Here is a 44,982-nt window from a genome sequence, read left to right as displayed (position 1 = left end):
ATATATAGGTTTGGATATGCAATTATACAAAAAAAACTTATTAATACAATATTAAATTTTATAATTCTATATTCTGTTTTTCTTTATAATTTATATTTTTGCTTCTTTATGTTACTGTATATTAGATGGTTATATATATTTGATGTATTTATGATATATACATAGGCAGGCTGCTTATGAAAGATGTGTATTTGTGAAAAACTTTGATTTGCAGGTGGCGGTAATCAAATATATATTTGCAGCAGTGAAAAGCACAGTTGTTGTGTTGTGAATTTTTTATTATTAATTTTTTTATCTTTTATATTATGAGAAAGACGTTCTTAATGAGTTTTATGATGCTCTTAAGTATTTGTTTCCTGTATGCTCAGGAAGGACTTTCAGTTAAAGGTACTATTACTGATAAGGAAACCGGTGAAGGACTTATCGGTGTTACCGTTTTTATCCAGGGTACTACCGGTGGTACTGTAACCGATATTACCGGGCAGTACGAGTTGAATGGTCTGCAAAAGGGAAGTGTGTTAATCTTTTCTTCTGTAGGAATGAAAACAAAAACATTTGTAGTTACTAAATCTTGTGTACATGATTTGGTGATGGAAGCTGATGTTTTGAGTCTGGAAGATGTGGTAGTCGTTGGTTACGGTACATCTAAAAAACGAGATTTGACCGGTTCTATTGTATCCATTAGTGGTGAAGACCTGAAAAACGCTCCTCAGTACAGCCCGGTAAATGCATTGCAAGGTAAAGTGCCAAGTTTGATGGTTACTAATACAGGTTCTGCCGGAGGTGGTGCGTCTATCCGTCTGCGAGGTGTTGGAACACTTAACTCAAGTACAAATCCTCTTTTTGTTGTAGATGGTATGCTTACAGACAATATCGACTTCCTTAGTCCGAGTGATATCACATCTATTGAAGTGTTGAAAGACCCGTCTTCACTCGCCATATTCGGTGTACAAGGCGCTAATGGTGTGATAATACTGACTACAAACCGTGCAAAGGAAGGTAAAATGACTGTTTCATATGATGGTTACGGTGGCGTTCAGTATGTTGCAGAAAATGACCGTGTAAAACTTACCAATGCAAATCAGTTTACAGGGCTTTACAACGAGCTGTTGAAAAATCAGGCAACCGAAGATAAACCTTACCGCGCATGGTATCCGGATTTGTTTGGTGAAGGCACTGATTGGGTTGATCTTGTTTTGCGTCCGGCTGCAATTACAAGCCATTCTCTTACTATAGCAAATTCTTCTGAAAAAGCTTCAAGCGTTTTGTCTGCCGGTTATTTTTATCAGGACGGAGTATTGAAGTATGACAATTACAATCGTTATAATTTGCGTTATGCTGGTGATTATAATGTCTCAAAACATGTAAAAATAGGTTCTAATATTACTTTGAGTCGTTGGAGCAAGTCGGGACAAAGTGCAAATCTTTGGGAAGCGACTCATGCAATTCCTACTTATTCGCCATACGGCTTTGAGGAAGATCTGGACTCTGAAAATCCAGGTAGTAAATACACTCCTTCACCTTCTATACAAAAGGATGTAGCCAACCCGGTTGCAACTATGGAACTTCAAAAGGGAACAGATGAAAGTTATGGTTATAGAGGTGTCGGAAATGCATATATTGAAGTGAATTTCTTGAAAGACTTCCAGTTTAAGGCAACTGGTTATGCCGATTTGGGAGTGAATTATAACAGTAATTTTGACCCAAAATATGATGTTAATAATGAAACATCAATATCTTCACAAAAGAAAGAAACAAATTCTTTCTCGCGTGGAACAGCTGAGTATGAGAAGTATCAGGCTGACTTTATCTTGAATTATAAGAAACAAATTGATGAGCATCGTATAAATGCTACTGCTGGTTATACTGCATATCTGAAACGTTCTAAAGGTTTTACTGCAGCAGCAGATACTATAGGAGGTAAGGATATGAATGTAGTTCCTGAAGATTTCTGGATGTTGTCACAAGGTTCTCCAAAAAATAAATCAAATGGTGATTCTTATGATTCTGAAGCTTTTATATCATATTTGGCACGTGTAAACTATGCTTATAAAGATAGATATCTTTTGACAGCTACGTTCCGTGCTGACGGCTCTTCTAAATTTGCTCCAAGCCATCGCTGGGGATACTTCCCTTCTGTAGGTGCCGGATGGGTTATGAGTGAAGAGAATTTTATGTCATCAACGAAAGATTTCTTGGATTATTTAAAATTAAAAATGAGTTGGGGACAATTAGGAAATGATAAGATAGGAAACTATTTGTGGCTTCCAACAATAAACCCAATAGGGCAGCAGGTTGTTATAGATGGACAGACTTATTATATTCCTCTCGCTGACTATCAGATAGACAAGAATATACATTGGGAAGTGATGAGTGGTTTTGATATAGGGGCTGATGCTAAATTTTTTGGTAATAGATTAAGTGCGGAGATTGGTTATTACGTCAAGACTACACGAGATCTTCTTGCTCATGTTTCGCCTTCTGTAACAGTTGGCGGTGGTTATGCGATAACTAATGCTGGTTCTATTCGTAACAACGGTTTTGAGTTTATGCTTAGTTGGAATGATCAGGTAGGGGATTTACAATATGGAGTCAGCTTAAATGGTTCTACCTTAAATAATGAGGTATTGGAACTTGGAGATAACAATTCTGATATAGTATATACTTATCATCGTACTTCAGTCGGACATCCTATAGGCTCATTCTACGGTTATATTCAAGATGGCATTTTCCAAAACGAGGAAGAGATTAAAGCTTATAATAAGGAAACATCATGGGAAAACCGTCCGGGAGATATTCGTTATAAAGATTTGAATGGTGATGGAAAAATAACTGATAAAGATCGTACATTCATCGGAAATCCGATGCCAAAGTTTATGTATGGACTGAATCTTAATCTTTCTTATAAAGGTTTTGATTTCTCTGTTGATATGAATGGAGTATATGGTAATAAGATTCTTAATAAGAAGAAGTTAAGTGATTTCACTATCTTCAATTTCTATGAGTCTGCCCTTGACAGATGGCATGGTGAAGGTACTTCCAATTTTGAACCAATATTGGATAATACAAGAAGTCATAATTTCTTGCCTTCTACTAACTTGCTTGAGAACGGGTCATACTTCCGTATCCGTGGAGTACAATTGGGTTATACATTACCAAAAGAAATCTTGAAGAAAATGAAAGTGTCTAAAATCCGTTTTTATGCAAATGTACAGAATTTATATACTTTCAAAAAGAATACAGGATTTACTCCAGAAGTAGGTGGAGGTGTTTTGGAAGGTGGAGTTGATAATGGAGATACTTATCCTATACCTACAACAGTGACAGCAGGTTTATCATTTAACTTTTAATTTAGATAGTAAGATATGAAACATATAATATTAACAATGATATGCGTTGGAGCTTTATTGAGCTCTTGTGCAGATAGTTTTCTGGATCAGTATCCTAAGGGAAAGTGGCATAGTGAAAACATGCCTGAAAATAGTCAGCTTAAACCGGAGATACTAGTTGAAGCAAAAATTCAGGAAGCATACGGTAAACTACGTAGCTGGGGAGCTGTTTGGCCTTATCTGGCGATGAATAATTATCCTACTAAAGAATCCTATAAGGGAAGTACTCAGTCTGACGGTGGCAATGATATGTTGTCATTTGAAAGTATGTCTTATAATCCGTCGAATGGCTTAATTGCTGATTTCTATAATACTTGTTATAGTACTATATTTTCTGCTAACGAGGCTGTGGGATTTATTGGAGAGATGGAGCTTGAAGAAAATGCAGATAAGAATAAAATTGAAAAATATAAGGCTGAAGTGACGTTTATACGTAGTTTGATGTATTATCGTCTTACACAGGCTTTTGGAGATGTTCCATATATAGACAAACTTCTTGGTAAGAATGAAAAATCTCCAGCAAGAATGAATGTTGACGAACTTCGTGCGAAGTATATAGGGGATCTTGAAAAAGTAATAGATATATTACCTACACGCCTTGATTTGATTTCTTCAGGAAATTCCGGAAGAGCTACGCAGAATGCTGCACGTGCTATTATTGCCAAAACATATTTATATCAGAAAAATTGGGCACAGGCTAAAAAGTTTGCTTTAGATATTATAAAATCCGGTGATAATGACATTTCAACTCCTTTTGATTTGATATTTGATGAAGATAAAGAATTCGGACCGGAATCTGTTTTGGAAATAAACTGTGAACTTGATCATGCAAACAAAGTTTATATGGATTCTCAGTTTGGTGAAGTGCAGGGTTTTCGCGGTGTGCCGGATTTTGGATGGGGATTCAATAATCCGACTGAGGATTTAATAAAAGGATTTGAAGAGGGAGATCCAAGATTGAATGCTACTGTATTAAAAAATGGTGATGTAATTGATGGATATACCTTAAAAGCCGATGAACAGTCAACAGGTATGTTTAATAAGAAAGCATATGCAAAGAAAGCTGAATATGAAATAAAAGGTAGAACTCAGAAAGATCATGGCAAATGGAAAAATATTCGTTTGATACGTTATTCCGATATCTTGCTGGTTTATGCAGAAGCATGTTGTGAACTTAATGAGTTGCCTGAAGCTCTCGCAAAACTTGAAATGGTTAGAAACAGAGCAAGAGGCGGTAATACTTCTGTATTGCCTAAAAGAGAAACCTCTGATCAAAATGAATTGCGTGAATTTATCCGCCATGAAAGGACAGTGGAACTTGCTCTTGAATTTGAACGTTTCTATGATTTAGTTCGTTGGGGTATAGCAGGTGATGAGATTGAAAAGTTTGTAAAAGGTAAACATGAACTTTATCCTATACCTCAGACAGAAATAGATAAGGGTGAAGGAGTTTTAGTACAAAATCCTGGTTACTAACTAATATTATTGAACGAATAAAAACAAAATTATGAAATACATGAATATTTTATTAATGACACTTTTAAGTTTCCTGTTTATCAATTGTAATGAACAGGGACTTCAAATGCAGACTGAAAAAACAGCTTTGTATTTCCAGGCTGTGGCTGATGGTTCTCAAGTTAAACTGAAATGGGAGAATGAAAGTAAACAGTCATACGATATTTGGCGTGCGATAGATGACAGACCATACAAAAAAATAGTAGAAGCCACAAACGAATCTTCTTATGTTGATAAGGTAGATGATTTGAAAGGTGGTACACGTCTTACATATCGTATGGTTAAAGCAGGTGAATATGCCTTTGCGGCAGATGTTTTAAGAAGGCAGCAGAGCGTGATTCTTAGAACATTTACAATTGATGAGTTAATGGACGAAGTTCAAAAGAATACTTTGAAGTATTTTACGGACTTTGCTCATCCGGATTGTGGATTGGCTCGCGAAAGAAGTAATAAACAGGGAGATATGGATGTTGTAACTACGGGTGGTACAGGATTTGGGATAATGGCTATTATAGCCGGCTCTGAAAGAGGATTTATTACTCGTAAAGATGCCTATAATCAGATCCGTAAAATTACAGACTTTCTGCAGAATGTAGAAACTTTCCACGGAGCTTATGCACATTGGTATTTTGGTAATACTAAACAAGTTAAACCATTTAGTGAAAAAGATAATGGTGGAGATCTGGTAGAAACTTCATTCTTAATGCAAGGACTTATAGTAGCTTATGAGTATTTTAAGAATGGAGATACTGAAGAAAAAGCTTTAGCTGCTGATATAAATACTATATGGAGAAAAGTTGACTGGAAACATTATACAAAGAATGAAAACAAACTTTATTGGCATTGGTCAAGACAATATGACTTTGCTATGAATATGGGCATTTCTGGCTGGAATGAAGGCTTGATGAGCTATGTCCTTGCAGCAGCATCTCCAACTCATGGAATAGAAAAAGCTGTTTATGACAGAGGATATGCCAACGATGGTGCAATGAGAAACGGAAAGACTTATTATGATATTACTCTTCCTCTCGGTAATGATGGGGAAATGGGCGGACCTCTTTTCTTTGCTCACTATTCTTTTATGGGACTTGACCCTAATGGACTAAGTGATACATATTGTAATAATTATTTTGAACAGAATAAAGCTCATGTATTGATAAATCGTGCATATTGTATTGACAATCCTAAAAAGCATAAAGGATATTCTGAAAATCTTTGGGGACTTACAGCTTCTGATTGTCCTGTAGCTACATACCTTGCTCATGCACCGGGAGGTAATGATAACGGGACTGTTGCTCCTACAGGAGCTTTGGCTTCTATCCCATATGCTCCTGAAGAATGCTTGAAAGTTATGGATTACCTTTATTATGATTTGAAAGATAAAATGTGGGGCGAATATGGTTTTTATGATGCTATTAATCTTGGAGTAAAAGAAGAAGATAAACAAGTCGCCAAAAGTCATCTGGCTATAGATCAGGGTCCTATTGTTGTAATGATAGAGAACTATCGTTCTGGTATTATTTGGAAACTCTTTATGCAGAATGAAGATGTTAGGAAAGGTCTTAAAAAATTAGGATTTTCTTCTTCGAAATATAACTTTTAATTAAATATCTGATAGATAGTCCCGGCACATTGTAACTCTATTATTTGTCGGGACTTTAAATGTTATTCAATACAAAGTGTATATGAAATTAGATAAGTATATTAAGACAGCCTGTTTGTTGTTACCTTTTTGTGTAGTATCGTGTGATACAAATAAAGGTAACGATAAAGACGCTGAAATGAACAAGTTCGTCTCCGACCTGATGTCGAAAATGACGCTTGAAGAGAAAATCGGACAGAGTACCCTTATCTCAAGCTGGTGGGATGTTACCGGTCCGGTGTCTAACAACGACTATGCACATAAAGCCAAAGACGGTCATGTGGGTGGGTTCTTCAATGCATTGACTTGCGATTTCCTTTACCGTCTTCAAAAGGAAGTGGTTGAAAACTCGCGCCTTGGTATTCCGTTGATGTTTGGTTATGACGTGATACACGGATATAAGACTACATTCCCTACGCCACTTGCTATGTCATCTTCTTGGGACATGGAAATGGTGGAACTGGCAGCAAGGTCAATGGCTGAAGAAGCTGCTGCTGACGGCTTGCATTGGGCTTTTGCTCCTATGGTGGATATAGCGAGGGATCCTCGCTGGGGACGTGTGGCTGAAGGGGCCGGTGAGGATACTTTTCTCGGCTCGGAAATAGCACGTGCCCAGGTAAGGGGTATTCAGGGCGAGAACTTTGCCGACACGGCTACATTGATAGCTTGCGTTAAGCATTTTGCAGCTTATGGTGCTCCGGTAGGTGGACGCGACTATAACTCAGTGGATATGAGTGAACGTCAGCTAAGAGAGTTTTATCTTCCACCATATAAGGCTGCCGTAGATGAAGGATGCCAGACAGTGATGTGTGCCTTCAACGATATAAACGGTGTGCCTGCTACAACCAATAAATGGCTTATGACTGACGTGCTCCGCGATGAATGGGGATTCGACGGTATGATAGTAACAGATTATACAGGCATCTTTGAACTTACAAACCACAAAACGGTAAGAGATTCTGCCGATGCCGGAGCACAGGCAATCAGAGCCGGGGTTGATATGGATATGCAGTCTGCCATCTTTATGAATTATTCTAAAGAGAACTATGAAAAGGGACTTATTTCTATGGAAGACATTGACAGGGCATGTAGGAACGTGCTTAATATGAAATACAAACTCGGCCTGTTTGAAGACCCTTACAGATATTGCGACACTATGAGAGCGAAGAGAGTGCTTAAGCATCCTAAGTTCTTCAAGGCTTCTCACGAAGTGGCAAAACGCAGTATCGTACTCCTTAAGAACGATAATGAGGTTCTTCCTATTTCGAAGAATACCAAAACTATCGCTCTGATAGGTCCTATGGCTACGAATAAGAGAAATCATCTTGGAACATGGCATACAGCCGGAAGGGAAGAAACAGTGACTCCTATATATGAGGCTTTCTTAAAGGAATTTCCGGATTCGAGAATCATAGTCGAAGATGGTTGCTGGTACGAAGGTGACGACAGGAGCAAGTTTGCAAAGGCTGTGGCTGCGGTGCGTCAGGCTGATGTGGTAGTGATGTGTATGGGTGAACAGGAATTCGAAAGCGGTGAGGCTGCAAGTAAGACTGACATCCGTCTGGCAAAGATACAGCGTGACTTGATAGACGAGGTGGCAAAGGTGAATAAGCCTATGGTTCTTCTGCTGCATAACGGTCGTCCTATGGTGTTGACAGATGAAGAAAAGAAGTTCGATGCAATTCTGGAAGTATGGCATCTGGGCAGTATGGCGGGTCCGGCTATTGCAGACGTTGTGAGCGGTGACCATAACCCGTCAGGAAAGCTTACAATGTCGTTCCCTCGTTCTGTAGGACAGATACCTGTATATTACAACTATTTGAATACCGGACGTCCTGAGAATGTAAACGTAAGATTTACTTCACGCTATCTGGACAGTCCTAATTCTCCTCTTTATCCGTTCGGATATGGATTGAGTTATACTTCGTTCAGCTATTCTAATATAGAGCTTGACAAAGACTCTATGACAAAGGATGGGGTAATCAAGGCTACAGTGAAGGTTACCAATACCGGAAAACGTGACGGTGACGAAGTGGTTCAGATGTATATCGGCGACCAGGTGGCATCGGTAAGCCGTCCGCTGAAGGAACTGAAAGGGTTCAAGAAGGTGAATATTCCGGCAGGCAAGACTGTTGATGTGACTTTTGAAATCACGGATGAACTCCTGAAATTCTATAATGCCGATATGGTGAGGGATTCGGAACCGGGCGATTTCGATTTGTATATTGGAGGTTCAAGCCAGACAGGTAACAAGACGGTGTTTACATTAAAGTAATTTAAGGTTTAAAAGTAAGTAACAATAGATATACGCAAATGAGGAATTGTGTAATACTTATATGTTGTGTTTTATTTAATGTAGTTCAAGCCGTTGAGATTAATTCTCCCGGTGGAAAACTTCAATTGGCATTCCGGTTAAGCGATGGTGTTCCTGCCTATTCGCTTAGCTCGGAAGGCAAGAGGGTAATAGATATAAGCAGGTTGGGATTCCTGTTGGCTGACCACCATGATATGAATGGCGGTTTCAGTATTGAAAAGATTGATAGTGTTTCTTTCGATGAGACATGGAAACCTGTATGGGGAGAAGTGTCTGAGATAAGGAACAACTATAATGAACTTTGCGCAAGCTTGAAAGATGACGAAGGAAGACTGATGAACATTCGTTTCCGCCTGTATGACGATGGATTGGGATTCAGATATGAATTTCCGCGCCAGCACGGTCTTGCATATTTCTTCATTGAGGAAGAACTTACCGAGTTCAATCTTGGGGCTGACTGTTCGTCTTTCTGGATTCCTGGCGACTATGACTCCAATGAGTTTGTTTACCAGAAATCAAACTTGTCAAATCTGAGTGAGGTATTGGTTGAGGCCAGAAAATCGATGGATTCTAAAACGATAATAGACAACCGCTCTGTACAGACTCCGGTATTGTTCAGAAACGACAATGGAATGTATATCAATATCCATGAGGCGGCACTTAAGGATTATCCTTCAATGTGTCTCACCCTGCAGGGTAGTAGTTATACTTTCAAATCGAATCTTACTCCTGACCCGAAGGGTTACAAAGGCAGGATACAGAGTGGATTCAACACTCCTTGGAGAACTATAATAGTGAGCGATGATGCTGCGGGGATATTGGAATCCAAACTGGTGCTTAATCTGAACGAGCCTTGCAAACTGAAAAATACAGGATGGATTAAACCTATGAAATATATAGGTGTCTGGTGGGAAATGTTTGTGCCATGGGGTTCATCGTGGAATTACACGGATGATACCAACATCCGTCTTGGAGAATATGATTATAGTAAGGCACGACCCAACGGACGTCACGGGGCGAACACGGAGAATGTGAAAAGGTACATTGACTTTGCTGCCGAACATGGTTTCGGTGGAGTGCTCGTGGAAGGATGGAACGAAGGATGGGAAGACTGGTTTGACAAAATGAAATTCCACGTGTTTGATTATAAGACTCCTTATCCGGATTTCGATATAGAACTGCTGAGTGATTATGCCGAAAGTAAGGGAGTGACATTGATTATGCATCATGAAACTTCCGGTTCTACAATGAACTATGAACGATTGATGCCTGAAGCATACGGACTGATGAACAGGTATGGATATAAGGCTGTGAAGTCGGGATATGTAGGCCGTCTTTATCCGGTGGGAGAGTATCATTACGGGCAGACATTCATCAATCATTGCCTTTATGCAATAGAAAAAGCAGCCGAACACAATATTATGGTAAACGTGCATGAGGCTCCGAAACCTACCGGGATGCACAGGACATATCCTAACTACTTGGCCTGTGAGTCCGCAAGAGGTACAGAGTACGAAGCTTTTGCTTACAACAAACCTGAACATACCACAATCCTTCCGTTTACGCGACTTATAGGAGGACCGATGGATTATACTCCTGGTATTTTCCAATTGGATTTCAACTATTATGACAAGAATTCTGACAAGACGCTAAGCAGTACGTTGGCAAAACAGCTGGGTTTGTATGTGGTGATATATTCTCCGTTGCAGATGGCGGCCGATCTGCCAAAGAACTATGAACGCTTTATGGATGCTTTCCAGTTCATAAAGGATGTACCTGTAGACTGGCAGGATACTAAAGTGCTTGAGGCAGAGCCGGGCGAGTATGTTACTATAGCCCGCAAGGACAAGAAAAGCAACGATTGGTATGTGGGAAACACTACCGGCGAAAACAGACACGTATCGCAGCTTGATCTGGATTTCCTTGATAAGGGAAAGAAGTATAAGGCTGTAATTTATTCTGACGGAGCGGACGCGCATTACAGAACTAATCCTATGTCGTACAGGATTACGGAAAAGACAGTGGATTACAGAACGAAAATCAAGGTCGCTGCAGCTCCCGGAGGAGGTTATGCAATAAGTCTTAGTGAAATAAAATAATATTAAAAACTATTGATACAATGAAAAGAACAGTAATTAATAAGTTAGGTTGTATGTTTGCGGCAGGAACAATGCTGTTCGCGTCTTGCTCGACATCACCGGAAAGCGAAATGGATGCTTTCATTGATGACTTGATGTCGAAAATGACATTGGAAGAGAAGATTGGACAGCTCAATCTGCCGGCTTCGGGAGAAATCATTACCGGTCAGGCTAAGAGCAGTAATGTGGCTGAACGTATCCGAAAGGGACAGGTTGGCGGTTTGCTTAATCTTAAAGGTGTAGAAAGAATACGTGAAGTACAGAAACAGGCTGTTGAAGACAGTCGTCTTGGTATTCCTTTGCTTTTCGGTATGGATGTAATCCATGGATATGAAACAATATTCCCTATTCCATTGGGACTTTCATGTACATGGAATATGGAGGCTGTCGAGAAATCAGCAAGGATTGCTGCAATAGAGGCAAGTGCTGACGGTATCTGTTGGACATTCAGTCCGATGGTGGATATTTGCCGTGATGCCCGTTGGGGACGTATAGCAGAAGGAAGCGGTGAAGACCCATATTTAGGCTCGGAAATAGCACGTGCAATGGTACGTGGATATCAGGGTGACGGGATGAAACGTAATGATGAAATCATGGCGTGTGTAAAACACTTTGCTCTCTATGGTGGTGCTGAAGCCGGTAGGGATTATAACACTGTAGATATGAGCCGTCAGCGTATGTTCAACGATTTTATGCCACCTTATAAGGCTGCGGTTGAAGAAGGGGCTGGTAGTATGATGGCGGCATTTAACGATGTGGATGGTATTCCTGCTACCGGAAACAAATGGCTGATGACTGATCTTTTGCGTAATGACTGGGGCTTTGACGGCTTTGTGGTGAGTGACTATACCGGTGTTACCGAAATGGTAGATCATGGTATGGGTAATATACAGGATGTAGCTGCTCTTTCTGTAAATGCAGGTGTGGATATGGATATGGTGAGTGACTCTTTTATGGGAACATTAGTACAGTCTGTAAAGGAAGGAAAAGTTTCTGAAGAAACTATCAATACAGCTTGCCGCAGAATTCTTGAAGCCAAATATAAGTTGGGACTTTTTGAAGACCCTTATAAGTATTGCGATCTTGAGAGACCTGCAAAACAGGTGTTCTGTGCAGAACATCGTGAAGTGGCACGTAAGATTGCGGCCGAAAGTTTCGTACTTCTCAAAAACGAAGGCAATATCCTTCCTCTACAAAAGAAAGGTACTGTAGCAGTCATAGGTCCGCTTGCAAATACCAAAGCAAATATGCCGGGTACATGGAGTGTGGCTGCTGTGGCTCAGAATATTCCGACTCTTGTTGAAGGTATGAAACATGCCATTGGTGATAAAGTTAATATAATTACTGCCAAGGGTAGTAACCTGATGAGCGATGCCGCATACGAAGAACGTGCTACAATGTTCGGGCGTAGCCTTGGCAGGGACAACCGCACGGATAAACAGCTTCTTGACGAAGCGTTGAGAGTGGCAGCAAAGGCAGACGTGATAGTTGCTGCTATTGGTGAGTCTTCAGAAATGAGCGGCGAGTGCAGTTCTCGTACAGAACTTGAAATTCCTGGCACTCAGCGAGCATTGCTTAAAGCTCTTCTTAATACAGGTAAGCCTGTGGTTCTTACATTGTTCACCGGCCGTCCTTTGGTTCTGAACTGGGAGCATAAGAATGTACCTGCCATTCTGAACGTATGGTTTGGAGGTAGCGAAACAGGTTCTGCTGTGGCTGATGTATTGTTCGGCGATGTCAATCCGAGCGGTAAGCTTACTACTACTTTCCCGCAGGCTGTAGGACAGTTGCCATTGTTCTATGCACACAAGAATACAGGTCGTCCTCTGGCTGAAGGAAAATGGTTCGAGAAGTTCCGCAGTAACTATATTGACGTAAGTAATGATCCTCTTTATCCGTTCGGTTACGGACTCTCATATACTACATTCGAGTATGGAGATGTGAAGTTGAGCGCAAACAGTATGGATGCTAATGGTGAAATCACTGCTACTGTGAGCGTGAAGAATACAGGTAAATATGACGGTTCTGAAGTTGTGCAGCTTTATATCCGCGACCTTGTGGCAAGCGTTACGCGTCCGGTGAAAGAACTTAAGGGCTTCGAAAAGGTATTCATAAAGGCCGGTGAAACCAAGGAGGTATCGTTCAAAATCAATGTGGAAATGCTTAAGTTCTACAATTTCGATATTGACTATGTATTCGAACCGGGTGATTTTGACGTGATGATTGGTGCGAACAGCCGTGACGTGAAGTCTGCAAGATTTACATTGAAATAAATTCTTATAAAATAGTGGATGAGGACTTGTCTTCATCCACTATTATCCTTAAAACTACATTATCATGAAAACAGAAATACTAAAAGAAAAATACGAAAAGCCTGTATGTTCTGCATACGAATATGAGACTGAAGGTATGATTTGCGCCAGTGTAAGAGTGGAAGAGTTTCAAGAAGGGGCAAGTTTTGGTGACAATTTAGATATGTGGTCTCCTGCATCGAATCAGAATGTTTGGTAATAATAAAATCTTAATAATATGAATCTAAAAGGAAAAAAAAGAATTGCCCCATTTGCATTATTGATGCTGTTGGGTGCTTCATGTGCAAAAAACGAAGTTCCGGAACAGCCTGCTCCGGACAATGGTGGCGAGAAACCGTCTGCAGCATTTACAATAAATGCCGGAATTTCCGATAGCAGCGAACCTAAAGGACGTGCCACTGTGGATCCACAGGATGGGAAAAGTTTCAAATGGCAGAATGGTGACAAGTTCGACTTATATTTAAGCAGTGACTTTTCAAAGAAGAATGTGTTTACCATAGATGATGCTTCTATTAGCACAGACGGAAAGAGTGCAAAGTTTACTTGCACGGACTTTACAAAACCGGAAGGAGATAATGCATATTTAGCTTTTTATCCGTCGGAGAAATTTTCTTACGCTGACGGTACTTTTTCGTTTACTATTCCTTCTTTGAGTCAGACTGAGAATAATAATACTGAGCATTTGAAGGATGCTGTAGCCATAATGGCTTCGGGTGATAATATAGAAAATAATATCCTTTTCAAGCATAAAACAGCATTGTTCCGATTCGGTATTGCGAACAATGGAGCTGAGACCTTGAATGTCAAATCTGTTGAGTTGGTTTCTGCAGCTAATTGTTTCGGGACAACTTATTCTTATAAGACAAGTGATAAGAAGGACAGTTTTGGCGGTGCGACGAAAACTCTTGTATTGAATATTGTTAATCCTGTGCCTGTAAATAAGAGTGGAGATTTGAAGGCCTATGCGTTGTCTATGCCGGGTGAGTCGGTAGGTACGAAATTGACACTCGTAATCACGAAGTCGGATGATAGCGAAGTGTCTGTTGATATCCCTGTTGCTGATAAGGCTTCCACTTTTGAGGCTGGAAAATACTACTCCTTCAGCTTTACATATGTAAATGGTGCGCTGAATTTCGAAAGCCTGAATGTGGAAGATTCCTGGACAGAAGATAAGCAGGAAAATGAAAATCCTGCCGCATATTATGTCTTGTCCGGCACCGATGCACTTTCCGGCGTAACTGTTTATAAGAATGATGGAACTACCGAACTTACAAAATCGGGTAATGATTATCTGATTCCTGTTGGCGACCCATCGTTCAAGTTTACGATAAATGAATCTACGGAAGATAATAAGGTAATGACTTCTACTTCAAGAATGAAGGTGAAGCGTACTGTAAGTGATGCAAATGTGACATACGAATGTTCTGAAGTCAGTTCCGATGTACAGTTCGTATTGGCTGATGAGAAAGTGGAACAAGGCTACTATTATAACAGCGATGGTAAATGTACTCAGTTCCCTACTTATGGAGATGTGCAGACTATAGCTATCGTGTTTAAGGTTGGTATGGGTGAAGGTGATTCAAAAGAAGATTATGATGGTAAATTTGCTGATGCAGAGATAAAGGGATATGCGATAGCATTGAAGGATGCTTCGGAATTGGTTCAATGGGGACCGCAGGAGAAAATTGACGGATTGGTAAACGGTACTCCTTGGGGAGACTTCAGGTATAATGGGTTCCAGAATACAAATGTTGTCAAGAGTCTTGAAGGATTTGGTCAAGATACTTATCCGGCATTTTATAATGCCGTAAATTATGATGTTTCTGCTCCGGATGCATCAAGCGGTTGGTATCTTCCGTCAATCATACAGTTGCATGATGCAATTGTTAATTTGCCTAATATTGAAACATTATTGAACGATGCAGGCGGTTCTTATTTCGGCCAGGATTATGACGCTCGCTTCTGGACATCTACCCAAGGTGAGGATAACGGAACGGTTAAAGCGTGCTATAGACATATTATCAAAAATGGAAATAATGATAAATGGTGGCATGAAAAAACTAATAATGGTTATGTCCGCTCAATATTAACATTCTAAAATGTCGCATTATGAAATTAAAATATCTATATACAGCCTTATTGATAGGGATGATATCTTCGTGTGCTAAGGAGGATATCTCTTCTTTGGACAATAGCAATGAATGTCCGCTCCAGATTAATATCGACAAAGCCTGTTTCAGCGATTCCAATGCTTCAAGAAGCGAGGCGGGCGCGTCGACAACCTCTTTTCAGGAAAACGCACAGATAGGTGTGATTGTAACCAATCAAAATGGGGAGATATTGGTTGATAACTGTATGTTTGAATACAAGGATGGAAATTGGTCAACAACAAATCAAGTGGATATATCCGTTTTGGGAAAACTTGATTATATCGTTTATTCTCCATATAAGGCCGAGGCAAACGGTAAAAAGACTTTGTCGGAACTTAAATCCTTGTTCCCAATAAGTAACCCGCAAACAAGCCAAGAAGTGTTCGAACAGGCAGATTTGATGTATGCCACAGGCGAATTGACTTCAATGTCCATCAACGCCACATTAAAGCACGCTTACTCAATGTTCGCCTTGTCGCCAAGAAAGACTTTCATATCAGAACAGAATGCTCATTTCGATTATATCCCTTGCTTCGTAAGCGATATAAAAGTCCAGGTTAATGGACAGGAAACAACAGGATTTATCTTCGAAGGAAAGGAATACAGATTCCTGATGGACAATACCGGAGATGTTACTGTGAAATGGTCTTATAAATATTTTGACAAACATTATGTAGGTGAACGTAAGTTGGGAACTCCACAGGCTTCGCATAAATACCTCAGCGTGGACAAACTGATTCCTGAACCATTCAACTATGGATTGGCGGAAGCAAATGCCGGTGACTTTTATTGTGTAACATCTGAAGGAATCCAAGGATATGCTATACCGTATGATGCACAATGGCTTTTGCCATATCACAAATGTGTGGGAGTGGTATTTTGGGGTGATAAACATGGAAATGATGATTCTGTATATCCGGAAACATTCTCAGTAAAAGGATATGCGGTTGCATTGAATGATTGTTCCGGAAATGCCGATGGAAAGCTTCAATGGGTGACAGATATAAACAATAATATAGCAACAGATAATAATAGAAGCAAATGGAACGGTTATACCAATCAGCAGACAATAGTCAATTCTGGCAAACAATTATCAGGCTTTCCTGCATTCGGAGCCTGTGTAAATTATCCTGAAAAGGCTCCTGCAAATAGTTCTGGGTGGTATCTTGGATCATTTGACCAGATGGCTGCCATACACGTTTCTTTTGGTGCTGTGAATAACAGCCTTGAAATTGCAAAAGGAAAGAAATTGAGTGAAGGTGAATATTGGACAAGTACGACTATGGATACAGATGTCAAGAATGCTGCTGCAAGAAACTTTACAGGATGGGATGCTATAAGTAAATTAAAGACAGAATCTTGTCTTGTCCGCCTAATCCTGAGTTTTTAAAGTTTTGTCAAATATAATATCATAAGTATATAGGGTGTGTCATTGGGAAGACTTCAATTATGACACACCCTTTTATGTAACTTGTTAATTATATCATTTCTATGTTTAAACATTTTATAATTACATTCCTCCCTGTCCTCCGCCAGAAGAACCTGAGCCACCGTTCCCTCCCGATTTAACATCATCATTGTTGATGCTTCGGCTTGTTTTCCTCACCTGGGTTTTCAGCTCACCGAATCTCCAGCTTATGCTGAGTGCATATCCAAGATTATAGTATTTGTTTTTGTTCCATGAGCGGAATGTGTCTGTAACCGTATTGTTTTCGTATGTATTATATTTGTTGAAGAAGTTATTGGCGGACAGTGAAATGCTCAATCTCTTATCTTTCAGGAAAGAGCGTGTAAGTCCCAGTCCGTAGTAATAATACGATGAGCCTTTACCCTGTAGGCTAATATATGGAGTGCTTCCTCCACCGTAAACACTAAGTTGTAAGTCCCAAGGAAGTGTCTGCTGTATGTTTCCGAACAGGTTACCGTTGAAACCGGAATTTTCTGTATCAAGCAAGTCGCTGCTGTAGTCCGAATAAGAGCCTGAAGCGTTGATTGATATTCTCGTCTTGTTTCCCGGATTCCAGTTCATCCACAATGACAGGCGCGTAATCTGTTTCTTTCCGGCATTCTCGTAAGTATTTTCCAAGATACCGTTGTTCATGAAAGAATATCTTTCTATACCATTGTTTGTGAATGTATAGTTTAGGTTCGCGTTTATACTGAACTTGGCAGTGAAGGAGCTGAAAGTCAGGCCAATGATATGTGCCTTTTCTGTATTCAGATCCGGATTACCGTAGCTCACTGATGTAGGCTTACTTTCATCGCGGAAAGGGTTAAGATACCATATGCCGGGACGGTTGATACGCATATTATAATTAGCCTTCAGAGTAGATGTAGTGCCAAGCATATACGACATGTTTACAGTAGGAACAACATCGTCGAAACCGGCATTGAAGTTGCGTTCCGGCTGAAGGTCGTATTTCACATCCATAAACGTGTGTTCGTATCTTACACCAGCCTTGAAACCGAATTTTTTCAGCTTCAGCTGATAGTCGGCATATGTAGCTACGATGCTTTGTCCCTGGTCGAATATGCTTGACATATTGTTGTCCTGAAGCATCGAACCGTCGCTTTGCTGGATGAAATATTTACTGTCGCTCGCATTCAGTCGATAGATGTATTTCATACCTGCATCAATATAGTGCTTGTCGTTTATAGGATTAACATAATCTATCTGTCCTGTATGTTCCGCAGTGTGGGCGTCATTGTCGAAATACTGATTTTCCAGCGAGAAAGGAACATCTGCCATATCCATATATTCCGTGGCTGATTCGCTGTTGTTTGGAGAATCATTATACTTATACGAAACGGTAAGATATTCGCCTTTTGTCTTGAAGGAGTGCTGATAGTCGAAGTTTATGCCTACATTACCGAAACCGCTTGTGGATTTGTTCAGAGTATTGTATCGGTATGTCAACTCTTCCATATTATTCAGCATACGGTTTTCTGAATTGCTGTTGGTCTTGAAGTTCCCCCCGAACATATTTGCGGAGAATGTTATCAGGTTCAATGTGTCAATCTCATAACTACCTTCCAGATTGCCGAACTGGAAATTCCCGTTGCTTTTTGAGGAACCTTCACTGTTGAGATATTTGTTTGTATCCGATGTATAGTCCTCACGTCCGGAACTGAAGTAACTGCGTGGCTGTGTGTTGTAGTTGTACGAATAATTGCCCGATACGGTAAATTTACCCACCTGAACAGTACCGTATGCATATCCGGAAAAGCCCTGGTTGCTTGCCCTGCCACCTAGTGTGACATTGTATCCCTGCATCTTTGTATCTGTAGTAATAATGTTCAGAATACCTCCTATACCTTCAGCATCGTATTTTGCTCCCGGTTCTGTTATCACCTCTATTGATTTTATGCTGTTGGCTGGCAGGCTTCTCAATACCTCTTTCGGGTTGTTGCTCATCAGAGTATTGGGCTTTCCGTTTACGTGTACCTTGAAGCTGCTGGAACCGTTCACCTGGATGTTGTCTTCTCCATCCACAGTCACGAGAGGTACTTTTTTGAGCATCTCAAGTGTGGTGTTTGTCTTTGAGTCCGGGTCGTCCTCCATGCTGTAGGTTATCTTGTCTATTTCTGCTTTCACCAGAGGTTTCTGTGCCACCACTTCCACACCTTTAAGCATTTCCGTTGCCTCGGAAGTGAATATCGTTCCGAGGTCAACAGATTTCTTGCTTGTGCTTAATGTAAAGTTTCTTTTTACGGTATTCTTTCCTACCGATGAGAGAGTTATGACGTAGTCGCCCGGCTCGGACAGTCTCTCATTGAAACGTCCTTTTTCGTCGGTGACTGACAGTTTTACTTTTTCGTCAGGATTAGCCGCACTTGATATTCTCACAGTGGCATATGGCTCGCTTTCGTTAAGAAGTGAGTCAACTAAAGTCCCTTTCACTGAGTATATACCGCCTTGCTTTTGTGCAAATGCTGTAGCAGCAGTAAGGCATACGAGGATACATATAAATCCTCTTAAAACATTAGATGACATTTTATATGGAATTTATTTTCTTGATACCTTTGAAGCTCCACTTGTTGATACATCGGCCTTTGCTACACCTCCGAATGAAAGTTTCGACGCTCCCGATGCTTCGCCTGTTATGTTTTTATTACATATAATCTCGGCTGTGCTGGCTCCGCTTATATCCACATCGGCATAATCAGTATTCAGATATTCGCCTTTTGATGACAATTTTGAAGCTCCGCTTACGTCTATTTTTGCATTAACAGCTTTTCCGCCTATCTCGGCAGATGATGCTCCGCTAACACTTACTTCCAAAGACTGACAGTCTATATTGGCATCAAAGTGCGATGCTCCGGATACTTCAATATCAAGCTTTTCCGCCTTAATATCTCGGTCTGAAGTAAATGAAGAAGCGCCTGCTATTTCGATGGATTGCAGTTCCTTGCTGGCCGGCACTATAGCGGTAACCTTGAAAGGACTTTTAAATCTTGAAGCGTAAATCTCAATACCGTCTTCATCATGAACTACCTTTATTTTGGAAAGTATGGAAGAGTCGGCAATAATCTGAATTTTGTCAATGTCGTGTCTGTAGTCCACTTTTATTGCACTTCTCACGCTTAATGATTTATATGAAGTGTTTACGTTATATGTGGAAGTAGCCTCATTTTTGCTTGTCGCAGTACTTATCATACAAGATGTGGCTGTAAAAGAAGTTACGGCACTTATTGTAAGTATTGAAAGAAAATTCTTTAGTCTCATGGTTTCCTTTGATTTAAATTATGATATTAGTTTGTGGTTTTCTTTATTTTTTGTCTTTCAGGTATTGTTTGTAGAGAACTGATATTTCCGGTCCTGATATCCCAAGAATCTTCATTGTGCGGAACATTTCCGGAAGTTCTTCGTTCAAGAAGATCTCTTTTCTGAACGTGAGAATTTTATCCTTTGCTCCTTCTCCTACGAAATACCCTATACCTCTTTTATTATAAATAATTTCCATTCCCTGTAGATAGTCGTAAGTACGCATCATTGTATTCGCGTTCACTTCCACCATTGCGGCATACTCTCTTACGGACGGTATTCGTTCTTCCTCCTTGTAAGTGTCATGAAGAATTTCGTCCATAATCCTGTCTGCTATCTGCAAATATATTGATTTAGATTCTTTGAATTTCATAATCTGAACAGATTTCTTTCGGTGATTTGTGAATTTCTAAACAAATGATAACTCAGAGTCCAGTTAAAAACTGTAAGTGCCAGGAAGATAATGCTTATTGTCTGTGCATTAAACCATGAATATTCATTAATTGGATCGAAATATAAAAATAATTTTTGTGCAATCATATTTCCATAAATATATGCAATAATGACAAATAAAAGCATCATTATTCCCCAAGTCTTCACGAATGGATATTTTCTGAAATAAGTACCTCCCAGAATATAGATTGAGTGAGACCATAAAAACCATGAAATCCAAAATAAGAGTAGTATTACGAATTCATGTCCTGAATAGCTGAATAATTCGTAATAGCTAAGATCTGTTTTATTTATTATATCAAACAGGCAGAAACTGGAAAATTCTTTCGGCGCATCGAATAGCGGCAGTAGAGCAAGTCTGGTAAGTTCAGCAAAAAACAGTCCCGCAAAAAAGATTACTATAGAAGTAATGCATACATATACTGCTCTGCTTATGAACTTTTCTCCGTTTGTAGCCGGAAGCATCATATATGAGATACGTTTGTTTTTTGTATTCATCACTTCCATTATTCTTGTGGCACATACTATTAGATAGAAGAATGTGACGAATGACAATATTGAATGGAATGTGTTGCAGAAACTTGTGTATTGTATTTCTCCTGTTTCTCCACGATTGCCGGACAATACGCCGTACATTCCGAATAGAAAAGCCATTGCGGCACCGGAATAACATGCTATAAGTCTGTATATGTTGGTTTTCCAATTCTCCATCATATCGCGTTTCATTACCGCCATGAGTCTTGTAAATCTGAAATTTATATTTGTAGTCATAACCGTTCCTCCTTGCTTATTTGTTGAATACTTCCTGTATCTTGTTTCTTTCGGCCAATATGGCATTGAAAAGGACTTCCAGATTCATAGGACTTTCTTCTCCGAATATGTTTTCCATTATGATACTGTTGCCCTGTACAGACGGTTGTATGAACAGTGCCCCGTCGGTAGGCTCGTTCATGCTTTGTTCGCAGAAGTATAGCCTGTCTGTAATTTCCTTTACCGATTTGTCCAGCAGTACCTCAGTACCGTCTATTATTGTTATGTGGTCAAGCAATCTGTCTATATCCCTTACCTGATGGGTAGAGATTATGATAGTCTTTTCATCTGTCATTCCCGATGCTATGACTTTTCTGAACTGGCTTTTCGATGGTATGTCCAGTCCGTTTGTTGGTTCGTCCATGAGCAGGTGAGAGGTGTTTGTGGCAAGAGTGAAGCACATATACGCTTTCTTCTTCTGTCCCATGGAGAGTTCTCCGAGGTTGATATCCATTCCGAGGTCGAAATCGTTGAGGCAAGTGCTCAGAGTTTCATTGATGAAATTAGGATAGAAACTGCTGTTCAGCTTTACGAACTGTTTCATTGACAGATTGGGCAAGTCGAATTCCTCAGGAACCAGATAAATGTCCGACAGTGTCTGTGGAAGACGTCTTCTGATGTCTATGCCTTTTATAGTTACATTTCCGTGAGAAGGTTTGAGCAATCCGCATATGATATACAGCAGAGTAGATTTACCTGTTCCGTTCTTTCCGAGCAGGCCTACTATTTTCCCTTTTTCTATTTCAAGGTTGAAATCATTGAACACCTGTTTGTTTTTCCCGTATCCGAAGGTGAGATGTTCGGCTTTAATCATTGTTGTGCCCATAATTATTTGTTTTAGTGTATTAGTTGATTAGTACACTGCAAATGTATTTCTTTTTATTGAATATACAATAGTGTGAACGTAGTTTTAATATAATTTTACTTTTCCGATAAACAAAGTATTTGTTCAAATTGTTATAAATAATAACATCGTATTATAATTTTGATTATCTTACACTGCGATAAACTATTAATAAATAAAATTTATGAACAGACTGTTTTTCTATGTATTGTTGTCTTTGGCTGTTGTATTGTCTTCATTTGCACAGAATGTTGATAAATCGCTTGTTTCTAAAAAAGCCGAAGAGGCTAAAAAAGCTGTCGAGGAGCTTAAGAAGGTTGATACCGGTGATAAGATTTGGACTTTCTCCGGAATAGTAGGAACTAATTCTGCCGCTACCGGTATGGTGAACTGGGCTGCCGGAGGTAAGAACAATGTCAACGGTATAGCTTTTGCGAGATTGAGGCTTTTGTGGAAAAAAGACCATTTCGCATGGGATACAAGCCTTGACACAGAGTACGGTCTTTCATGGATTGACCAGGATGAGGACCCTTTGCAGAAATCGAACGATAAAATAAATTTCTCTACCAAGATGGGGTGGGAGTTCCGCAAGTCGTGGTATCTTACTGTCTTAGGCGCGTTCCAGTCGCAATATGCCATGGGATATGAGTATGTCACGGGATATAACCCTCCGATATCAAAATGGCTGGCTCCTTCGTATACGGATTTTTCTGTTGGTATTGACTGGAAGCCTAACAAGATTTTCTCGGTTTATGCATCACCTTTTGCCGGTAGAATAACTTCTGTATCGGTTTCTGACGGATTTAATGACAGGTTCAGAAAACAGTATAATGAGGATATGAAAAAACTTGACCCAAATGCGGAATGGGTGGACTATGATTTGCGTCAGGTTTTGCAGGAGAAATACGGAACCTATGTCTATGCTGATGACGGTGAAACTAAGGTGTATAAGAATGCTCGTGCCGAGTTCGGTTTTACCTTCAAGGGAGCGGTAAATTATAAGTACAAGGACCTGACACTGATGACTACATTGGGGCTCTTCACTCCTTATGCATGGGATAAAAGACCGATAAACAATCCAGACTCATATTTCAAGTATATGGACAATAACCGTCGTTTCGGAAATTTTGATGTTGACTGGGATGTGGCAATATCATACCAGCTGCTGAAACTGCTGAATGTCACTCTGTCAACAAGTCTGAAATATTACAACGGCTTGCTTATAGACAAGGTACATGATGACGGTACGACAACAGTGGCCGAACGTGTACAGTTCAAATCGGTTCTTGGTTTGGGAGTTGGATATACGTTCTGATTACGAATATGCAAAAAAGATTGTTCCCGGATGTTGTACTATAATTTGGAAACAATCTTTTTTATTAATAAAGATATAATAATCTTATTTTCTCATGTTGACTTTCTGTACGCTGCCACGAAGTTTGTCTTTAATAGCATCTACCGTTTTATCATCGGTCATTTTGTCAACTTTGAGAGATAATACTGAATTCTCGCTCCATGCTTTTGTCTTAATCATTATTACTCCTTCTTTCTTGTCGAATACGCCATATTTATGGAATATCTCCTGTGCTTTGTTCGCTTCTTTTATGACTTCTATTCTTTCAATGTTTTGAGGATTTAAGGCATTGAATTCTTTCTGCGATGCTACTTTATCGTCTATTAAAATCAGGACGTTTTCTAATGACTTATTGAAACTTACGTTTCCGGGCATAGTGGGAGAGCCTGTAGTGGTTTTAGCTTCAGCTTTATTATATTTATCAAGTCTGAAAGTCACGGGTACTGTATATTTTACGGGAACGGTCTTTCCTCTTTGCATTCCTGGAGTCCATTTAGGCATGTTGGCCAGTACCCTTATAGCCTCTGCGTCAAGCGATGGAGATACGCTGTGTATGACTTTGAAGTCTGAAGTGTATCCGTCAGTTCCAACGGTAAATTGGACAATCACCCTTCCCTGCTTTTTTTCTCTTACGGCATCAGCAGGGTATTTGATGTTTCTGGCAATGTATTTCATCAGTTCGGACATTCCTCCGGGGTATTCAGGCATCTGTTCCACTACCATATAGACCTCTCCGTTTTGCGATGTTGAGGCTTGTGGCACATCCTCCTTCTGTGGCGTTTCTTCCTGTTCATAACCTACTACAACTACTTCGTCCGTAACCTGTACTTCGTCTTTCATTCTTATAGGTTTGTCTTTCATGTTTTTAACCTCAATAGCCGAAGCGACGAAAGAACATGTCTGCTTTCCGATATACGAAACTACTATTACAGAATTTTCTGTGACTCTTAAGCTGAATTTCCCGTTTTCATCCGAAATAGTACCTTTCGTGCTTCCTCTTTCCAATATACTGGCTCCCTTTATCGCTTTTCCGGTGGCATCGTCAACTACCGTACTTTCTACCAGTATAAGTCCATTAGGTTTGGAATAAGTGTTTTCTACCTCATGATTTTCCGTAATTGCCGAAAAATCATTAACTTTGACACTTGAAATCTCGTCACTTAATTTTGAGATTTCAGGATGGGCAAAAGCGGCAACTGCTACAGCTGCCAGTGGAAGTATGTAGAGATACTTCGCACGTGCCCATGGGCTGGATTTCTTTTTCATCATCATAGTGATACGTTTTTTAAGTTTACTGTGATTAAAGCTGTTGGCGATTGAGTAGAGCCTTGAGCCGACAGCTTTTTTTATTAATAATAGTTGATAATTCTTTGCGTCTATACCGTTTCTTATCACTGTTTCGTCGGCTTCAAACTCGTGTACGTTCTGAAGTTCCGATTTGATGAGCCATGATGCAGGGTTGAACCATTGCAGAAGTATGCATATATCTGCCATGATAAGGTCGATGGAATGATGGTTGGAGATATGTGCCATTTCATGACATAGTATTTCTCTGCCGTTTTCTTCCAGGTCAGTACGCGATATTACTATGCGGTTCATCCAGCTGAATGGAGATATATTTTCGTCTGTTACTATCAGTTTGATGTTCTTTACATTATTATTTATGTACAGGCTGATATCTTCCTCTGTGCCTTTGCGGGTGATGTTCAGTACTTTTCTGAACTGAAATATTTCTCTTGCTGTAAAGAACAGTATTCCGATGATGTATATAGCTGTAGCAAAAACAATGATATATTCCATTGCAGAGTAATCGTTGGTCTGTGGTGCTATATCCGAATTAATTATAACAGGTGTCGTCAGTAGCTCTTCTATAGATTCTACTGCCTGAATAGTTTCTGTCGGGGCCTCAATGCTGATTTTCACAAAAGGAATTATAGAACATATAATCATCAGTCCAAGCAGGGAGAAACGGTTGAAACGATGGAAAGTCTCGCGGCTCATCAGTAGTTTGTAGAACAGATAGAAAACAGCCAGACAAACAGCCGATTTCATTATATATATAAGTAGTGTTCCCATGTCAGTTTTTAGTTTTATGGTTCTTGGATTTGTGCTTTCCTGATATTCTTTAAGGACTTTCAGTTATTCTTGGAAGTTTTGTTTTCCTTTTCTACCTTGCGTATCAGTTCCTTAAGTTCGTCTATTGAGATATCTTCCTCCTTGACCAATGATGAAACTACATTCAGATAGGAATTGTTGAAATATTTGCTTATGATACCCTTCAGTGTACGGGTGCTGAAATCGTCACGGCTCACTGTGGCATAATACTGAAAAGTATTGCCATATGCCTTGTGGCCTATATAGCCTTTTTCTTCCAGTCCGCGGACGATTGTTGACAACGTGTTTATATGCGGCTTTGGTTCGTCGTAGAATGAAAGAAGTTCTTTCACGAATAATGGACCTTTCTCCCAAAAAAGTTCCATGATTTCCTCTTCCTTTGATGTCAGTTTTTTCATAAGGATTAGTCTTTAATTATCGTTTGTGACAAAGTAACTAAAAAATATAGTTGTTTAACTAAAAGCTATAGTTAAAGATGCTTAATCCTTTGAATATTAAATGTTATGATGGAATATGAGATGGATGATTACATATTTGGAGTCTTAATTAGAACTGTTCCTTCCGGCTGGTACAGACAATTATTTTGGCCGTTTCCTGACGCTGGAAATATAACATCTTGTTTGCTTCAATAGAGATTTTCAGCTATAATAAATTCGATTTGAATTTGTTACTAATACTATTGTTATTACATTTGTAAAAATGTATTCCGTTGTTACTTTTTTATTCCGTAACAGTGCCATAATTGATAAAAATGATTAATACACTGATGATAAGCATATGGGACGATTTTATGATATATTGGATTTTACTCTTTTTGAAGGAGTAAATAAAGATGGTATAGCAGAATTTCTGAAGAATGCCTCCAACAAGATTTCTTCGTACAAGAAAGGCGATATTGTCGTCCTACAGGACAGTGTGTGTAAGTCATTGTTGCTGTTGTGCCAGGGTACACTGCTTGCCAAGATGACGAATGCCGAAGGAAAGGAAATAGTTATAGAGCATCTTTCGGCTCCTGAAATACTGGCACCCGCATTTATTTACGGAACGGAGAACAGATTTCCTGTAACACTGCAGGCTGAGGACGAAGTAATAATATGGTCTTTATCGAAGGATGATTTTCTTAAGATGATGGAAACCGACGATGCTCTTCTGCGGAATTTTCTACGCCAGATATCAGACAGGAGTGTCTTTCTGAGCCGGAAACTGAATGAGTTTGCTTTACAGAATCTGAGTACAAGAATTGTAAGCTATCTGCAGCGGAATGCAGTAATAACCAATATCCAGGATGTAGCTTTTATAATGGGAGTGGCACGCCCGTCGCTGTCGCGCACTCTATCAGCTATGGTAGATGAAGGGGTGCTGCGAAAAACAGATGAAGGGTATATGTTATTTTAATTGGAAAAGCGCATTATTAAACGCTTCGTCGTTTGAGTTAAAACGACGAAGCGTTTAATATTGAATGACGAAGCGTTTTGAGACAGAAAAAAATGCTTGTCTGTCAGTCATTATGACATTATGTCATATTTCGCTTTTTGGCACAGTTTTGGTATCTATGCATATCGTCGAAATACTTACAAATATATAGATAATAACAAATTAAAAAATATACGATTATGACTATTAAACCATTAGCAGACAGAGTTCTGATCCTTCCTGCTCCGGCAGAAGAAAAAACTATAGGTGGTATCATCATTCCTGATACAGCAAAAGAAAAACCATTACAGGGTAAGGTAATTGCAGTAGGTAACGGTACTAAGGATGAAGAAATGGTATTGAAAGTTAATGATACTGTTTTGTACGGAAAGTATTCCGGTACTGAAATCGAACATGAAGGCGTTAAATACCTGATGATGCGTCAGAGTGACGTTTTAGCAGTAGTGGAATAATATTAATAATCAACAATTTAAAAATTTAGACAATTATGGCAAAAGATATTCTCTTCAACATAGAAGCTCGCGATCAGTTGAAAAAAGGTGTAGACGAACTTGCTAACGCAGTAAAAGTAACACTTGGTCCTAAAGGACGTAACGTTATTATAGAAAAGAAATTCGGTGCTCCTCATATCACTAAGGATGGTGTGACAGTAGCAAAAGAAATAGAATTGGCTGACGCATTCCAGAACACTGGTGCACAGCTTGTAAAATCTGTAGCTTCAAAGACTGGTGATGATGCAGGTGACGGTACTACTACTGCAACTGTATTGGCTCAGGCTATCGTAGGCGTAGGTTTGAAGAATGTTACAGCTGGTGCTAACCCAATGGACTTGAAACGTGGTATCGACAAGGCTGTAGCTAAAGTCGTAGAATCAATCAAGTCACAGGCTGAAACTGTAGGCGACAACTACGACAAGATTGAACAGGTTGCTACAATCTCTGCAAACAATGACCCTGTTATCGGTAAGCTTATTGCAGATGCTATGCGCAAGGTTTCAAAAGACGGTGTTATCACTATCGAGGAAGCTAAAGGTACTGACACTACAATCGGTGTAGTAGAGGGTATGCAGTTCGACCGTGGTTACTTGTCAGCTTACTTCGTAACTGATACAGAAAAGATGGAATGTGTAATGGAACACCCATACATTCTTATCTATGACAAGAAGATTTCTAACCTGAAAGATTTCTTGCCTATCCTTGAACCGGCAGTACAGAGCGGACGTCCTTTGTTGGTTATAGCAGAAGATGTTGACAGCGAAGCATTGACTACACTTGTAGTTAACCGTCTGCGCGGACAGTTGAAGATTTGCGCTGTTAAGGCTCCGGGCTTCGGCGACCGTCGTAAGGCTATGCTTGAAGATATCGCAGTGTTGACTGGCGGTGTAGTTATCAGCGAAGAAAAAGGCTTGAAACTTGAACAGGCTACTCTCGAAATGCTTGGTACTTGTGATAAGGTTACTGTTTCTAAGGAAAATACTACTATCGTAAACGGTGCAGGCCAGAAAGAACTCATCCAGGAACGTATCAACCAGATCAAAGCTGAGATGAAGAATTCTACTTCTGACTATGACAAAGAAAAACTTCAGGAACGTCTTGCCAAATTGTCAGGTGGCGTAGCAGTTCTTTATGTAGGTGCTGCAAGCGAAGTTGAAATGAAGGAAAAGAAAGACCGTGTTGACGATGCTTTGTGTGCAACTCGTGCCGCTATCGAAGAAGGTATCGTACCTGGAGGTGGTGTAACTTACATCCGTGCAATCGATGCGTTGGAAGGCTTGAAGGGTGACAATGCTGACGAAACAACCGGTATCGAAATCATCAAACGTGCTATCGAGGAACCTCTTCGTCAGATTGTAGCTAATGCTGGTAAGGAAGGTGCTGTAGTGGTACAGAAAGTACGTGAAGGTAAAGGTGACTTCGGTTACAATGCACGTACAGACGTTTACGAACACTTGCATGCTGCCGGTGTTGTTGACCCTGCAAAAGTAACTCGTGTTGCTCTTGAAAACGCAGCTTCAATAGCAGGTATGTTCTTGACTACTGAATGTGTAATAGTAGAAAAGAAGGAAGACAAACCTGAAATGCCAATGGGTGCTCCGGGAATGGGCGGCATGGGTGGCATGATGTAATCTTCCCCTTTTAATCACATAAAATATTGATATCAGACTCCTGTCGGGTAATGCTCGGCAGGAGTTTTTTTATTATGATATCTATTCTATTTCATTATTGGCTTTGCCTGTAATTTGCTTGAGATAATCGGACGCTGACATTCCGAATTCTTCTTTGAAACATTGTCTGAAATAAACATTGCTGTTTATACCCACCTTGAATGCTATTTCCGATATTGTGTATTTACCTTCAAGAAGATATTTTTCGGCTAATTGCATTTTTATTTTCCTGATGAATTCGTTTGTAGAGAGTCCGGTCAGGGCTTTTATTTTTCTGTATAAAGTAGAACTACTCATACACATGATGTTTGACAACATATTTATGTCTATGTTTTCAGAAGAATCAAGTCCTTCGATTATTGAATTTGTAATCTTGTCGAGGAATTCCTTGTCTAATTTACTTATTGATTCACTGATTATGCTTTTCTTCTCTTCAAAGGAATTTCTTCCGTTATCTCCCGATTTTATAGAGAAATGTTCATATAATGAACGGCGTTGCGTCAGCAGATTACTTATTCGGCTCTGCAGCAGACTGGTACTGAATGGTTTTGTCAGATAAGAATCGGCTCCGGCCTTGTATCCTTCTTCCTTGTCCGTATTGCCGTCTTTTGCTGTCAGAAGTATTATAGGTATATGGCTTGTGCGTATGTCTGCTTTAAGTTTCTGACACATAGTTATACCGTTCATAACAGGCATCATCACATCGCTTATTATTACATCCGGCAAGCTGCTTGTGGCAATTTCCAGTCCTTCCTTACCGTTTGATGCCGTTTTAACATCGAACAGGTCGGTAAATGCGTCTGTTATGTAGTCGCAGATATCTATATTATCCTCTACTACAAGTATTATAGGGCGTGATATGTTATTCTCACTCATATTGGTGCTTCCCATGCCGGCCTCTTTGTGTTCTGCGATGTTCGTTTCGCAATTTTCGTCTTCTACGTGAAGAACATTAGGGTATGTATTTTCGGCAGATAGTTTCAGGAAGAATTTTGTTCCTATATTAACTGTACTTTCTATCTGAATTTCCCCTTCATGCAGTTTCACCAGATTATTAACCAAAGCAAGTCCTATACCGGTTCCTGAAGCCTGATGTTTTCCTCTTTCCTGATAGTATCTTTCAAAGATATGCTTTATCGCTTCTTCTTTTATTCCATATCCTGTATCCTCTACTACCAATTGAGCATACCTGGTATTATTTTCTGTAATCCATCCGGCGGAGATTTTTATAAATCCTTTCTCTGTATATTTAAGAGAGTTTGAGATAAGATTATCCAGGATAACCGTTATTATTTCCTTGTCGAAATACAGAATCATGTTCTCTTCAGCTTCTATGAAGATAAGTACATTGGAATTTCGGTTCAGTTCTTTGTATTTCAGTCCTGTTTCATAGACAATTCTTGTCAGATTACCTTTTGATACACACAGTTTCTTGTTTTGTGTTTCAGTCTTTCTGAAGTCAAGAATCTGGTTTATCAGGTTCAGCAGGCGTAAAGCACTTTGATGAATTACTGATATGCGGTGCTGGTCCTTTGCTGATAGGGTATTACTTTTCACCATATCCTCTAACGGACCGATAATCAGCGTTAGAGGTGTACGCAGTTCATGCGTTATGTTTGTAAAGAACCTCAGACGTTCGTCGTTAAGTTCTTGTTCCTGTTCGTGGCTTTTCTTTTCTGCCTCATAAAGATACTCAAGATTGAGCTTACGTTTATAAATAACTGTAGCCAAATACATTATTCCTATGGCTATGATTGCGTAAATCAGTTTAGCCCACCATGTGAGCCAGATTGGTGGAGTTACAGTTATTCCGAGCCCTGAAATCTTTTCCGACCATTCCTGATTTCTTATTCTTGTCTTTATGAGAAGTTGATATTCTCCGGGAGGCAGATTCCTGAATGTTATATTATTCTGGTCTTTTATGTTGTACCATGCATCAGCCAGTCCCTTAAGCATGTATGCAAACTCGGCTCTTTCGTTGAATGAATAATCCTGTATACTGAATGAAACATTAAAACTGTTCTCCAGATATTTTAATTTAATTCCCTCATTGTTTATTACCTGTATTTCTTTATCGTTTTTGTCCCCGTCTGTCAGTGGTCCAAGTATTGTTACTTTTCCGAAAGTAGTTTGTGGAACTTCTTTTTTTTCAAGGACATTTTTCGGGTTGAAATAGCATAGGCCTTTAGTTGAACCGAAATAAATAATATCGTTTCTGTTTTTGCATACACTTCTTCCGGTGAACCCGGCTATAGGAACATTTTCTCTGTAATTATAATTGTTGAAAGATTCCGTATCATGACGCAAGCAGCTGATACCCTTGTTTGTACTGAACCAGATGTTCTTGTTATCATCTTCTATGATGGCCCAGATAAAGGTATTTTCAAGTCCGTCATTTTTTTGATAGACTTTATATTTGTCGATTGCACCGTGTTCGAATTTTACTATACCTTCTCCCGAACCGGCCCAAATATTTCCTTGACTATCCTCAAAAATCTGATTGATGGTGTTCGAAGGAAAACCATAATATGTATTAAAGGTCTTTAATAAACTGCCATCGCTTGAGAAAATAAATATTCCGCCTCCGTAGCTTCCTGCCCAGATTTGTTTTTTACTGTCTTTTATAACTGTTCGTATGAGATTATCCGGACAGTTAATGTGTCGGATTATATTCTTTATATCTCTATCTATCTGATATATCCCGTTGCTTGTTCCTACCCATATTGTTCCGTCACTGTCTTCAAACAGTGAGCGTACGTCTTGTGTCGATTCGTTTTCGGGAAATATTTGTCTGAACTCTTTCGTAACGGAATCATAATACATTATACCTCCATAGAACACTCCGAACCATAAGTTCCCCTTCCTGTCGCATAGCGCTGTCTGGATGGAATTTCCACTTATTCTTCCATTCTGTGTAGTGTACGTGGCTATTCTTTTCCCATCGGCCAGAACATTTATTCCTCCTCCGTCTGTTCCTACCCACAAATTCCCTTTATGGTCAAGGCATACTGCACTTACTATGTCTGTACTTAGATTTATGTCCGGATTACTTGGCGAATATGTATATGATTTGAATAAGGTATTGTCCGAGCTAAGGAAGTTGACACCGCCTCCCCATGTTCCTGCCCAGATATTATTATGCGAGTCCTGGAATAAGCAACGTACGGTTGAGTTGTTTAAGCTATATTCATTGTCGCCCGATTGTATTATGCGTATCTCTTCCGTCCTGTTGAACAGGCTTCTTGAAAGGTCTATTATCGCTATTCCTCCGAACTCTGTCGCTACCCATAGCTCGTTTTCGTTAAACTGCTTTATATCATATATACGGTGAGATAGTATATTATTCGTTCTGCTTATATTGACTTTGGTGAATGTTTCAGTGTCATGGTTGAACAGGACCAGCCCTTTTTCAGTTCCCACCCATATGTTGCCGGTCTTGTCCTTGAAAAGACATTGTACATTATTGCATGGAATGGTTTTATCGTCTGATGCATCATGCCTGAAGTTTCTTACCTCCTTTGTCTTTATCGAAAGAATACTCATGCCTTTATCGGCGTGTCCGATGTATAGATTTCCTTTGCCGTCGTCCAATATACACCATATGGTGTTGCTGGGAAGTCCTTTTACGGTTTCCTGGTTAAAGTGTATGAAGTTTTCTGTTTTTCTGTCGAGATATTCTATTCCCCTCCAATATGTTGAAACCCATAAGTTTCCGTCGTTTGCTATACATATGTCGGTAATGTCGTCAGTCGCTATGCTGTTCGGATTATTTTCGTCATGTCTGTATACTTTCTGTTCGTTTGTCCGGTAATTGAATGCGTTCAGTCCTGCGCGTTGTGTACCTATCCAGAGTATGGATTCATTAGGGTCGTCTAACAGGCAGTTCATTTCATTTCCTGTCAGGTTCAGGGTATGTTTTTCCTTCCCTTTATAAAAGGATGTAAATGTGTTACCCTCAAGTTTGTTCAATCCTTCTTCTGTGGCAAACCAGAGGTAACCGTTTTTGTCTTCTGCGATATCAATTACATAGCTGTTTGAAAGTTTCTTTTCCAAACCAAGTTTCTTGATATTATATGTCTGCGACAAACCTGAAAATGTTGACAACCAATATATGCAAACGAAGAAAAATATGTATTTCATTTTCTATAATGTTTAAGTGTTCCCAAAAGTACTAATATTTAGTGATTTAGACGTAATCAAATCGTGCATTGCTTAATTTGTTATCGCTATTTGCATGATTTATGTCTTTTGAATTTGTTTATGATGGTTACTTTTGCATGCAAAATAAAAAAAGTTTAATCATAAAAACTAATTATTATGAGGACAGAATTTTTGAGAAAGTCTTTATTCTGTACTGCTTTCTTAGCCGGAGCATTCCTCTGTGGTTGTACTGAAGAAAGTGTGTACACTGATGTGGATGGACAAAATCCTACTTTTGAGTTGACAACTGATCATATCAGAACTCTGACCGGGTATGAATTTACAATGTCAGGCAAGATTTCTGATAAGGATGGTATCAGTTCTATTAATTTGTATTGCCCTGAGCTTTATTTGGACAAGACTATCAATCTGGTTGAATTGTATTCAGAAATTCAGTATGAATATGATTTAAGCTATTCGTTTACTATTCCTGAAGAAAATAAATGTGAGAGTTTCAAGGTAAAGGTAACCATTACAGATTTGGGTGGCCGTACTACTGAAGGAGAAATCCTTATTACTATGGATGGTGATTATACTGCGCCGGAGTTTAGTGGTGCCATTAATGATATTAAGATAATAACACTTGGCAATTATACGGAGGCTAAGGTGGAGTTCAGTGCTATCGACGACAAAGGTCTTGACTTTCTCTCTATCAATGTTCCGGAACTGGAAATCAAAGATACTATTTATTGCGATAAAACTTATGAGACAGTACACCGTGAGTTCACATATTCAAAAAACATAAAGTTCCCGTCAAGCAAACTTGGTGTATATAAAATGTATGCCGAGGCTGTTGATTTGCTTGGAAACTTCGTTCTAGACAGTTGTGATGTTACATTGTCGCTGATAGAGGACTATGAGAAGATGTATCTTTCAGATGTTGAGACAGAAGCAGAACTTAATAGCGATGTCTTCGGTGTGCCGATGCTGATAGATCATACGGGACTTAACAAATATCGCGCCCGCTATTACTGCAGTAAGGCTAATACCGAAATTTACTTTATTCCGCAGAAAAACAGCTTTGGACCTGTGCGTATAGGTGTGAGCCCGGTTAATGAGACTATGCTTAGCCTTGATGCTGATGCAAAGCCTTTGGTTCTTACTGAAGCTAACGTGTATTATGAGATTAATATTGATTTAATGGAATCTACTTATATTATGCGTAAATACTCAATAGATGATGCTTGCGACCCTTGGGCGGACAATATGGAGATTGGTAAGGAAACATTAGACCAATGGGCAAATGGTGGAAACCCATGGACGATGTTTAAAATCGGATGGTCTAACACAAGCCCTAAATATATTGAGGAATTTACACAAGATGAAACAAACCCTCATCTGTTCTATGTAGATAAGACATTCCCGTTCTCAGATGGAAATAATCATAATATAATGGACTTTAATTTCTTCATATCAAACTACCATTCAGACGGCTGGTGGGATTTCATTAGCTGGTATATGTTGAAATCTCTTGGTAGGGAAGAAGGCGTTTTCGCACGTTTTACAGATGTAAGAAATGGTACTAGATATATAAATCCAAACTATGACGGTCCTACGGTTTATGATCCGGATGCCAAGGACTGGACATGGTTCCAAGTGTCACAACCTGGTACATACCGTTTCTATTTTGACGTGCACCTTGGTAGAGGTAAACTATTAAAGATAGCTGATTCTAATAATTAACCAAATATTATCTAAGATATGAGAAGACAAATATTGATTACATGTTTGTTGTTGCTGGCAGTATGCGGTTATGCACAACAAATAACAGTAAGTGGTGTCGTGACATCAAACAGTGATAAGCTGCCGATGATAGGTGCGACAGTGCAAGTGAAAGGTACAACTACAGGTACTATAACAGGTTTGGATGGCGATTATATGCTTGCAAATGTTCCGAAAGATGCTGTTTTGGTGTTCTCTACAATAGGATTTGAAACAGTAGAAGTTTCGGTAAACGGTCGTACTACAATTAACCTTGTGATGAAGGAAGCTACAGAATTGTTGGATGAAGTCGTGGTAATCGGTTACGGTGTCGTAAAGAAAGGCGACCTGACAAGTTCTATAGCAGCGGTGAAGGGTGAAGATTTGGCAAGTCTGAGTACTGGTAATGCAATGAATGCATTACAGGGTAAGGTAAGCGGTTTGCAAATTTCCAACTCCGGAACTCCAGGCTCAACCCCACGTGTCATCATCCGTGGTGTATCTACAGTTAATGGCTCAAACCCGTTGTATGTGGTAGATGGTATGCCTGTAGGCGATAATATCAATTTCCTTGATCAGAACGATATTGAGAGTATGCAGGTACTTAAAGATGCTTCTGCATCTGCTATTTATGGTACTCGTGGTTCCAATGGTGTAATTTTGATTACTACCAAGAAGGGTAAAGCAGGAGCGACTAAGTTCTCTTTTACCGCTTCAGCAGGTTTCCAGACATTGGAAAAACCTAATATGGCAAAAGCTTCCGAATATGAATATGTATTCAAACAGCGTTATTTGAATGACTCCAGCGAACCGGTATATTATAAGTAAGGATAATATCACTGATGCTGAAGGTACAGACTGGTGGGATGCTACTATGCGCAAGACTGCATTGATTCATAATTATAATTTGAGTTTCTCGGGTGGTTCAGATAAATATACTTATTCTGCAAGTATAGGATATTTTGGTCAGGATTCTCAATATAAGATTGGTAACTGGCAAAAGTTGACAGCTCGTTTCAGCATGGAATATAAATTCAATGACGTGGTGAAAGCTGGTATGGATTTTACACCTAAATACGAGCAGTGGAATGATACCCCTAACTTGATAGGTTCGGCTATGACAATGGACCCGACTACTCCAATAATGAGAGATCAGTCTGAATGGACAGATAATGAGTTTGATAATTATTCACGTTCTCATAACAGCCAGGTTTGGAATCCGGTAGCTAGTATGGCCCGTATGAATAAGTCAAGCGATGAATATGGCTTGTTGGCGACTCCTTATATTTCCATTGAGCCAGTAAAAGGCTTGATATTCCGTTCACAGTTTGGCTTGAATGCCCGTTTCAGACTTTCTGATGAGTTTACACCGGAGTTTTTCCTTGATAATCTTGAGAAGTCAGATTATAGTATAGCTAAGAGAAATATGAAAAACTGGGTTGACTGGAACTGGACTAATACATTGACATGGATGAAGACTTTCAATCAGAAACACAATCTGAATTTGATGGGTGGTTATACAATGGAGCGTTTCCAGACATATTGGCTTGAAGGTTCAAAGGAACGTATTCCTACAAATGATGAATTGTTACACTATGTAAGTGCAGGAACACAGAACCCACAAGCTTCAGGTTTGAACGAATATTCTTCCCTGATATCGTATTTGGGACGTGTAATGTATAATTTCAATGAAAAATACTATGTTACAGCTTCTGTTCGTGTTGATGGTTCTTCTAAGTTCTTGAAAGATAATAAGTATGCAGTGTTCCCTGCTGCGTCTCTCGCTTGGCGTGTAACTGGTGAAGAGTTTATGAAAAATCAGCATATCTTTGACAACTTGAAAATTCGTGGAGGTTGGGGACGCGTAGGTAACCAGTCTATTGACAACTCGGCCTATCAGTCTACTATTTCTGCTGCGGATTATGTTTTTGGTCTGAATTCAGATCGCTTTATTGGTACTGCTGTAGGTTCTATAGGAAACTCCTTGTTACGTTGGGAAACAGTGGAAGATTATAATATCGGAGTTGATATGGCGTTCTTGAATAATCGTTTGTCTATAACAGCAGAATGGTTCCGTAAGCAGTCACATGATATGTTGTTGAAAAAAGACAATATGTTGATTCTCGGTTACCCTATGTGGAACGGTCAGATGTGGGAAAATATTGGTGAGATGGAAGCTAAAGGTTGGGAACTCTCAGTAAACTGGAATGATAAGAAAGGTGATTTCTCTTACAATGTAGGCGTTAATTTGTCTTCTGTAAAAAATACGGCTATTAAACTTAATGGAACTCCTATTTATACCCAATCTTTCAATGGTGACTATATCATACGTAATGAAGAGGGATGTGAAATCAGTCAGTTTTACGGATATGTTGCTGATGGATTATTCCAGAATCAAACAGAAATAAATGCCCACACAGGAGAACATGGTGAGATTTTACAGCCAAATGCTCAACCTGGTGATATCCGTTTTAAAGACTTGAATAATGATGGTGTGTTGGATGATAAGGATAAAACTTATATTGGTGCAGCTTTTCCTGATTTGATGGTTGGTATTAATGCCGGCTTTTCTTGGAAAAACATAGATTTTATGGCCAATTTCTATGGAACGATAGGTAATGATGTTTATAATACAACAAAAGGACGTTATTCTGGAGCTGGTGGTGAAAATGTATATGCTGGAGCATATAATGCTGCTTGGCATGGAGAAGGTACAAGTTATGATATACCTCGCTTGTCTGTGAATGATGCTAATATGAACTATAAACGTGTGTCTAGTTTCTATGTGGAAGATGGATCATACTTGCGTTGTAAACAGTTGCAGATAGGTTATACATTCCCAAAAGAATGGACTAAGGTTTGTAAATTAAGACTTTCTTTCTCAGCACAAAATCCTTTCACTATTACAAAATATTCAGGAATGGACCCAGAGGCAGCTTCTACTGGTGCAGTAACTGAATCTGGTGTTGATTGGGCTGGTTATCCAAACCCACGTACTTATTTATTTGGTTTGAATATTAATTTCTAATTTAAAGAAGAATAAAAATGAAAAAATATATTATAGGCCTTTCAATTGCCGCTTTAACATTTTCTGCTTGCTCTGACTTTCTGGATGAACCTATTTTAGGACAGCAAGATTTGAGTGAGTATTTTAGTAATGAAGATGAATGTAAACAACAGATTACAGGGTGTTATCAGTCTTTGTTTTATGACGATTGGTGGCAGATACAGAAGTTTTATCTGGCAGGAGATATGTGTACTGATGACATGTGGATGGGGAACACGACCCAAGATCCTGGAGAATATAGAGCATTGGCACATTATACAGGTGATACTCAAACCGGAGGTAACTGTGCGCAAAACTTTTGGCAGTATCGCTATAAAGGAATTTTGAGATGTAATATTGCAATTCAGAGAATACCTTCTGTTGCTTTTGAAAATGAAGAACTGAAAAAACGATTTATAGCAGAGGCTAAGTTTATTCGTGCTTATCATTATTTTGACTTGGTTCGTAATTTTGGTGGTGTTCCTTTGATTACAGAATTGAAGATGCCAAGTGAAATAGAAGGTATAGAAAGAGCAACTGTTGAAAGTACATATGCCCAAATTGAAAAAGATTTGAAGGAAGCAATTACTGACTTGCCAAGAAAAGGCGAATACAGTTCTGAAGATTTGGGCCGTGTTACACAAGGTGCTGCACAAGGGCTTTTGGCTAAAGTCTATTTATATCAGGAAAAATATGAATTGGCAGAAGAAGAACTTGATTCTCTTATAAACGTGCACAAGGGTGAGTATAAATTACTTGAAAATTTCGGTGATGTTTGGAATATTGATTATAATAATAGCGATGAATCATTATTTGAAATTCAGACAAATAGTGATATAGCATATAATTTGGGAATTCGTATGCCTGTAGTTTGTGGATCTCGTGATGATGGTGGATGGGCTTGGGGACTTCCAACAAGCAATCTTGAGAAAGCATTTAAAGATGCAGGTGACGATGAAAGATTGAAATGGACTATAATTAAGGATGGGGGCGTAGTTCCAGGTGATGAATCTCGTGGTACATTGACTGTTTCAAGTGGAAGTCATAAGTCAGGAAGAGTAAACCGTAAATTGTATATTCCAATGAATAAGCGTCCTGAACCGTACGATGCTGCTCATATTCCTTTGAATTATCGCATTTTGAGATATGCCGATATATTGCTGATGTACGCTGAAGTAGAGAATGTATTAGGTAATGATGATATAGCTCGTGATGCTGTTAATCAGGTAAGAAACAGGGCAAAACTTGAAGATTTACCTACAAGTGTAACAGGTACTGAACTTAGAGATGCTATACGTCTTGAACGTCGTTTGGAACTGGCTCTTGAAAATAATCGTCTGTTTGATTTGAGACGTTGGAAAGGTGATGACGGCCAGCCTTTGATTTGTTCAATAATGGGTAAAAATGGTAGTTTCGTTAAATATAATATGGAAGAATCCACTGACCAATATGAAATTTCAAACCAAAAGGAATCTAGTGATAAAGGTATAACATTTACAGCTCCACGTGACTTGTTGTTCCCAATACCTACATCGGAAGTTACAATGTCTAATGGAACTATAAAGCAAAATCCTGGATATTAATAAAGTATTTTAATCAGACAACATCATGAAAACAAAATATAAATTACTGACATTGGCAAGTGTGCTTGCCTTTTCATCTTGCAATGATGAAGTAGCTTTTACTCCTGAATATCCGTTAAATATAACGGTTGATTCTGTGTTGACTGTAAATATTGATGCAGCAGAAAAATATCAGATAATAGATGGCTTTGGAGCGTCGGGTGCGTGGACGCTTGACTTTGTGGGCAAGTATTGGAGTAACTCGAATAAGGAAGCCATAGCCGAAATGCTCTTTTCTTCAGAAATTAAGGATGGACAGCCAAAAGGTATCGGTCTGACACAATGGCGTTTCAACGTGGGAGGCGGTTCAACCGAACAGGCAGCCAGCGGTGTGGATTCCGGAATAGAGGACAAGACAAGGCGAGTGGAGTGTTTCCTTAATGAGGCGGGTTCTTACAACTGGAATAAGTGTGGAGGACAGCAGTACTTCATGGCAAAAGCCAAGGAATATGGGGTGAATAAGTTCACGCTCTTCACCGGTACTCCACCGGTGTTCATGACCAAAAATGGCAAAGCATGGTCTGGGGCGGGTGTGACATCCGCTAACCTGAAAGATGATTGTTATGATGATTTTGCTGATTTTCTTGCTACCACTGCCAAGCACTTTGTGGACGAAGGTTATAACATAGAACTGATAAGCCCGATAAATGAGCCTGAGAACGAATGGAAAGGTGGACAGGAAGGTAGCACATGGCATAACGATGAGGTGGCGAGACTGGCCAAGGAACTTGATAAGAAACTTACTGAGTATGGCTTGACTGACACTAAGATGATGTTTACTGAGGCTGCAAGCTGGAATCATGTTTATGAAAAGTTTGGAAATGACAGAGGTAACTCTATAGAGGAGTTCTTCGATCCTTCGTCACAGAACTATATTGGAAATCTTGATCACATGGCTGACATAATCTGTGGTCACAGCTATTGGACAGACAAGATTTGGAATAAGATGGAGAATGTGAGGAAAAATGTACATGACAAGGCAAGTCAATATGGCATTAAAGTATATCAGTCAGAGTGGAGTATGTTGTGCGAATCATGGGAAGAGGATCCTATGTACGAAGATTATGCTAATTTCGACGATGCTACCTATATGGATTTGTCACTCTCTATGGCAAAGGTGATGTATCATGACCTAGCTACAGCCAACGTAAACTCATGGTCTTACTGGACAGCTGCTTCTACTGAAGTGTACAGTCAGAAGAATAGATTCTGGCTTATCAGATTGATACCTGAAGGTGGTGACTATGGTGACATAGAAGGTAATGGTTCCGTTCAATCAGGTAAGAATTTGTGGGTATTAGGCAACTACAGTTTATTCGTACGCCCCGGTTACCAACGCATCGGACTTACTCTGGATGAACAGAATAATAAATTCTTCGCAACAGCGTTTCTTTCACCGGAAAACGATAAGCTGGTAGTTGTTTACAATAACTTAACAGATAGGTCAATCCAGATAACAAATAAGTTTAGTGGATTTGATAAACAGGTAGGTGATTTCGAACAGTACACCACCTCCGCAGTGAAGAACTTGCGCCGCGAGCCAGACTATCAGAAAGGCTTGCTTCCGGCTAAGTCTGTATCTACATTTATATATACGTTGAATTGATACTTTTTTAAGAAGTCATAGGAAACATGTTTCTTTGCATAAGCAAAATACAGTGTTTCCTTGACTTCTTAAACTGTTAAATTTATGAATAGGATAGTATTAACACTTATATTGGAACTAAATGTCTGTTTGGGATTAGCCACATCGCAGGAAGTGGCAAGATATGTAGTTCGTACAGGCCTTGTCTGCCAAACCATTGACAACTTTGGCGCTTCCGATGCATGGAGTATGCGTTTCATCGGTGAGTGGGACGAGAAAGAACAGCGGCAGGTTGCCGATTGGCTTTTCAGCTGTGAGAATGACGAAACGGGTAAACCTAAAGGAATAGGTCTTAGTATCTGGCGTTTCAATATCGGTGCCGGAAGTGTGGAACAGGGCGACAGCAGTCAGATAAATTTCGGTACCCGTACGGAATGCTTCTTGCAGGCTGACGATACATATAACTGGGATAAACAGCGAGGACAGCGTAATTTCCTTCGTCTGGCCAGGGAGCGTGGTGTAAATCAGTTTTTAGGATTTCTGAATTCACCGCCGGTTTATTTCACCCAGAATGGTCTTGCCACTAATACCGGACGTGGAGGAACATATAACTTAAGACCGGAGTGCTATGACGATTATGCAGCTTTTTTAGCCAATGTGGTAGAGGGGCTTGAAAAACATGATGGAGTACATCTGGACTATCTCTCTCCGATTAATGAGCCGGACGGGCACTGGAACTGGACAGGACCTAAGCAGGAAGGTTCTCCGGCTACCAACAGGGAGATAGCGCATGTAGCCCGTTGCGTAGGCGAAGAGTTCAAAAAGCGTAATATTGACACGAAAGTCCTTGTAAATGAATCGTCTGATTATCGCTGTATGACTAGTATTCACATGACGGACTGGCAGAGAGGCAGCTCTATAAGGAGTTTCTTCTGTCCGGATAGTGTAGATACATATTTGGGAAACACTCCTAATGTGCCGGCTATGATGGCAGGACACAGTTATTGGACCAATACTCCGTTGTCTTTCCTCCGCGATTGCAGAATACAGTTGAATGATTCTCTACGGAAATACGGCGTAAAATTCTGGCAGACAGAAACATGTATTATGTCGAATGATGAAGAGATAGGCGGTGGCGGCGGTTATGACCGTACTATGAAGACTGCACTGTATGTGGCCCGTATCATACATCATGATTTGGTATATGCCAATGCTTCCGCATGGCAATGGTGGCGTGCTATAGGTGGTGATTATAAAGACGGTCTGTTGAGAGCATATCCTGACACAAGCGTACCTGAGGGAAAAGTAGTAGATTCAAAACTTTTATGGGTATTAGGTAATTATAGCCGGTTTGTTTGTCCCGGAGCAGTCCGTTTGGAGGTAGCTGCATATGATGAAAAAAATAGTGTTGTTCCTGAAGGTGAAACCGATGTTGATGGAGTGATGTGTTCTGCTTATAGAAATGCTGACGGAAAGTATGTCGTGGTTGCTATTAATTATTCGGCAGAGGATAAGCCCTTTAATTTCAGCTTGTCTGATGATAATTCTTCTTCGTGGAAGGTTTACAGGACATCTGACGTGGAAGGAGAGGATTTGAAGCCTGTCAGTAAGTTTGACAACGTGCTGACTCCGCGTTCCGTAACAACTTTTGTGTCAGAATGATAGCATGAATATTGTGTAAGAATAATAACAAAATGAATTAAGTATGAAGAAATGTATCTTTAAAATGGCTCTTGTGTTTTGCCTTCTGCTTTCGGCCTCTAAGGTACAGGGGGTAGAAGAAAAAGACTATGCAGGATACCTGTTTACATATTTTACCGGTAACCATATAAGTGAAGAGGCCATTTGTTATGCTGTAAGTACAGACGGTTATTCGTTTACTGCCCTTAACAACAACAAGCCGATTCTGGACTCAAGAATCATCAGTTCTACCGGCGGTGTACGCGACCCTTATATATTGAGATGTGAAGACGGCAAGACTTTCTATATGGTAGCCACTGACATGGTTTCAGGTAATGGATGGAACTCAAACAGGGCAATGGTTCTGCTGAAATCCAAAGACCTCATCAACTGGGAGCATACTGTGGTCAATATGCAGAAACGTTATGAAGGTCAGGAGAAACTGCTCAGGGTATGGGCTCCGCAAACCATTTATGACAAGGAAGCGGGTAAATATATGATTTACTGGTCAATGTTGTATGAAGGAGGCGTGGACGTTGTATATTATGCTTATGCCAATGATGATTTTACAGATTTGACAGGAGAGCCGAAACCACTGTTTCTGCCGTCGGACGGAAAGTCATGCATTGATGGCGACATAGTATATAAGGATGGATTGTATCATCTGTTCTACAAGACTGAAGGGCATGGAAACGGAATAAAGGTAGCCACTACAAAATCTCTTACCTCTGGAAAATGGACTGAGGATAATGAATATAAACAGCAGACCAAAGAGGCAGTAGAGGGTGCAGGTACATTCAAACTGATAGGTCAGGATAAATATATACTTATGTATGATGTTTATATGAAGGGGGCATATCAGTTTACTGAAACCGAAGATTTCAAGAACTTTAAGATTGTGGATCACGAGGTAAAGATGAATTTTCATCCACGTCATGGTACTGTAATTCCTATTACTCGTAAAGAGTTAAAACGAATTACAGATAAATGGGGGAAATAAATGGGGAGAGTCCTGAAAGTACAAAATATCTCAATGACAATAATATAAATGATTTATGAAAAAACTTTTTAATATAGGAGCGTTGCTCCTCGCTGCCTTGTTTACAGCTTCATGCGGCAGCACTGACAATGGCCTGAAGAAACAGAGTTTCGAGGTCGGGAAGAATACTTTCCTGCTTGACAACAAACCTTTTGTGGTAAAGGCCGCTGAAGTTCATTATCCGAGAATCCCTGAACCTTATTGGGAACATCGTATTCTGTCATGTAAGGCTTTAGGTATGAATACTCTTTGTCTGTATGTGTTCTGGAATCTGCATGAAATGGAACCTGGTAAGTTTGATTTCTCAGGCAATAAGGATATAGCCAAGTTCTGTAAATTGGCTCAGAAACATGGAATGTATGTAATCGTGCGTCCAGGGCCTTATGTATGCGCTGAATGGGAGATGGGTGGTCTTCCATGGTGGCTGCTCAAGAAAGAAGATGTCCAGTTGCGTACTCTTGACCCATATTATATGGAAAGGGTAGGTATCTTCATGAAAGAGGTAGGAAAACAGTTGGCAGGCCTTCAGGTTACACGTGGAGGTAATATAATTATGGTTCAGGTGGAAAATGAATATGGTTCTTACGGAATAGACAAACCTTATGTTTCCGCTATCAGGGATTTGGTGAAGGAAGCCGGTTTTACGGATGTTCCTTTGTTCCAGTGCGACTGGAGTTCCAACTTCCTGAACAATGCACTCGACGATCTGG

General features: G+C 39.7%; 26 protein-coding genes and 2 pseudogenes. 20 read left to right on the top strand and 8 right to left on the bottom strand.

Features of this window, described 5'->3' with window-relative positions; translation table 11 throughout:
* Positions 1-305 precede the first annotated feature (305 nt).
* From QZ379_RS02140 to QZ379_RS02100, 9 genes are all read left to right on the top strand, one after another.
* Complete coding sequence (locus QZ379_RS02140; protein WP_291557792.1) at positions 306-3,350, top strand: TonB-dependent receptor; 3,045 nt, start codon at positions 306-308, stop codon at positions 3,348-3,350.
* 15 nt (positions 3,351-3,365) lie between these two features.
* Positions 3,366-4,865: a RagB/SusD family nutrient uptake outer membrane protein gene (locus QZ379_RS02135; RefSeq protein WP_291557790.1), complete on the top strand. Its 1,500-nt coding sequence runs from the start codon at positions 3,366-3,368 to the stop codon at positions 4,863-4,865.
* Positions 4,866-4,905: 40 nt separating this feature from the next.
* On the top strand, positions 4,906-6,507 hold the full coding sequence (locus tag QZ379_RS02130; protein ID WP_291557787.1) for a glucoamylase family protein: 1,602 nt from the start codon (positions 4,906-4,908) through the stop codon (positions 6,505-6,507).
* Positions 6,508-6,589: 82 nt separating this feature from the next.
* On the top strand, positions 6,590-8,821 hold the full coding sequence (locus QZ379_RS02125; RefSeq protein WP_291557785.1) for a glycoside hydrolase family 3 N-terminal domain-containing protein: 2,232 nt from the start codon (positions 6,590-6,592) through the stop codon (positions 8,819-8,821).
* A 38-nt stretch (positions 8,822-8,859) separates the two neighbouring features.
* Positions 8,860-10,959: a glycoside hydrolase family 97 protein gene (locus QZ379_RS02120; protein WP_291557783.1), complete on the top strand. Its 2,100-nt coding sequence runs from the start codon at positions 8,860-8,862 to the stop codon at positions 10,957-10,959.
* A gap of 53 nt (positions 10,960-11,012) precedes the next feature.
* Complete coding sequence (gene bglX / locus QZ379_RS02115) at positions 11,013-13,271, top strand: beta-glucosidase BglX (protein ID WP_291557796.1); 2,259 nt, start codon at positions 11,013-11,015, stop codon at positions 13,269-13,271.
* Positions 13,272-13,335: 64 nt separating this feature from the next.
* On the top strand, positions 13,336-13,509 hold the full coding sequence (locus tag QZ379_RS02110; RefSeq protein ID WP_291557780.1) for a hypothetical protein: 174 nt from the start codon (positions 13,336-13,338) through the stop codon (positions 13,507-13,509).
* Between the two features lie 18 nt (positions 13,510-13,527).
* Positions 13,528-15,408: a hypothetical protein gene (locus tag QZ379_RS02105; protein ID WP_291557778.1), complete on the top strand. Its 1,881-nt coding sequence runs from the start codon at positions 13,528-13,530 to the stop codon at positions 15,406-15,408.
* Positions 15,409-15,419: 11 nt separating this feature from the next.
* Positions 15,420-16,850: a fimbrillin family protein gene (locus QZ379_RS02100; RefSeq protein ID WP_291557776.1), complete on the top strand. Its 1,431-nt coding sequence runs from the start codon at positions 15,420-15,422 to the stop codon at positions 16,848-16,850.
* A 120-nt stretch (positions 16,851-16,970) separates the two neighbouring features.
* Here QZ379_RS02100 and QZ379_RS02095 read toward each other — a convergent pair whose 3' ends face one another.
* From QZ379_RS02095 to QZ379_RS02075, 5 genes are read right to left on the bottom strand one after another with little or no spacing between them, the layout of a single operon-like run.
* Positions 16,971-19,454: a TonB-dependent receptor gene (locus tag QZ379_RS02095; protein WP_291557774.1), complete on the bottom strand. Its 2,484-nt coding sequence runs from the start codon at positions 19,452-19,454 to the stop codon at positions 16,971-16,973.
* A gap of 12 nt (positions 19,455-19,466) precedes the next feature.
* Positions 19,467-20,186, bottom strand: a complete 720-nt coding sequence (locus tag QZ379_RS02090) for a DUF2807 domain-containing protein (RefSeq protein WP_291557771.1) — start codon at positions 20,184-20,186, stop codon at positions 19,467-19,469.
* A gap of 43 nt (positions 20,187-20,229) precedes the next feature.
* On the bottom strand, positions 20,230-20,598 hold the full coding sequence (locus QZ379_RS02085) for a GntR family transcriptional regulator (RefSeq protein WP_291557769.1): 369 nt from the start codon (positions 20,596-20,598) through the stop codon (positions 20,230-20,232).
* The gene (locus tag QZ379_RS02080) at positions 20,595-21,449 is read right to left on the bottom strand and encodes a hypothetical protein (protein WP_291557767.1); all 855 of its coding nucleotides are present in this window, start codon (positions 21,447-21,449) and stop codon (positions 20,595-20,597) included. Before QZ379_RS02080 ends, QZ379_RS02085 begins: the two co-directional genes overlap by 4 nt.
* Positions 21,450-21,465: 16 nt before the next feature.
* Entirely contained in the window at positions 21,466-22,302 is an 837-nt protein-coding gene (locus QZ379_RS02075) for an ATP-binding cassette domain-containing protein (protein ID WP_291557794.1), read from the bottom strand.
* 214 nt (positions 22,303-22,516) lie between these two features.
* Here QZ379_RS02075 and QZ379_RS02070 point away from each other — a divergent pair, with 214 nt between their 5' ends.
* Complete coding sequence (locus tag QZ379_RS02070; protein WP_291557764.1) at positions 22,517-23,647, top strand: DUF3078 domain-containing protein; 1,131 nt, start codon at positions 22,517-22,519, stop codon at positions 23,645-23,647.
* A gap of 84 nt (positions 23,648-23,731) precedes the next feature.
* Here QZ379_RS02070 and QZ379_RS02065 read toward each other — a convergent pair whose 3' ends face one another.
* Positions 23,732-25,762 (bottom strand): M56 family metallopeptidase, encoded by a 2,031-nt coding sequence (locus QZ379_RS02065; protein ID WP_291557762.1) that lies wholly within the window; start codon positions 25,760-25,762, stop codon positions 23,732-23,734.
* Positions 25,763-25,821: 59 nt separating this feature from the next.
* Positions 25,822-26,199 (bottom strand): BlaI/MecI/CopY family transcriptional regulator, encoded by a 378-nt coding sequence (locus QZ379_RS02060; RefSeq protein WP_291557761.1) that lies wholly within the window; start codon positions 26,197-26,199, stop codon positions 25,822-25,824.
* A 379-nt stretch (positions 26,200-26,578) separates the two neighbouring features.
* Between QZ379_RS02060 and QZ379_RS02055 the strand changes: the two genes are divergently transcribed.
* From QZ379_RS02055 to groL, 3 genes are all read left to right on the top strand, one after another.
* A complete protein-coding gene (locus tag QZ379_RS02055) occupies positions 26,579-27,196 on the top strand; it encodes a Crp/Fnr family transcriptional regulator (protein WP_291557759.1) in 618 nt (205 codons plus the stop codon).
* 218 nt (positions 27,197-27,414) lie between these two features.
* Positions 27,415-27,687, top strand: coding sequence for a co-chaperone GroES (locus QZ379_RS02050; protein ID WP_154043459.1), 273 nt, complete (start codon positions 27,415-27,417; stop codon positions 27,685-27,687).
* A gap of 35 nt (positions 27,688-27,722) precedes the next feature.
* Entirely contained in the window at positions 27,723-29,360 is a 1,638-nt protein-coding gene (gene groL, locus QZ379_RS02045; RefSeq protein ID WP_291557754.1) for a chaperonin GroEL, read from the top strand.
* A gap of 81 nt (positions 29,361-29,441) precedes the next feature.
* Here the strand turns inward: groL and QZ379_RS02040 are convergent, their stop codons facing one another.
* Positions 29,442-33,539, bottom strand: a complete 4,098-nt coding sequence (locus QZ379_RS02040; protein ID WP_291557751.1) for a hybrid sensor histidine kinase/response regulator transcription factor — start codon at positions 33,537-33,539, stop codon at positions 29,442-29,444.
* A 177-nt stretch (positions 33,540-33,716) separates the two neighbouring features.
* On the opposite strand from QZ379_RS02040, the gene QZ379_RS02035 reads away from it, so the two are divergent.
* The 7 genes and pseudogenes from QZ379_RS02035 to QZ379_RS02005 form a co-directional block, all read left to right on the top strand.
* On the top strand, positions 33,717-35,282 hold the full coding sequence (locus QZ379_RS02035) for a hypothetical protein (protein WP_291557748.1): 1,566 nt from the start codon (positions 33,717-33,719) through the stop codon (positions 35,280-35,282).
* An 18-nt stretch (positions 35,283-35,300) separates the two neighbouring features.
* Positions 35,301-38,328 (top strand): annotated as a pseudogene (locus QZ379_RS02030) (TonB-dependent receptor).
* Between the two features lie 17 nt (positions 38,329-38,345).
* A complete protein-coding gene (locus tag QZ379_RS02025) occupies positions 38,346-39,929 on the top strand; it encodes a RagB/SusD family nutrient uptake outer membrane protein (protein ID WP_291557745.1) in 1,584 nt (527 codons plus the stop codon).
* 25 nt (positions 39,930-39,954) lie between these two features.
* Positions 39,955-41,574, top strand: coding sequence for a glycoside hydrolase (locus QZ379_RS02020; protein WP_291557740.1), 1,620 nt, complete (start codon positions 39,955-39,957; stop codon positions 41,572-41,574).
* An 84-nt stretch (positions 41,575-41,658) separates the two neighbouring features.
* Positions 41,659-43,215, top strand: coding sequence for a glycoside hydrolase family 30 protein (locus QZ379_RS02015; protein WP_291557737.1), 1,557 nt, complete (start codon positions 41,659-41,661; stop codon positions 43,213-43,215).
* Positions 43,216-43,279: 64 nt separating this feature from the next.
* Positions 43,280-44,224: pseudogene (locus QZ379_RS02010) on the top strand (glycoside hydrolase family 43 protein); the annotation flags it as partial.
* A gap of 64 nt (positions 44,225-44,288) precedes the next feature.
* The coding region (locus QZ379_RS02005; protein WP_291557734.1) for a beta-galactosidase at positions 44,289-44,982 on the top strand (694 nt) is incomplete at its 3' end.

Origin of the sequence: Bacteroides sp., assembly GCF_019417265.1 — a bacterium.
Taxonomy (GTDB): Bacteria; Bacteroidota; Bacteroidia; order Bacteroidales; family Bacteroidaceae; genus Phocaeicola.
This window is presented reverse-complemented; position numbering and strand designations above follow the sequence as displayed.

Excerpts from the sequence above, each read along its gene's own strand:
- QZ379_RS02085 (WP_291557769.1), bottom strand. The coding sequence starts at position 20,598 with ATGAAATTCAAAGAATCTAAATCAATATATTTGCAGATAGCAGACAGG.
- QZ379_RS02025 (WP_291557745.1), top strand. The coding sequence starts at position 38,346 with ATGAAAAAATATATTATAGGCCTTTCAATTGCCGCTTTAACATTTTCT.
- QZ379_RS02060 (WP_291557761.1), bottom strand. The coding sequence starts at position 26,199 with ATGAAAAAACTGACATCAAAGGAAGAGGAAATCATGGAACTTTTTTGG.
- QZ379_RS02120 (WP_291557783.1), top strand. The coding sequence starts at position 8,860 with ATGAGGAATTGTGTAATACTTATATGTTGTGTTTTATTTAATGTAGTT.
- bglX (WP_291557796.1), top strand. The coding sequence starts at position 11,013 with ATGTTTGCGGCAGGAACAATGCTGTTCGCGTCTTGCTCGACATCACCG.
- QZ379_RS02015 (WP_291557737.1), top strand. The coding sequence starts at position 41,659 with ATGAATAGGATAGTATTAACACTTATATTGGAACTAAATGTCTGTTTG.
- QZ379_RS02050 (WP_154043459.1), top strand. The coding sequence starts at position 27,415 with ATGACTATTAAACCATTAGCAGACAGAGTTCTGATCCTTCCTGCTCCG.
- QZ379_RS02070 (WP_291557764.1), top strand. The coding sequence starts at position 22,517 with ATGAACAGACTGTTTTTCTATGTATTGTTGTCTTTGGCTGTTGTATTG.
- QZ379_RS02100 (WP_291557776.1), top strand. The coding sequence starts at position 15,420 with ATGAAATTAAAATATCTATATACAGCCTTATTGATAGGGATGATATCT.
- QZ379_RS02095 (WP_291557774.1), bottom strand. The coding sequence starts at position 19,454 with ATGTCATCTAATGTTTTAAGAGGATTTATATGTATCCTCGTATGCCTT.
- QZ379_RS02055 (WP_291557759.1), top strand. The coding sequence starts at position 26,579 with ATGGGACGATTTTATGATATATTGGATTTTACTCTTTTTGAAGGAGTA.
- QZ379_RS02065 (WP_291557762.1), bottom strand. The coding sequence starts at position 25,762 with ATGGGAACACTACTTATATATATAATGAAATCGGCTGTTTGTCTGGCT.
- QZ379_RS02035 (WP_291557748.1), top strand. The coding sequence starts at position 33,717 with ATGAGGACAGAATTTTTGAGAAAGTCTTTATTCTGTACTGCTTTCTTA.
- QZ379_RS02080 (WP_291557767.1), bottom strand. The coding sequence starts at position 21,449 with ATGACTACAAATATAAATTTCAGATTTACAAGACTCATGGCGGTAATG.
- QZ379_RS02130 (WP_291557787.1), top strand. The coding sequence starts at position 4,906 with ATGAATATTTTATTAATGACACTTTTAAGTTTCCTGTTTATCAATTGT.
- QZ379_RS02135 (WP_291557790.1), top strand. The coding sequence starts at position 3,366 with ATGAAACATATAATATTAACAATGATATGCGTTGGAGCTTTATTGAGC.
- QZ379_RS02020 (WP_291557740.1), top strand. The coding sequence starts at position 39,955 with ATGAAAACAAAATATAAATTACTGACATTGGCAAGTGTGCTTGCCTTT.
- QZ379_RS02090 (WP_291557771.1), bottom strand. The coding sequence starts at position 20,186 with ATGAGACTAAAGAATTTTCTTTCAATACTTACAATAAGTGCCGTAACT.
- QZ379_RS02075 (WP_291557794.1), bottom strand. The coding sequence starts at position 22,302 with ATGATTAAAGCCGAACATCTCACCTTCGGATACGGGAAAAACAAACAG.
- groL (WP_291557754.1), top strand. The coding sequence starts at position 27,723 with ATGGCAAAAGATATTCTCTTCAACATAGAAGCTCGCGATCAGTTGAAA.
- QZ379_RS02110 (WP_291557780.1), top strand. The coding sequence starts at position 13,336 with ATGAAAACAGAAATACTAAAAGAAAAATACGAAAAGCCTGTATGTTCT.
- QZ379_RS02125 (WP_291557785.1), top strand. The coding sequence starts at position 6,590 with ATGAAATTAGATAAGTATATTAAGACAGCCTGTTTGTTGTTACCTTTT.
- QZ379_RS02140 (WP_291557792.1), top strand. The coding sequence starts at position 306 with ATGAGAAAGACGTTCTTAATGAGTTTTATGATGCTCTTAAGTATTTGT.
- QZ379_RS02105 (WP_291557778.1), top strand. The coding sequence starts at position 13,528 with ATGAATCTAAAAGGAAAAAAAAGAATTGCCCCATTTGCATTATTGATG.
- QZ379_RS02040 (WP_291557751.1), bottom strand. The coding sequence starts at position 33,539 with ATGAAATACATATTTTTCTTCGTTTGCATATATTGGTTGTCAACATTT.